At 59.7% G+C, this 54,135-nt stretch carries 62 protein-coding genes, 1 tRNA gene and 1 other RNA gene (1 of these 64 cut by a window edge); 31 read left to right on the top strand and 33 right to left on the bottom strand.

All coding sequences use genetic code 11. The features are described from left to right. The 10 genes from plsX to GKG36_RS03950 form a co-directional block, all read right to left on the bottom strand. Window positions 1-328 carry the beginning of a phosphate acyltransferase PlsX gene (gene plsX, locus GKG36_RS03995; protein WP_154259308.1) on the bottom strand. It extends 689 nt beyond the left edge of the window, so only the first 328 of its 1,017 coding nucleotides appear in the window; it begins with the start codon at window positions 326-328; its stop codon lies off the left edge, out of view. Window positions 329-343: 15 nt separating this feature from the next. Then, window positions 344-1,717, bottom strand: a complete 1,374-nt coding sequence (gene trmFO / locus GKG36_RS03990) for a methylenetetrahydrofolate--tRNA-(uracil(54)-C(5))-methyltransferase (FADH(2)-oxidizing) TrmFO (RefSeq protein WP_154259307.1) — start codon at window positions 1,715-1,717, stop codon at window positions 344-346. Window positions 1,718-1,729: 12 nt separating this feature from the next. Continuing rightward, window positions 1,730-3,814: a type I DNA topoisomerase gene (gene topA, locus GKG36_RS03985; RefSeq protein WP_097781621.1), complete on the bottom strand. Its 2,085-nt coding sequence runs from the start codon at window positions 3,812-3,814 to the stop codon at window positions 1,730-1,732. A 128-nt stretch (window positions 3,815-3,942) separates the two neighbouring features. Further along, window positions 3,943-5,079, bottom strand: a complete 1,137-nt coding sequence (dprA, locus tag GKG36_RS03980; RefSeq protein ID WP_154259305.1) for a DNA-processing protein DprA — start codon at window positions 5,077-5,079, stop codon at window positions 3,943-3,945. Then, window positions 5,076-5,858: an RNA methyltransferase gene (locus GKG36_RS03975; protein WP_097775255.1), complete on the bottom strand. Its 783-nt coding sequence runs from the start codon at window positions 5,856-5,858 to the stop codon at window positions 5,076-5,078. Before GKG36_RS03975 ends, dprA begins: the two co-directional genes overlap by 4 nt. A gap of 203 nt (window positions 5,859-6,061) precedes the next feature. Further along, entirely contained in the window at window positions 6,062-6,412 is a 351-nt protein-coding gene (rplT, locus tag GKG36_RS03970) for a 50S ribosomal protein L20 (RefSeq protein WP_005928218.1), read from the bottom strand. A gap of 54 nt (window positions 6,413-6,466) precedes the next feature. Continuing rightward, a complete protein-coding gene (rpmI, locus tag GKG36_RS03965; protein ID WP_005928215.1) occupies window positions 6,467-6,670 on the bottom strand; it encodes a 50S ribosomal protein L35 in 204 nt (67 codons plus the stop codon). An 18-nt stretch (window positions 6,671-6,688) separates the two neighbouring features. Next, complete coding sequence (gene infC / locus GKG36_RS03960; protein ID WP_005944384.1) at window positions 6,689-7,267, bottom strand: translation initiation factor IF-3; 579 nt, start codon at window positions 7,265-7,267, stop codon at window positions 6,689-6,691. Between the two features lie 399 nt (window positions 7,268-7,666). Next, window positions 7,667-11,410: a UvrD-helicase domain-containing protein gene (locus tag GKG36_RS03955; RefSeq protein ID WP_154259303.1), complete on the bottom strand. Its 3,744-nt coding sequence runs from the start codon at window positions 11,408-11,410 to the stop codon at window positions 7,667-7,669. After that, the gene (locus GKG36_RS03950) at window positions 11,407-14,763 is read right to left on the bottom strand and encodes a PD-(D/E)XK nuclease family protein (protein ID WP_154259301.1); all 3,357 of its coding nucleotides are present in this window, start codon (window positions 14,761-14,763) and stop codon (window positions 11,407-11,409) included. The genes GKG36_RS03955 and GKG36_RS03950 overlap by 4 nt, the downstream gene beginning before the upstream one ends. Window positions 14,764-14,905: 142 nt before the next feature. Between GKG36_RS03950 and ruvX the strand changes: the two genes are divergently transcribed. Beyond that, window positions 14,906-15,337, top strand: coding sequence for a Holliday junction resolvase RuvX (gene ruvX / locus GKG36_RS03945; RefSeq protein ID WP_044954016.1), 432 nt, complete (start codon window positions 14,906-14,908; stop codon window positions 15,335-15,337). Between the two features lie 230 nt (window positions 15,338-15,567). Here ruvX and GKG36_RS03940 read toward each other — a convergent pair whose 3' ends face one another. Continuing rightward, the gene (locus GKG36_RS03940; protein ID WP_242959994.1) at window positions 15,568-16,311 is read right to left on the bottom strand and encodes a peptidylprolyl isomerase; all 744 of its coding nucleotides are present in this window, start codon (window positions 16,309-16,311) and stop codon (window positions 15,568-15,570) included. Between the two features lie 239 nt (window positions 16,312-16,550). On the opposite strand from GKG36_RS03940, the gene GKG36_RS03935 reads away from it, so the two are divergent. From GKG36_RS03935 to GKG36_RS03925, 3 genes are all read left to right on the top strand, one after another. Next, window positions 16,551-16,862 carry a DUF1292 domain-containing protein gene (locus tag GKG36_RS03935; protein WP_044954017.1) on the top strand — a complete coding sequence of 104 codons (312 nt, stop codon included), beginning with the start codon at window positions 16,551-16,553 and terminating at the stop codon, window positions 16,860-16,862. A 22-nt stretch (window positions 16,863-16,884) separates the two neighbouring features. Further along, window positions 16,885-17,089, top strand: a non-coding RNA gene (ssrS, locus tag GKG36_RS03930) — 6S RNA. Between the two features lie 93 nt (window positions 17,090-17,182). Further along, on the top strand, window positions 17,183-17,830 hold the full coding sequence (locus GKG36_RS03925; RefSeq protein WP_154259299.1) for an AhpC/TSA family protein: 648 nt from the start codon (window positions 17,183-17,185) through the stop codon (window positions 17,828-17,830). Between the two features lie 151 nt (window positions 17,831-17,981). Here the strand turns inward: GKG36_RS03925 and GKG36_RS03920 are convergent, their stop codons facing one another. Genes GKG36_RS03920 through GKG36_RS03905 form a run of 4 tightly spaced genes read right to left on the bottom strand, consistent with a single transcriptional unit; the run spans window position 17,982 to window position 20,794 of the window. Then, window positions 17,982-18,185, bottom strand: a complete 204-nt coding sequence (locus GKG36_RS03920; protein WP_243111924.1) for a DUF378 domain-containing protein — start codon at window positions 18,183-18,185, stop codon at window positions 17,982-17,984. A 59-nt stretch (window positions 18,186-18,244) separates the two neighbouring features. Next, a complete protein-coding gene (ispE, locus tag GKG36_RS03915) occupies window positions 18,245-19,120 on the bottom strand; it encodes a 4-(cytidine 5'-diphospho)-2-C-methyl-D-erythritol kinase (protein ID WP_154259295.1) in 876 nt (291 codons plus the stop codon). 10 nt (window positions 19,121-19,130) lie between these two features. Beyond that, a complete protein-coding gene (locus GKG36_RS03910) occupies window positions 19,131-20,315 on the bottom strand; it encodes an aminotransferase class I/II-fold pyridoxal phosphate-dependent enzyme (RefSeq protein WP_154259293.1) in 1,185 nt (394 codons plus the stop codon). Beyond that, complete coding sequence (locus GKG36_RS03905) at window positions 20,315-20,794, bottom strand: Lrp/AsnC family transcriptional regulator (RefSeq protein WP_005935606.1); 480 nt, start codon at window positions 20,792-20,794, stop codon at window positions 20,315-20,317. The genes GKG36_RS03910 and GKG36_RS03905 overlap by 1 nt, the downstream gene beginning before the upstream one ends. 232 nt (window positions 20,795-21,026) lie before the next feature. Between GKG36_RS03905 and GKG36_RS03900 the strand changes: the two genes are divergently transcribed. From GKG36_RS03900 to GKG36_RS03860, 9 genes are all read left to right on the top strand, one after another. Continuing rightward, window positions 21,027-21,296: an ACT domain-containing protein gene (locus GKG36_RS03900; protein ID WP_005944416.1), complete on the top strand. Its 270-nt coding sequence runs from the start codon at window positions 21,027-21,029 to the stop codon at window positions 21,294-21,296. A gap of 18 nt (window positions 21,297-21,314) precedes the next feature. After that, window positions 21,315-22,682 (top strand): PFL family protein, encoded by a 1,368-nt coding sequence (locus GKG36_RS03895; protein WP_154259291.1) that lies wholly within the window; start codon window positions 21,315-21,317, stop codon window positions 22,680-22,682. A gap of 65 nt (window positions 22,683-22,747) precedes the next feature. Then, window positions 22,748-23,377 carry a stage II sporulation protein R gene (locus GKG36_RS03890; RefSeq protein ID WP_243138966.1) on the top strand — a complete coding sequence of 210 codons (630 nt, stop codon included), beginning with the start codon at window positions 22,748-22,750 and terminating at the stop codon, window positions 23,375-23,377. A gap of 51 nt (window positions 23,378-23,428) precedes the next feature. Continuing rightward, on the top strand, window positions 23,429-23,899 hold the full coding sequence (locus GKG36_RS14930; RefSeq protein WP_154259289.1) for a peptidoglycan-binding protein: 471 nt from the start codon (window positions 23,429-23,431) through the stop codon (window positions 23,897-23,899). A 213-nt stretch (window positions 23,900-24,112) separates the two neighbouring features. Next, window positions 24,113-25,255 (top strand): exonuclease SbcCD subunit D, encoded by a 1,143-nt coding sequence (locus GKG36_RS03880; RefSeq protein WP_154259287.1) that lies wholly within the window; start codon window positions 24,113-24,115, stop codon window positions 25,253-25,255. Continuing rightward, window positions 25,252-28,056, top strand: coding sequence for an SMC family ATPase (locus tag GKG36_RS03875; RefSeq protein WP_154259285.1), 2,805 nt, complete (start codon window positions 25,252-25,254; stop codon window positions 28,054-28,056). The genes GKG36_RS03880 and GKG36_RS03875 overlap by 4 nt, the downstream gene beginning before the upstream one ends. A gap of 66 nt (window positions 28,057-28,122) precedes the next feature. Next, window positions 28,123-28,551 (top strand): hypothetical protein, encoded by a 429-nt coding sequence (locus tag GKG36_RS03870; RefSeq protein ID WP_243138967.1) that lies wholly within the window; start codon window positions 28,123-28,125, stop codon window positions 28,549-28,551. A gap of 96 nt (window positions 28,552-28,647) precedes the next feature. After that, window positions 28,648-28,869 (top strand): PC4/YdbC family ssDNA-binding protein, encoded by a 222-nt coding sequence (locus GKG36_RS03865; RefSeq protein WP_120079997.1) that lies wholly within the window; start codon window positions 28,648-28,650, stop codon window positions 28,867-28,869. Window positions 28,870-28,871: 2 nt separating this feature from the next. After that, window positions 28,872-29,453, top strand: coding sequence for a hydrolase (locus tag GKG36_RS03860; protein WP_120120256.1), 582 nt, complete (start codon window positions 28,872-28,874; stop codon window positions 29,451-29,453). A gap of 65 nt (window positions 29,454-29,518) precedes the next feature. On the opposite strand, the gene GKG36_RS03855 is transcribed toward GKG36_RS03860, so the two are convergent. The 5 genes from GKG36_RS03855 to GKG36_RS03835 form a co-directional block, all read right to left on the bottom strand. Next, window positions 29,519-31,867, bottom strand: coding sequence for a diguanylate cyclase (locus GKG36_RS03855; RefSeq protein WP_154259281.1), 2,349 nt, complete (start codon window positions 31,865-31,867; stop codon window positions 29,519-29,521). 149 nt (window positions 31,868-32,016) lie between these two features. Continuing rightward, entirely contained in the window at window positions 32,017-32,556 is a 540-nt protein-coding gene (locus tag GKG36_RS03850) for a hypothetical protein (RefSeq protein ID WP_243138968.1), read from the bottom strand. 35 nt (window positions 32,557-32,591) lie between these two features. Continuing rightward, entirely contained in the window at window positions 32,592-33,764 is a 1,173-nt protein-coding gene (gene ftsZ, locus GKG36_RS03845) for a cell division protein FtsZ (protein WP_044954030.1), read from the bottom strand. A 108-nt stretch (window positions 33,765-33,872) separates the two neighbouring features. Beyond that, window positions 33,873-35,177: a UDP-N-acetylglucosamine 1-carboxyvinyltransferase gene (locus GKG36_RS03840; RefSeq protein WP_154259279.1), complete on the bottom strand. Its 1,305-nt coding sequence runs from the start codon at window positions 35,175-35,177 to the stop codon at window positions 33,873-33,875. A gap of 153 nt (window positions 35,178-35,330) precedes the next feature. Next, on the bottom strand, window positions 35,331-36,470 hold the full coding sequence (locus GKG36_RS03835; protein WP_097781606.1) for a putative peptidoglycan glycosyltransferase FtsW: 1,140 nt from the start codon (window positions 36,468-36,470) through the stop codon (window positions 35,331-35,333). 102 nt (window positions 36,471-36,572) lie between these two features. Here GKG36_RS03835 and GKG36_RS03830 point away from each other — a divergent pair, with 102 nt between their 5' ends. Continuing rightward, window positions 36,573-38,462, top strand: coding sequence for a penicillin-binding transpeptidase domain-containing protein (locus tag GKG36_RS03830; protein ID WP_154259277.1), 1,890 nt, complete (start codon window positions 36,573-36,575; stop codon window positions 38,460-38,462). 58 nt (window positions 38,463-38,520) lie between these two features. Here the strand turns inward: GKG36_RS03830 and GKG36_RS03825 are convergent, their stop codons facing one another. After that, window positions 38,521-39,114: a xanthine phosphoribosyltransferase gene (locus GKG36_RS03825; RefSeq protein ID WP_097775238.1), complete on the bottom strand. Its 594-nt coding sequence runs from the start codon at window positions 39,112-39,114 to the stop codon at window positions 38,521-38,523. A gap of 228 nt (window positions 39,115-39,342) precedes the next feature. Between GKG36_RS03825 and GKG36_RS03820 the strand changes: the two genes are divergently transcribed. Further along, window positions 39,343-40,212, top strand: a complete 870-nt coding sequence (locus GKG36_RS03820; RefSeq protein ID WP_154259275.1) for a patatin family protein — start codon at window positions 39,343-39,345, stop codon at window positions 40,210-40,212. Window positions 40,213-40,682: 470 nt separating this feature from the next. On the opposite strand, the gene GKG36_RS03815 is transcribed toward GKG36_RS03820, so the two are convergent. From GKG36_RS03815 to GKG36_RS03800, 5 genes are all read right to left on the bottom strand, one after another. Next, a tRNA-Tyr gene (locus GKG36_RS03815) sits at window positions 40,683-40,767 on the bottom strand. Window positions 40,768-41,074: 307 nt separating this feature from the next. After that, window positions 41,075-42,154 carry a tyrosine-type recombinase/integrase gene (locus GKG36_RS03810; protein ID WP_173012874.1) on the bottom strand — a complete coding sequence of 360 codons (1,080 nt, stop codon included), beginning with the start codon at window positions 42,152-42,154 and terminating at the stop codon, window positions 41,075-41,077. After that, complete coding sequence (locus GKG36_RS14775) at window positions 42,147-42,536, bottom strand: nucleotidyltransferase substrate binding protein (protein WP_243138969.1); 390 nt, start codon at window positions 42,534-42,536, stop codon at window positions 42,147-42,149. Before GKG36_RS14775 ends, GKG36_RS03810 begins: the two co-directional genes overlap by 8 nt. Then, the gene (locus GKG36_RS14770) at window positions 42,520-42,804 is read right to left on the bottom strand and encodes a nucleotidyltransferase domain-containing protein (protein WP_243138970.1); all 285 of its coding nucleotides are present in this window, start codon (window positions 42,802-42,804) and stop codon (window positions 42,520-42,522) included. Before GKG36_RS14770 ends, GKG36_RS14775 begins: the two co-directional genes overlap by 17 nt. A gap of 271 nt (window positions 42,805-43,075) precedes the next feature. Then, window positions 43,076-43,675, bottom strand: a complete 600-nt coding sequence (locus GKG36_RS03800) for a helix-turn-helix transcriptional regulator (protein ID WP_173012873.1) — start codon at window positions 43,673-43,675, stop codon at window positions 43,076-43,078. A gap of 137 nt (window positions 43,676-43,812) precedes the next feature. Here GKG36_RS03800 and GKG36_RS03795 point away from each other — a divergent pair, with 137 nt between their 5' ends. From GKG36_RS03795 to GKG36_RS03735, 14 genes are all read left to right on the top strand, one after another. Further along, window positions 43,813-44,010 (top strand): helix-turn-helix transcriptional regulator, encoded by a 198-nt coding sequence (locus tag GKG36_RS03795; protein WP_173012872.1) that lies wholly within the window; start codon window positions 43,813-43,815, stop codon window positions 44,008-44,010. A gap of 3 nt (window positions 44,011-44,013) precedes the next feature. Beyond that, complete coding sequence (locus GKG36_RS03790) at window positions 44,014-44,253, top strand: DUF739 family protein (protein WP_154259266.1); 240 nt, start codon at window positions 44,014-44,016, stop codon at window positions 44,251-44,253. Between the two features lie 4 nt (window positions 44,254-44,257). Then, on the top strand, window positions 44,258-44,791 hold the full coding sequence (locus GKG36_RS03785; protein ID WP_347563019.1) for a DUF6291 domain-containing protein: 534 nt from the start codon (window positions 44,258-44,260) through the stop codon (window positions 44,789-44,791). A 3-nt stretch (window positions 44,792-44,794) separates the two neighbouring features. Then, on the top strand, window positions 44,795-45,529 hold the full coding sequence (locus GKG36_RS03780; protein WP_154259262.1) for a hypothetical protein: 735 nt from the start codon (window positions 44,795-44,797) through the stop codon (window positions 45,527-45,529). 64 nt (window positions 45,530-45,593) lie between these two features. Continuing rightward, window positions 45,594-45,875, top strand: a complete 282-nt coding sequence (locus GKG36_RS03775) for a hypothetical protein (RefSeq protein WP_154259260.1) — start codon at window positions 45,594-45,596, stop codon at window positions 45,873-45,875. A gap of 232 nt (window positions 45,876-46,107) precedes the next feature. Beyond that, window positions 46,108-46,230 (top strand): hypothetical protein, encoded by a 123-nt coding sequence (locus GKG36_RS14925; protein ID WP_279236405.1) that lies wholly within the window; start codon window positions 46,108-46,110, stop codon window positions 46,228-46,230. Continuing rightward, window positions 46,227-46,577 (top strand): S24 family peptidase, encoded by a 351-nt coding sequence (locus GKG36_RS03770; protein WP_154259258.1) that lies wholly within the window; start codon window positions 46,227-46,229, stop codon window positions 46,575-46,577. Before GKG36_RS14925 ends, GKG36_RS03770 begins: the two co-directional genes overlap by 4 nt. After that, entirely contained in the window at window positions 46,564-46,824 is a 261-nt protein-coding gene (locus GKG36_RS03765; protein ID WP_154259256.1) for a hypothetical protein, read from the top strand. Before GKG36_RS03770 ends, GKG36_RS03765 begins: the two co-directional genes overlap by 14 nt. Continuing rightward, window positions 46,821-46,994 (top strand): hypothetical protein, encoded by a 174-nt coding sequence (locus tag GKG36_RS03760; protein ID WP_154259254.1) that lies wholly within the window; start codon window positions 46,821-46,823, stop codon window positions 46,992-46,994. Before GKG36_RS03765 ends, GKG36_RS03760 begins: the two co-directional genes overlap by 4 nt. A 257-nt stretch (window positions 46,995-47,251) precedes the next feature. Next, complete coding sequence (locus GKG36_RS03755; RefSeq protein WP_154259252.1) at window positions 47,252-47,734, top strand: DUF4355 domain-containing protein; 483 nt, start codon at window positions 47,252-47,254, stop codon at window positions 47,732-47,734. Window positions 47,735-47,747: 13 nt separating this feature from the next. Further along, window positions 47,748-48,578 carry a hypothetical protein gene (locus GKG36_RS03750; RefSeq protein WP_154259250.1) on the top strand — a complete coding sequence of 277 codons (831 nt, stop codon included), beginning with the start codon at window positions 47,748-47,750 and terminating at the stop codon, window positions 48,576-48,578. 67 nt (window positions 48,579-48,645) lie between these two features. After that, window positions 48,646-48,876, top strand: coding sequence for a hypothetical protein (locus tag GKG36_RS03745; RefSeq protein ID WP_097776501.1), 231 nt, complete (start codon window positions 48,646-48,648; stop codon window positions 48,874-48,876). Beyond that, on the top strand, window positions 48,869-49,096 hold the full coding sequence (locus GKG36_RS03740; protein ID WP_154259248.1) for a hypothetical protein: 228 nt from the start codon (window positions 48,869-48,871) through the stop codon (window positions 49,094-49,096). Before GKG36_RS03745 ends, GKG36_RS03740 begins: the two co-directional genes overlap by 8 nt. 35 nt (window positions 49,097-49,131) lie before the next feature. After that, window positions 49,132-49,605: a hypothetical protein gene (locus GKG36_RS03735; protein WP_097776499.1), complete on the top strand. Its 474-nt coding sequence runs from the start codon at window positions 49,132-49,134 to the stop codon at window positions 49,603-49,605. Between the two features lie 217 nt (window positions 49,606-49,822). Here the strand turns inward: GKG36_RS03735 and GKG36_RS03730 are convergent, their stop codons facing one another. The 7 genes from GKG36_RS03730 to GKG36_RS03700 all read right to left on the bottom strand — a co-directional run bounded on the left by GKG36_RS03730 (window position 49,823) and on the right by GKG36_RS03700 (window position 53,099). Continuing rightward, window positions 49,823-50,152 (bottom strand): hypothetical protein, encoded by a 330-nt coding sequence (locus GKG36_RS03730; protein ID WP_154259246.1) that lies wholly within the window; start codon window positions 50,150-50,152, stop codon window positions 49,823-49,825. A gap of 18 nt (window positions 50,153-50,170) precedes the next feature. Further along, window positions 50,171-50,572, bottom strand: a complete 402-nt coding sequence (locus tag GKG36_RS03725; protein ID WP_154259244.1) for a hypothetical protein — start codon at window positions 50,570-50,572, stop codon at window positions 50,171-50,173. Between the two features lie 16 nt (window positions 50,573-50,588). Further along, complete coding sequence (locus GKG36_RS03720) at window positions 50,589-51,014, bottom strand: hypothetical protein (protein WP_154259242.1); 426 nt, start codon at window positions 51,012-51,014, stop codon at window positions 50,589-50,591. A 139-nt stretch (window positions 51,015-51,153) separates the two neighbouring features. Further along, a complete protein-coding gene (locus GKG36_RS03715) occupies window positions 51,154-51,993 on the bottom strand; it encodes a hypothetical protein (RefSeq protein ID WP_154259240.1) in 840 nt (279 codons plus the stop codon). Between the two features lie 53 nt (window positions 51,994-52,046). Next, on the bottom strand, window positions 52,047-52,271 hold the full coding sequence (locus GKG36_RS03710; RefSeq protein WP_154259238.1) for a hypothetical protein: 225 nt from the start codon (window positions 52,269-52,271) through the stop codon (window positions 52,047-52,049). A 3-nt stretch (window positions 52,272-52,274) separates the two neighbouring features. After that, the gene (locus GKG36_RS03705) at window positions 52,275-52,718 is read right to left on the bottom strand and encodes a hypothetical protein (RefSeq protein WP_154259236.1); all 444 of its coding nucleotides are present in this window, start codon (window positions 52,716-52,718) and stop codon (window positions 52,275-52,277) included. A gap of 3 nt (window positions 52,719-52,721) precedes the next feature. Next, window positions 52,722-53,099: a hypothetical protein gene (locus tag GKG36_RS03700; RefSeq protein WP_154259234.1), complete on the bottom strand. Its 378-nt coding sequence runs from the start codon at window positions 53,097-53,099 to the stop codon at window positions 52,722-52,724. Between the two features lie 231 nt (window positions 53,100-53,330). Here GKG36_RS03700 and GKG36_RS03695 point away from each other — a divergent pair, with 231 nt between their 5' ends. Beyond that, entirely contained in the window at window positions 53,331-53,615 is a 285-nt protein-coding gene (locus GKG36_RS03695; RefSeq protein ID WP_154259232.1) for a hypothetical protein, read from the top strand. Window positions 53,616-53,675: 60 nt separating this feature from the next. Continuing rightward, window positions 53,676-53,996, top strand: coding sequence for a hypothetical protein (locus tag GKG36_RS03690; protein ID WP_154259230.1), 321 nt, complete (start codon window positions 53,676-53,678; stop codon window positions 53,994-53,996). The last annotated feature ends 139 nt before the right edge of the window (window positions 53,997-54,135 follow it).

The raw sequence follows: 54,135 nt of genomic DNA, 5'->3' as shown, positions 1-54,135 counted from the left end.
CGCCCACATGCAGCGCACCGGTGCTGCCGGCGGAAACAAAGGCATCGCCCTTGCCGTCCTTGAGCATGTTCAGGCCCACCACGATGGAGGAATCCTTCTTCTGGCGGATGGCACGGGCAGGCTCATCGCACATGTCGATGACCTCGGTGCAGTTCACCAGCTCAATGCCGTCCAGCGGAATGCTGTTTTCCTGTGCGGTCCTGCGCACCAGCGCTTCGTCGCCCACACCTACGACGGTGACGCCGTACTCCTTCACGGCCTGTGCGGCACCCTCCAGCACAGCCAGAGGGGCGTTGTCGCCGCCCATCATGTCCACGATAATCTTCATAGCTTTTCTCCCTTCTTAAAGAGAAGTTTCATCCAGCCAGTGCTGGAAGCTGGCAACAGCGCGCCGGGCCTGTGCCATGTAACGCAGGCGCTTGTCCCTCGGGCGGCTCTCCTCCGGCAGCGGAGGAAGGATGCCCATATTCGCGCCCATGGGCTGGAAGTGCTTGTTCTCGGTAGTCAGGTACTGCACCAGTGCGCCGCACATGGTGTCGGCAGGCGGGGCGGGCAGCTCTTTGCCTTCCAGCCGGGCATACAGGCTGCGGGCCGCCAGCAGGCCGCAGGCAGCGCTTTCCATATAGCCCTCAAAGCCGGTGATCTGGCCCGCAAAGAACACATTGGGGTGTTCTTTCAGGCACAGCTGGGCGCTGAGCACCCGGGGCGCATCGAGGAAGGTGTTGCGGTGCATGACACCGTACCGCACAAACTCGGCATTTTCCAGCCCGGGGATCATGCTGAACACCCGCTTCTGCTCTCCCCACTTGAGGTTGGTCTGGAAGCCCACGATGTTATACAGGGTGCGTTCCTTATTTTCGGCCCGCAGCTGGACATTGGCCCATGGACGGTGTCCGGTGTTGGGATTCACAAGGCCCACCGGGCGCAGCGGGCCGAAGCGCATGGTGTCGGCACCCCGGGCGGCCATAATTTCGATGGGCATACAGCCCTCATACACGGTGACGGTGTCGGCCTTTTTGCCGTGGGCATCCGGGTCGGGCTGAGCAGACTGCTCGGCCCCGGTGTCAAAGTCGTGCAGAGGGGCACGCTCTGCCGAAGCGAGAGCTGCGTGGAAATTCTCGTACTCTTCCTTGTTGAACGGGCAGTTCAGGTAGTCGGCCTCGCCCCGGTCATAGCGGGAGGCAGCAAACACCTTGTTGTAATCAAGGCTTTCGGCGGTGACGATGGGGGCCACAGCATCGTAGAAGTGCAGACGCTCGTCACCGGTCAAGGCCCCGATCTCATCGGCCAGTGCGCCGTCGGTCAATGGGCCGGTGGCCACCAGAATGGGGGCAGATGCATCGATATGCTCCACCTGCTCCCGGTGGACAGTGATATTTTCACAGCTTTCCACCATGCGGGTCACTTCGGCGCTGAATGCGTCGCGGTCCACCGCCAGCGCACCGCCAGCGGCCACGCGGGCCGTCTCGGCGGCGTTCAGCAGCTGGCTGCCCATCCGCCGCATCTCTTCCTTCAGCAGGCCGGAAGCAGAGTCCAGCCGCTCCGCTTTCAGGCTGTTGGAGCAGATCAGCTCCGCAAAGCCTGCGCTTTTGTGTGCGGGCGAAAAATGCACGGGCTTCTGTTCGTACAGGTCTACCTGCACGCCCTTGCCAGCCAGCCAGAGGGCGGCTTCACAGCCCGCAAGACCAGCGCCCAGCACGGTTACTTTATAGTTCATAGTTTTATCCTTTTAGTCCTTTTTCGGCACCGGCATCTCGTAGCCGCAGCCTTCCTTTGCGCAATACAGCTTGGAGCCTTTGCGGAACATGGTGCTGCCGCACTTGGGGCACTTGGTGGGCACCGGCATGTCCCATGTCATAAAGTCGCAGTCCGGGTAGCGCTCGCAGCCATAATAGATGCGGCCCTTGGAGCTTTTGCGCTCCAGCATACGGCCCTTGCCGCACTTGGGGCAGATGCCGCCGGTATCCTTGACCAGCCGCTTTGTGCCCCGGCACTCCGGGAAGCCGCTGCAGGCCAGGAACTTGCCGTACTTGCCCACCTTGATGACCATGGGTCGGCCGCACAGGTCGCATACCTCACTGGAAGGCTCGTCCGGCACCTTGACCTTCTTGCCTTCCATGTTCTTTTCGGCCTGCTCGAGGCTTGCCGCAAAGCCCTGGTAGAAGTCATCCACCGTCTTGTGCCAGTCGGCCTTGCCGCTCTCGATCTTATCCAGATTCTTCTCCATCTGGGCGGAGAAGTCCACATCCACGATGTGGGGGAACTGTTCCAGCATCAGGCCATCCACCGCCCGGCCCAGCAGGGTGGGCTTGAGCTTTTTCTGGTCGCGCTCCACATAGCCGCGGTCGATGATGGTGGTGATAATGGGTGCGTAGGTGGAAGGCCGACCGATGCCGTTTTCTTCCAGAGCCTTGATGAGGGTCGCTTCGGTGTAGCGGGCGGGCGGCTGGGTGAACTTCTGCTCGCTCTTCAGGTCGCGCAGCTTCAGCACCTGACCCTGCTCCAGCGGAGGCAGGGCGGTCTCCTTCTTTTCCTTTTCGTCGGTGGCTTCCTCGTACAGGACGGTGAAACCGTCAAAGGTAACGGTATAGCCGCTGGCCTTGAAACGGTAGTCCGCCGCGCTGACCGTGACGGACACGGTGTCCTGCTGGCAGTCTGCCATCTGGCTGGCCATGAAGCGGCTCCAGATCATGCGGTAGAGCTTTGCGGTGTCGCCGCTGATGCTCTTGTCCACCTCGTCCGGTGTCAGGGACGGCACCGAGGGACGGATGGCCTCGTGGGCATCCTGTGCGGCAGTGGCGCTCTTGGTCTTCCATGTGCGCTTGTAGGGGCAGATATAGGCTTCACCGTAGGCCCCTGCGATATATTCCTTTGCGGCGGCAACGGCTTCATCCGAGATGCGCAGGCTGTCGGTACGCATGTAGGTGATCAGACCCATGGTGCCGTGGCCTGCAATGTCCACGCCTTCGTACAGGGTCTGGGCAGCGCGCATGGTGCGGGTGGCCGTAAAGCCCAAGCGGCGGGATGCCTCCTGCTGCAGGGTACTGGTGATAAAAGCCGGAGTGGGCTGCTTTGCCCGCTTGCCCTTTTTCAGCTCTGCCACCACGTACTCGGCCCCTTCCAGACCCTTTTCAATGGCGCGGGCCTCGGCTTCGCTTTTGGGCAGCAGCTTTTTGCCGCTGGCATCGGTGGCCAGCCGGGCGGTAAAACTCTTGTGGCCTGCGCCGAGGGTGGCATCCACGTTCCAGTATTCGTCGGGCTTGAAACTCTCGATCTCCTTTTCGCGGTCATCGATCAGGCGCACGGCCACGCTCTGCACGCGGCCTGCGGAAAGGCCCCGGCGCACCTTGCGCCAGAGGAACGGGCTGAGCTTGTAGCCCACCAGACGGTCCAGCACACGGCGGGCCTGCTGTGCGTTGAACAGATCTTCGTCGATGGCGCGGGGATGGGCCATGCCCTCCTTCACGCCCTTTTTGGTGATCTCGTCAAAGGTCACGCGGTTCGGCTCGTGGGGGTCCAGCCCCAGAATGTTTGCCAGATGCCAGCTGATGGCTTCGCCCTCACGGTCCGGGTCGGTTGCCAGCAGCACGCCGTCTGCGTGTTTGGCCTTGCTCTTCAATTCCTTGATGAGCTTTTCCTTGCCTTTGATGCTGATGTACTGTGGGGCATAGCCGTGCTCCACATCGATGCCCAGCTGGGAAGCGGGCAGGTCACGGATATGGCCCATGCTTGCGGTGACCTCGTAATCATCGCCCAGATACTTGCCAATGGTTTTCGCCTTAGCAGGCGACTCCACGATAACCAGTTTCGCCATTCGAGTTTACTCCCATTTCAAATTTTCTTTCTTCTCTATCAGGAACGCACCGTGCAACTGCACAGTACGGGATTCTCTATTTTTATATCATACCACAGCTGTTGTGTGCTGCGCCAGCAGAAATTATACTATTTTATCACATACCGCTTGCCCGGCATGCACAGCACCCGGCCGGAAAGCTCCAGCTTCATCAGGGTGCCCAGCAGCATCGCTGTAGGCAGGCCGCTGCGCACGCAAAGCTCCTCAATGCCAAGGGGCTGCGGCCCGATGCAGGAAAGCACCTTCCGCTCATTCTCGCTCAGAGGCTCCGGCTGCTTTGCCGTCACCGCCGCTGCGCTCTGCCGGCGCAGGCCCAGCGGGCCAAGCAGGTCCGCAGCAGAACACACGGCACGCGCTCTGCCGTCCCGCAAAAGGCCGTTTGTGCCTGCGGAATTGGGCGAGTAGATGCTGCCTGGCACCGCGAACACCGGCTTGCCATAGCGTTCGGCGTGAGACACGGTGGACATGGTGCCGCTTTTTTCCTGCGCTTCCACCACCAGCAATGCAGAGCTGAGCGCCGCAATGAGCCGGTTGCGCTGCAAAAATCCATTTGGGCCAACGCCCTCACTGCGGGGCGGGTACTCACTGATCACGCAGCCCTTCTGCTCGATCTTGTGCCGCAGCACCACATTGGCCGCAGGATAGGTGCGGTCGATGGGCACGCCCATCACAGCAATGGTAGGGCAGTTGTTTTTGACAGCAGCGCGGTGCCCGGCGCTGTCCAGCCCGTCCGCAAGGCCGCTGACGATCAAAGCGCCGCTTTGGGCCAGTTCCCCGCCAATGTCCGCCGCTGCGTTCAGGCCGTATTCGGTAGGCTTGCGGCTGCCCACGATGCCCACCGCGCCCGGCTCGTTGAGCCAGAGCGGATCGCCGGTGCAGTAGAGCACCAGCGGCATATCCGGGATGCGGGAAAACGCCAGCGGATAGTCCGGGTCGTCAAACGGCAGGATGCGCACACCCAGATCATCGCACCGCATCACCAGTGGGTGGTACTGTTCCGGGGCCAGCTGCTGCGCCCGCAGAGCTGCTGCCTCCCCCGCTGCAAGACGAAATTCTGCCGTATCGCGAGCCTCCCATGCTTCCTGTGCACCGCCAAAGGCATCCAGCACACGGCCCGCGTGAACGCTGGCCGGGCCAAGCACATGGGCCAGCCACAGCCAGCACAGCAGCGGATCCGGGGCAGGCTCCGGCGGGAAAAGGCTGGTCTGCCCTGCAAGGCCGCTCATAGGCTTTCCTCCCGGAAATGCCACAGCAGGATGCTGCCCGCAATGCCGGCATTCAGGCTTTCCACCCGGTCGGTCATGGGGATGCGCACCGTGCTGCTGCAGGCAGCAATGGTCTCATCGGTCAGGCCCTGACCCTCGCTGCCGATGACGACGCAGACGCCGCCGGGGTAGCTTGCCTGCGCCGCGCTCAGCGGCTGAGACTTGTACAGCGCGGCAGCAAGGCAGGTGATCCCCTTTGCGCGCAGCTGGGTGATGGCATCGGGCATGGCACCGGCTTCGATCACCGGGATGCGCACGGCGGCTCCCATGGAAGCGCGCAGGGTCTTGGGGGCATACACACTGGCACAGCCGTCGCTCAGGATCACACCGTCAAAGCCAAAGGCCGCAGCAGAGCGCAGCAGGGTGCCCACATTGCCGGGGTCCTGCACCCGTTCCAGCGCCAGATACCGCCCGCCCGCCTTCACTTCGTCCAGTGTGTGCACCGGGGTGCGGAACACGCCGAACACCCCCTGATGGGTGCCCACATCGGCCAGCTTATCGGCCACATGGTCTTCCACAAGGTAGTGTTCACCGGGCAGACCAGCAAGCTCCGGGCACTTTGCCATAGCGCTCTCCGTATAAAATAAGGTCTCCAGCTGCGCACCGCGGGCAAGCTCCGGGCAGAGCTTGCGGCCCTCGGCCAGAAAGCGGCCCTCGCTGCGGCGGAATGCCGCGCTGGAAGAAAGGCGGCAGGCGTATTTGATCTTTGCGTTTTCCCGGCTGGTGATTTTTTCGTCCATCGTGTGTATTCAACCTTTCGCTGTACTGTCGTTCAAAAAGTAGTCTGCCGTCTTGTTCAAAAAATGCAAAAAGGGCAGCGTCTGCCACAAAGCGTTCCTGCGGCAGGGCGCTGCCCTGAAAAACATGTTCCCCTGCCGTAAGAACCCCGGATACAAAACGGACGCCCGCGTATACGCGCGGGCGTCACGATTCAAGTTCCTAATCAGGCGTTCTTGACGGTCTCGACCAGAGCTGCAAAGCTCTTGGGATCGTTAATAGCCATCTCAGACAGCATCTTGCGGTTCAGCTCGATGCCAGCCTTCTTCAGACCAGCCATGAAGGTGGAGTAGTTCATGCCCAGAGGACGAACTGCGTTGTTGATGCGGCAGATCCACAGGTTGCGGAACTGACGCTTCTTCATGCGGCGGCCAGCCAGAGCGTAGTTGCCGCTCTTCATGACCTGCTGCTTGGCCATCTTAAAGTGCTTGCTCTTGCAGCCGTAGAAGCCCTTGGCCAGCTTCAGCATCTTCTTACGACGTTTGTGAGTCATGGTTGCGCCCTTGATACGTGCCATTTTTTATATCTCCTTTAGTTGTCTCAATAGAATGTGTTTGCCTGCGGCTCGCTCTTAGGCGTAGGGCAGCATGCTCTTGATGGTAGCTGCGTTGGTCTTATCAACGTAGCTGGGCTGACGGTAGCCACGGGTCAGCTTGGTGGTCTTCTTGGTCAGGATGTGGCTGCGGAATGCGTGGCCGCGCTTGATCTTGCCGTTCTTGGTCAGCTTAAAGCGCTTCTTAGCGCCGGAGTGCGTCTTCAGTTTCATCTTAGCCATTTTAGTTTCCTCCTAAAATTAGTCCTTATTGGGTTTCGGGATCAGCAGAATGGACATCGTGCGGCCCTCGAGCACCGGCGGCTTATCGGTGGATGCCTGAGGCAGAGCCTCGGCAAAACGTTTCAGCACGTCTGCGCCCAGAGCACTGTGCGCCATTTCACGGCCGCGGAAGCGGATCGAAACCTTAACCTTGTGGCCAGCTGCCAGGAACTTGGCAGTCTGGTTCAGCTTGGTATTGAAGTCGTTGGTGTCAATGTTGAGCGAAAGGCGGGTCTCTTTAACTTCGACCACCTTCTGGTTCTTCTTGGCTTCCTTCTCCTTCTTCTGCTGTTCAAAACGGTACTTGCCGTAATCCAGCACCTTGCACACAGGCGGAACAGCCTGCGGTGCGATCTTGACCAGATCCAGACCAGCATCTTCAGCAGCGCGCATGGCCACCTGAATGGACACAACGCCCTTCTGCTCGCCGTCTGCACCGATCAGACGGACCTCACGGTCACGGATCTGACCGTTGATCTCCAGTTCCTTCGACTTTCCAGCGGTAGCGATAATGAATGCACCTCCAAACAAAATCCATTTTGTTGCAATATTTGGCATAGAAAACGCGGCCGCCCATTTTCAGGACAGCCGCGCAAAAATTCACTCAAAGCCGCAGTCCACTCATAATGAACTGCCTTCAGGTATAGCCCGGGGGATCTTTCCCTCGCAAGGCGAGCGCGGCACAGGCCGTAGCTGCTTTCTTTACCCGGCTATTTTACCACAGGCAGAAAACGCTGTCAAGCACTTTTTATGCGTTTTGCGGGAAAAATATGACTTTTGAAAAAGAAGTAAGTTTCCGATAGCGTCCTCGCCCTCTCCGTCATTGCTTACGCAATGCCACCTCTCCCAAAGTGAGAGGCTTTGGCAGTCCATACAAAGTTTGCGGTTTTGCCAAGGGCTCCTCCTTTGGGGGAGCTGTCGAGCAAATGCGAGACTGAGAGGGCGAGCCCGTTTTCCTTATGCTTCGATCAGCCTCCCCAGCTCCAGCGAGTAGATGCCCTTATACGTTACCTTCTTCGGTGCAAAGCGCTTATCGATGGCAAGGGCATAGAGGTTCAGCTGCGGGCGGTAGGCGCTCAGGAAGTCCGCTTCGGTCTTGCGGCGGTCGGTCTTGTAATCCAGCAGTTCCAGATGATCCGGGAACACCAGCACAAGGTCTGCAATGCCCTGCACCAGCACCTGCTCATCCTGCACCAGCACCTGCTCATCCTGCACGGCAGCGGCTTCCTGCGCGGAAGCTCCCTGTGCCGTCAGCACGGCCGACGCGGGCAGCGCCGTGATGAAGGCCAGCTCCCGCAGCACCTTTTCGGCTGCGCAGATCTTTGCAAAGGCTTCGCCTTCCACAAAGCGGCGAATCCGGCTCACATCCAGCTTTTCCGCGATCTCCGGGGCCACAAGCTGCCTGTCCACCTGCCGCTGACGCTCGGTCAGAATGGCTTCCTCCAGCGTGCCCGCCGCTTTGGCAGCAGCAAGGGAGGCAAAGTCCGCATGTTCCAGAAAAGCGTGCAGAGCCGTGCCCATCTCGGCGGCGGTCAGTCCGTCCTTGGAGAGAAAGGCAGGGCGTTCCAGCGTGGTCTGCTCGGCCTTGTGCACGATGCTGGTCACGCTGACCTTGGCGGGCACCGCAGCCAGTTTTGCCGCCGGATACCGCCATGCAAAGCCCTCCTGCAGCTGAGCCACCAATGCCGGGTCTGCCGGGACAGGCTCTGCCGCTTCCGGTTCCTGTTCCGGTGTTTCCGGCTCCGGCTGAGCTTCCTGCACCGTGACCATGATCTCGCTTTCCGTAAACACAAAGGGCAGTTCCAGATCTCCTGCCAGCCGCCGCAGCGGCCCGCCGAAGGGATGCACCAGCAGCGCTGCACGCAGCCAGTCGGCAAAGCTGCCCGCCTGCTGGTTCAGCGTTTCTCCCGCGCCCGCAGCAAGGAATGCTGCCGCCTTGGCAAAGGGATTGCCGGTCTTGGTCATGCCCAGCGGCACCGTGAGGATCAGCTTATCCTGTGCACGGGTGAGCGCCACATATAAAAGGCGCATCTGCTCGCTGCGCGTTTCCTGTGCATGGACGCTGGCAAGAGCAGCGTAGGCTGCAGTCTTGTACATGCTCTCGCCCTGTTCCGGGCGCAGGCGCAGGCCCGCGCCGTATTCCCGGTGCAGCAGCACCGGCTGGTAAGTGTCGCTCAGGTTGAAGTGCCGGGCCGTGTCGCCCACGAACACCACCGGGAACTGCAGACCCTTGGAGCGGTGGATGGTCATGATGGTCACACAGCCAGGCCGCGCACCGCCGGGCACAGTGTCCTGCCCGGTAGAACCGGCCTGCGCCGCCGCGTCGATGGCACGCACCAGCGCCGAGATGCCGTTTGCACCGGTCTGTGCACAGAAAGCCGCAAAACGCCGGGCATCTTCCCGGCGGTGCGCACCGTTTTCCAGTACGCCCAGCGCAGCAAGATAGCCGGTGGAGACAAAGATTTCTTCCAGCAGCTGTTCTGCCGGGGCACTGCGGGCCATGCGCCGCAGTGCGGTGAGTCGGTCATAAAAGTCTTTCACCTTTCGGGTGAACGAAGTTTCATCACCATTCTGCACCACCTGCAGCACTGCGCCGTACAGACTCATGCGGGAAGCCCTTTTGCCCGTTTCCTTCGCGCCCTGTTCCTCCTGCGCCTTTTTCTGCATTGCGGCGCTCTGGGCACGCAGGCGTACAAGGTCGTCGTCCGTAAAGCCGAACATCGGCCCCAGCATGGCGGCGGCAAGGTAGATATCCTGCGCCGGGTTGTCGATGACCTTCAAAAGCGAGATCAGCGGCCGGATGTGCGCTGCTTCCATCAAGTTTTCGCGCGCATCCGCATACACCGGGATGCCCCGGGCCGTGAGCGCTTCCTCATAAGCGAGGAAGTCGCCGCGCGCCGCCAGCAGGATGCAGCAATCCTCGTACTGCACCGGGCGGGTGGAGCTGCCGTCCCGCACTGGTTCGCCGTTTTTCACCAGTTCTTCAACGCGCTGGGCGATCCACGCCGCGTCGGTCTCAGCGGTGTCGTCGGGCAGGAAGTGCGCTTCCACGCTGCCGGCGTATTCGCCGGGTGCACCGCACACAAGACGCTGGCCGTCACCGTAAGCCGTATCGCCCAGCTGGGGGGTCATGAGCTGTTCAAAGATAAAGTTGATGCCTGCCACCACCTGCGGGGCGGAGCGGAAGTTCGCATCCAGCGCCAGCAGAGCGTTTCCGCCTGCCGTACCCTCCTCCGGGCGGGGGCGGGCAGTGCCGCTGGGCAACGGTGCCCATGCGTTCAGCTTAGCCCGGAAGATGCTGGGGTCGGCCTGACGGAAGCGGTAGATGCTCTGCTTCAGGTCGCCCACAAGAAACAGGTCATCCCCCGCCGGGGAAGCAAGGCAGCGGTAAATGGCATCCTGCAAAGCGTTCGTGTCCTGATATTCGTCCACCATCACGGCGGCATAGCTCTGCCGGATGCTCTGGCACAGCGGGGTGCACACGCCATCCGGTGTGCGCAGCAGCCGCAGGGCCTGATGCTCAAAATCGCTGAATTCCAGCAGCTTGCGCTCCTTTTTCTTTGCCGAGAAGCGGGCATCAAAATCCCGCACGGCGGCAAACAGCGCCCGCAGCCGGGGCAGGGCCGCTCTGCGGTCGGCTTCGGCTTCCTCCTCGCTGCAGGAGACAAGCTCCGTAATGTGCTCAAACAGCTTGGCAGCTTCGTCTGCGCGGGTCCTGACCGCTACCTTATGATCGCCGGTCAGCCGTTTTTTCATGCCCTTGAAGCCGGGTATCTCCTCCATGCCCAGCACATAGGGTGTCAGCTTATCGTACAGCGGTGTCCACTGCCCTGCCGCAGCCAACCGTTCCACCTCGCCCAGCAGGGCGGCGGCGCTTTCCAGCCGGGAGAGCGGCTCTGCAAATTTATCGTTGACACCAGCCACGGCCTTTGCCTTGGAAGCAGCGGTCTTGCCTTTTTCCTCGGCCTGTGCCTGTGCAAGGACAAAATCTTCCTTACAGTCTGCCAGTGCTGCCGTCAGCAGTTCCCGCGCGGCCTTTGCGCAGCGGGCCGCTTCCGCCAGCAGCAGGTCATGCCAGCAGGTAAAAGCAAAGCCGTTTTCCCGCTGCCATGGTGTCAGATATTCGTCCAGCCTGCGGTCGTAGTCCGGCAGAGCGCGCAGAAAATCGTACACATGCAGGATGGTATTGCCTGCGGCCTGATCGGTGCGGCCCTTTCCGTAAAGGTCTGCAAAGGCACAGAAGTCCGGGTCGCGGTAGGCATTTTCCAGCGTTTCGGCCAGCGCCGAAGCCCGCAGCACCTCCACGCTGCCGGGATCTGCCGGGGCAAAGTCCGGCGGGATGTCCAGTGCCTGAAAGTGCTTGTGCAGCAGGTCCAGACAGAACGCATCAATGGTACAGATGGGCGCACGCTGCAAAAGCATCCGTTGGCGGCGCAGGCTCGTGTTGTGGGGCTGCTGCTGGCTGAGCCGCAGCAGTGTCTGCCCGATGCGTGCCCGCAGCTCTGCCGCCGCCGCATTGGTAAAGGTGACGATGAGCAGTTTGTCCGCATCCACCGGGTGGTCCGGATCAGTGATGAGCCGCACGGCGCGTTCGGTCAGCACCGCTGTTTTGCCGCTGCCCGCCGCCGCGCTCACCAGCAGCGCACCGCCCCGGTCCTCAATAGCAGCGCGCTGGGCCGGGGTCCATTTGGGCTCACTCATGCCTGCTCACCTTCCTTCTCGTTCTCAGTCTCTTCCGGCTCAAAGGGTTTGGCCGGGGCTTCCAGTGCCCGCTCGCCGATGCCGGTCTCGTGGCAGCAGATAAAGCTGTAGTCGCACCAGACGCAGGGGTTCCTGCCTGCGCCTGCCACCAGCGGTTCCGCAGCGATCTGCCCATCGTAAAGCTGCTGGCCCATCTGGGTGACAAGATCATCCAGATGCAGCTGGATGCGGTTGAGCTTTGCAATATCGGCACGCTTATCCTTCTGGCTGGGGCTGGGTACACCGTTGCGGTAGCCAAAGGGCAGGTAGCGGCCCGTCTCATCCGCATCCATGGCATCGAACACCTTTTGCTCGTCCCTCACAAGGCCGTCCAGCTCGTACTGCACGTCCTGCTGTGCCTGCTGGCGGTTGGTGGTCTTGGGGGCCGGGTCTGCCAGCAGATACAGCACGCCTGCCGGTTCCGCACCGGTAAAGCGGCCGCTCTTATCCCGGGTCAGGCTGAACAGATACAAAAGCATCTGGCAGTCCAGCCCGCAGTATACCTCTTTCAGGTTCAGTTTTTTGGTGCCGGTCTTATAGTCCACCACCCGCACCCAGCGGGTGCCGTTTTCCTCCACCCACTCGTCGGCGCGGTCCACCGTGCCCACCAGCTGCACGGTGCGCCCATCCGAGAGATGATACACCTGCCCGGGCACGGCATCCTCCCCGGAGCCGATGCGCAGTTCACAGGCTGCCGGGTGGAAGCAGGACTGCTTCTGTTCGTCCCGCAGGTAGCACAAAAGGCTTGTCATGCTTTTTTTGAGCCGTGAGAGCAGATAGGCGAACCGGGCTGTATCCTCCGGCAGATAGCGCTTTGCATATTCGTCCACCAGCAGGCTGGCAAGGCCTGCCATGGCTTCATCGTCCAGCTCCAGAAATGGGGCCAGCCCGGCGCAGGGATTATCCACATCCGGGTGCGGGTCCAGCGCCATCTGCAGCACCCAGTGCATCAGGGTGCCGCTCTGGTCGGCAGAAAGCTCGGCCCGCCTGCGGGGCTTCAGGCCCAGCACATACTGCAAAAAATAGCCGTAACGGCAGGTATAGTATTTTTCCAGCTGGCTGGGCGAAATGCGCAGCCGCTGCCCCAGCAGGCCGCTCAGCGCGGACAGGTCGTTCACCTGCCGGGGCGGGTCCTCCTCCATGCGGCGCAGCAGAGCAAGGCCCCGGGGTGCATCCGTCTGCGGCAGACGCAGCGCCTCAGTCAGGCTGGCGCGTTCCGTGTCGGTCAGCGGCCAGCCGCCCAGCGTATCCAGTGCATCGGCGGGAGTGGCTGCAAGGTCGGGAAGCTCCAGCTCCGGTGCCGCCGGGTGCAGGGCCTCCACGATGGGTTCCAGCGCTGCGCACAGGGTCTTGCCCTGCCCCTTGGGCCAGCTGAGCCACAACCCCTTTGCCGGTGCGGTGAGGGCTTTGTAAACGCACACCTGCTCGCGCACCACGCGGTTCTCAAAGCAGTCCGGCAGGTCGATCTGCTTTGCCATCAGAACATCGCGGTCGGCATGGGTCAGAAGGCCCGTCTCGGACGGTGCACAGGGAAATTCGCCCTCCGCAAGGCCCAGCACGAACACATAGTCCGGCGCGTCCAGACGCATTTTGCCCGCGCTTGCCAGCACCACGGCATCCAGCGTCTGCGGGATGTGCCCAAGGTCCGAAGAGCGCAGCAGCAGGCTGAACAGGTCCTCATATTCTGCAAGGGTCACACCCTGCCCGCCCAGCAGGTGGGCCATCTCGTTGAGCAGCTGCATCACCACGTTCCACTCGCGGGCCGCTTCCTCTGCCGCCGGGATGCCCCGGGCAGTGCGGACGGCTTCCACCAGCGCTGCCTGCTGCTCTTCTGCACCCAGCTTTTTCAGGCAGAAATACAGTTCCCGGCTGATCTGTTCGGCGCTGCCGCCCCGCACCTTGCTGCGCAGTTCGTCCACGGCTGTTACCAGCAGCTGGCGGGCAGTCTCGGCATCCTCCAGCGTTTTTGCATCCTCATCGGACAGTTCATTTTCGCCGAAGCCCTTGGGGCTTTTCTCAAATTTTGTGCGCCATGCCGCCGCATTGGGTGACCAGGTATAGGCATAGTTTTCCAGCGCGCAGACCTGCGGCTCGGTCAGAGCGCACAGGCCGGTCTTGGCAAGAATGGTCAGGTTTTCGGTCATATCCGCACCGCGCAGCAGTGCCAGCAGTGCACGCACCGCCGTAGCCGGGGCGCTGAACTCCGGGGTGGTGGGTTCATCGCAGTAAAGCGGGATATCTGCCATGCGGAACTCGTACCGGATGGCCGCACGGTAATCCGGGATATTGCGGCAGACCACGGCCATTTTGCCGCAGCGCACGCCCTGCCGCATCAGGCGGCGGATGGCCGCAGCGGTGCAGCGGGCTTCCTCTTCCCGGCTGGCAGCGGCAAACAACCGCACCTCCGGCGCAGCGGGCGGCACCTCACAGGTGCCAGTCTCCAAAAGCTCTGTCACAGCCGCAAGTCCGGGCGCATCCTTATGGCGCAGGTCGCGGCGCAGCAGCTCCGGCACTGCCGCATCAGCACCGTTTTTGCGGGCCAGCTGCCGCAGCTGTGCGGCCACCTGCTTTGCGCCGGAAAAAAGCCCCATATCCCCCGGCACCATGGGCGCACCATCGTCGCACAGGGCCACCGTGACGGTGGGCAGCGCCGCCAGCATCGCGCCCATCAGCCGCTTTTTGGGTGCGTTGAAGGTATCGAACTCGTCAATGAACACTTCCCGCTCCCGCAGAAAGTCCGGCAGTTCACCCCGGGCAAGAGCGGCTTCCAGCCGGTCAGCCGCCAGCTCCAGCCGGTCGGCGGGGTCCATGCCGGTGCCCGCCAGCAGCGTTTCGTACCCCTGAAAGATCAGTGCCAGCTCGCTCAGCTTGCCGCTTTCCGGCCCGCAGTCCGGCGCAAGCTCTGCCAGCTGTGCGCCGGAAAGGCCGGCACTTTTCAGCTCGTCGATGGTCTGGGCCGCCATCTGGCAGAAGGCCGCACTGCGGCGGTGGCGGTAGTAGTAGTGCACATGATCCTGCAGCTCTTCCAGCGCGCGGCGCACCAGCACGGCGCGGCCCGCGTCCGAAAGGGTCTGCACCGCCGCGCCGCCCTCGGCAGAGAGGATGCGCTCGGCCAGACTGGTAAAGGAAAAGCTTTCCACCATGCCGGAAAGAGCATCGCCCAGCTCCCGGTAGATGCGGCCCTCCGTGCTGGAAGTGAACTGTTCCGGCACCAGAAGGATGCTGCGCCGGCCCTGTTCGGCCCGGGCCTTGATGCGGGAATAGAGCAGGGTGGTCTTGCCGCTGCCGGAGCCGCCTAAAACCAGTTTGAGCATGGGGCACTTCCTCCTAAAAAAACGATCTGTGTTTATTGTAACACGAAAATCCTCTCAAAAAAAGTGTGATTCTCTACCTTTTAGCCTGCAGCTGTGGTACACTTGGACCGACAAACTTTTCCACACAAGAGAGGAAGCCTGTATGAAAATTTTAGCTGTTGACTACGGCGACAGCCGCACCGGCCTTGCCACCTGTGACCGCACCGAGTTCCTTACAACGGCCATCACCCCGCAGATCACCCTGAAAGCCCGCAACAAGGTGGCGGCACGGGTGTGCGAAGTGGCCAAGGAGATCGGAGCCGAGCTGATCGTGATCGGCCTGCCGCTGAACATGGATGGTACCGAGGGCGAACGCGCCATCAAGAGCCGCAAGCTGGCAAAGACGGTCGAAATCTGGAGCGGCCTGCCGGTACGCATGTGGGACGAGCGCCAGACCACCTGCGCCGCCGCCGACATTCTGGATGAGAGCGGCACCTTTGGCACAAAGCGCAAGGAGATCCTGGATTCGGTCAGCGCCACCGTCATTCTGGACGATTATCTTGCATGGCGGAAGGAACATCCGGGGGAGATTTGATTCAACTCCTTCCGTCATCGCTGGCGCGATGCCACTGCTCCCCTTTTTGTCACTTGCGTGACATCTTCCCCCGGCCGGGGGAAGTCTTTCTCATTGAGGGAGGCTCTGGCGAAAAGGAAAACTTTGCCGCACTGCCAAGGGCTCCCTCTTTGAGGGAGCTGTCGCCGCAGGCGACTGAAGGAGTTATAAAAAAGCACCCGCAGTTTTGAACGCTGCGGGTGCCTTTTGGTTCACTGATAGGTCTCGATGCTCACGCTGTTGATGGTGATATCCTCACGGGGCTTCTGGTTTTCGTCCACGGCGGTCTGGCCGATGGCATCCACCACGTCCATGCCCTCGTACACCTGCCCCAGCACGGTATCGGTGTAGTCAAGATAAGGCGCGCCGCCGGCGGTCTGATAGGCCGAAACCACCTCTGCGCGGTAGCCCGCGCTGTTCATCTGGTCCACAAGCTCCTGCGTCACCGACTGGTCTCCCGGCAGCGTCTGCATCACGTAAAAAACGCTGGCGCACTCGCCGGAAGCATCCGTGCCCATGCACAGGGCACCGGAATAATGGTGCAGGCTGTCGGTGGTCTCAGCCGGGTAGCGGCTGCCGTTCCAGATGGTGTTGCCCCTGCCGTCGGCCCCCTGCCCGGCTTCCACCACAAAGCCGCTCTCCACGCGGGAGAAGGTCAGGCCGTTGTAGTAGCCTGCCTGCACAAGGCCCGCAAAGTTATCATAGGCCTGCGGGGCCTTGTCCGGGAAAAGCACCGCCTTGAACACGCCTGCCGAGGTATCAAACACCGCAATGGTGTCCCCCGCCGCAGGGTGGGCAAACTGCAGCTCTGCCGATTCCACTGCCGGGCGGTCGATCTTCTGGACTGTACTGCCGCCGCTGCCTTTGCCAAAGTGCAGAAAGCTCCCGGCACTGCAGCCCGTCAGCACCAGCGCCGCTGCCAGCACAAACGCCGCCCATCTTTTTTTATGCATCATTTCCGCCCACGCTCCATACTCTATAGTAACCTGCACGACACACCGTGCACAGAAGATTCAGAGGATAGTATATCATATTCTGCCGCAGAGTGCGAGAGCAAATGCGTGAAAATTTGCTGCACAATTTCTGTGCGAAAAAGCATCTTGACGAGCAGGCAAAAAAACGCTACACTATATGCAGGCCAAGCGGGCGGCACACAAACAGCCCGTTTTATGACACGATACAGGAGACAATATCTATGTCTGACGAAATCAAGAACCCTAATACCGAAGAAGATCAGCCCGACCTGATGACGCTGGAGGATGAGGACGGCAACGAGATCACATTTGAGGTGATCGATGCGCTGGACCACAAGGGCGTGCATTATCTGGCTGCTGTGGAATACGCCGAGACCGAAGAGGAAGCTGAGAATGCTCAGCTGGTCATTCTGAGCGTTGGCGAGGATGATGAAGGCGAATATCTGGATGTCGTGGATGACGACGAGCTGCTGCTGGAGCTGGGCAAGCTGTTTGAAGAGCGCCTGAGCGACGAGTACGACATCGAAGAATAATTCCAGACAAATTACCCGGCAAAACTTCCTGCCCGGCTCGATTTGTTGCGGTTTATATGATCCTACTAATCATTCAACGGGAGCCTGGAGTTCCCCGGTGGATTGCAGACCTCCCCGTCATGGGGCGACCATGAAGGCTCGATGAGGAAGCGCGAACCCGGAGACAGGGCACCCACCTGTCCGTAAGGGTAGGTTTGATTGACCGCAGACGACCGGGCGGGATCTTTTTATAGCAATCCATCCACCGCTGTCCTCTGCACTTTCTGCAGAGATGCAGTGTGTGGATTTTTTTATTATCTTGAAAGGATGTGCATTGCGGCATGAAGTCAGAACATCTGGTGGGCACCTCCATCCCCCGCTTTACCTTTGATACCCCCACCACACCGGGCAATGATTTTTACAAGCTGTGCGAAGGGGAGCACCCTCTTGTCATGATCTTCCTGCCTGCCTTTGACCACCCTGTCACCCGGGAATATCTGACCCGCTACCTGCAGACCCTGCCCAGACTGCGCGGCGTGCGGCTGGCCTGCGTGGTGCGTTCCTCGCCCCGCATGGTGGCAAAGGCCACACAGGGGGCCGAGTTTCCCTTCACCCTCATCTGCGACGCGCCGGGGGTGCTGTACGGCTACCTCGGCGTAGAACAGGCCCGCGGCATCCTGAGCTGGAGCTTTGCGGCCCAGCGCATCTACAAAGCGGCCAAAGAGCAGGGCTACCGCTACAACAGCAATGCTCCGCAGCAGCTGCCGCTGACGCTGGTGGTGGGCCACATGGGTAAGATCCTGTTTACCCACTCCGGCCGCAGCCAGACCGACCTGCCGGAGGACTGCGCCGCCATCCGTGAGATCACCCACGAGGTGGTGCGCACCATGGCCGAGGATCAGCGGCGTGCACACCCCCACTGCTCCGACGAAACGCTCACCCTGCCGGATCTGGTGGGCTGGGACGATCTGGACGGAAGCAGTAATTGAGTCAACAAGCAAAAGCACCTGTCATTGACCCTCTCAGGCGCTGACGCGCCAGCTCTCCCGAAGGGAGAGCTTTTTTACTTCTGGAGGACAGGCACAATAAAGCTCCCCCTTTCGGGGGAGCTAGCAATGCCGTAGGCATTGACTGAGAGGGTCATTCATCCGTTTCATCCGAAAACAGCCCCGGGATGCCGCACAGGGCTGCGATGCCCACCAGTGTGAACACGATGCGCGACCAGATGGATGCGCTGCCGCCCAGCAGCCAGCCCACAAAATCGAACTGGAACAGCCCCACAAGGCCCCAGTTGATGCCGCCCACGATCATTAAGATCAGACAGATTTTATAAAAGGTCTGCACAAAAAAGACCTCCTTCCCTTGCGGGCAGTATGCCCCGTGGGAAGGAGGTCTATGCATTTTTATCGGCTCACCCGTGCGCCGCCGCGGTCAGGCTGCGCCACGTACACCTGCTTCCAGCGCCGCTTTGCGGCCTGTGCAGCAGCCCGTGCGGCCCCTTCGTCCCGGAATACGCCGAACACCGCCGCACCGCTGCCGGTCATCAGGGCGGTGACAGCGCCATGCTCCCGCAGCAGGGCCTTGATGGCCCCGGTATCCTTTGCTCCGCTGCACTCTTCCAGCGCATTGCCGGCGGCGGCACAAAGGGCATCCAGATCTCCGGCACGGATAGCGGCTTCCTGCGCTCCGCAGTCCGGGTGGATGCTGCTGCCCACCCGGTCATAGGCCGCAAAGGCCTCCGGGGTGGAAACGCCGTAGTCCGGCATCACCACCGTGAACCAGCACTCCGGCACCGGCGGCAGCGCCTTGAGAAAATCGCCCACACCCTGCACCCGGCAGGTGCCGCCCATCAGGGCAAAGGGCACATCCGCACCGATCTTTGCGCCCAGCGCGCACAGCTCACTCATGGAAAGGTGCGCACCGTACAGCTCGTTCATGCCCACCAGCACAGCGGCAGCATCGGCACTGCCGCCCGCCATGCCCGCCCGCACCGGGGTATTTTTATAGATGGTGATGTCCACGCCCGCCAGAAGGCCGGTGTAGTCAAAAAAAGCCAGCGCTGCCTTGATGGCAGTGTTTTTGTTATTGGGGGCCACCAGACTGCCCGGCAGACGCAGGTTCAGGTAGGGGCTGCGGCGCAGCACCACCCGCTCGTACAGGGTAATGGCCTGCATGGTCATGTCCAGATCATGGTAGCCGCCCGGCAGAAGGCCCACAACGTCCAGCGCTAGATTGAGCTTTGCGGGGGCCAGAATGGTCACGCAGTTCAGCCTTGCCATTTGTTCCTCCTCAGATGCCGTGATAGATGCTGTTTTCCTGCAGGAATTCCCGGATGCGCCGGAGCGCTTCCTTCAGATGCTCCACGCTGTAGGCGTAGGAAATGCGGGCGTAGCCTTCGCCGGAAGCGCCAAAGGCGTCGCCGGGGATGATGGCCACATGCTTCTGTTCCAGCAGCTTCGTGCAGAAATCCTGACTGCTCATGCCCGTGCTCTTGATGCAGGGGAAGGCGTAGAACGCACCGCGCGGCTCAAAGCAGGTCAGGCCCATATCGTTAAAGGACTTCACCACAAGGCGGCGGCGCATATTGTACTCGTCGCGCATGCGGTCGATCTCGCCGTCGCACTCCTTCAGAGCAGTGATGGCGGCGTACTGGCTGGTGGTGGGGGCACTCATGATAGCACTCTGGTGGATCTTGGTCATGATCCGGATGATGGGTGCCGGGCCGCAGGCATAGCCCAGACGCCAACCGGTCATGGCGTAAGTCTTGGAGAAGCCGTTCACCACGATGGTGCGCTCGGCCATGCCGGGCAGGGTGGCAATGGAAACATGAGGCCGCAGGCCATAGTTCAGCTCTGCATAAATTTCGTCGGAGAGCACCATGATGTTGGTACCGCGCAGCACCTCAGCTACAGCTTCCAGATCCTCGCGCTCCATCACCGCACCGGTGGGGTTGTTGGGGAACGGCATGATGAGCAGCTTTGTCTTGGGGGTGATGGCTGCTTTCAGCGCATCGGCACGCAGGCGGAACTCGTCCTCCTGACGGCAAGCCACATGCACCGGCACACCGCCGGACAGGGTGGTGATGGGCTCGTAGCACACAAAGCAGGGCTCCGGGATGATGACCTCGTCCCCGGGCTGCACCAGCGTGCGGATGCACATATCAATGGCTTCGCTGCCGCCCACCGTGATGAGCACCTCGTGCAGCGGGTCGTAGTGCAGGCCCATGCGGCGTTCCAGATACTTTGCCACCTCGGCGCGCAGCTCCTTCAGGCCTGCGTTGGAGGTGTAGCGGGTGCGGCCATGTTCCAGACTCTCAATGCCGGCTTCGCGCACAGCCCATGGCGTTTTGAAGTCCGGCTCGCCCACGCCCAGACTGATGCACTCGGGCATTTCGGCAGCCAGATCGAAAAATTTGCGGATGCCGGAGGGGCGCATGGCCTCAGCGGCAGGCGCGATCAGTTTATCGTAGTCCATCACAGCACCGTGCACTCTCTTTCATCGATTTCTTCGTCCTGATACAGGCGGCCCTCCTTTTTATAGGTGCGCAGCACAAAATGGGTGGCGGTGGACAGCACATCGTCCAGCGGAGAAAGGCGCTTTGCCACGAACAGGGCGATCTCCTGGAAGGTCTGGCCCTTGATCACCAGCTGCAGGTCGTAGCCGCCGCTCATCAGCAGCACGCTCTCCACCTCGTCAAAGGCGGCAATTGTGGCTGCGATCTCGTCAAAGCCGCGGCTCTTCTTGGGGCTGACGTTCAGCTCGATGACGGCCTCCACACGGTTCACACCGGCCTTTTCCCAGTCCACAAGGGTCTTGTAGCCCTTGATGATTCCCTGCGCCCGGGCCAGATCGATCATGGCCGCCACCTCGGCGGGGGATTTATTCAGCATCGTGGCGATATCCTCAATGGGCAGCCGCGCATTGTCTTCCAGGATCTTCAAAAGCTGTTCCATAGTATTTTGCTCCTTCTCAGCCCGTAATCGGGAAATAAATTATCTATAAGTATAGCACAAGCTGTAAAAGATTGCACCCAATTTTTGGGATAGAATGTCTTTTTCTCCTCGTGTCTGTTCTTTTTTACAAAAAGTGTGTTCAAATTTTGCCAAATCTGCTATACTGGAAGGGTAAGAGTGTGCCGGAACGCTTGCGGCACCGTTCATCAAAAGGAAAACGAGGGTGGAAACGATGAAAGCATTCATTACCGTCATTGGTCACGATACCGTGGGCGTTGTTGCCAAGGTCGCTGGTCTGTGCACCGAACTGAATATCAATATCGAGGACGTGACCCAGAGCATCCTGCAGGGCATGTTCGCCATGATCATGCTGGTGGATATCAGTAATTGCAATGTGAGCCACGAAGAGCTGCACAAGCGCACCGACGCGCTGGCTGCCGAGATGGGCATGCAGATCAATGTTACCCGTCAGGAAGTTTTTGATGCCATGCACACCATCTGATGGAGGGAGTACACAGCTATGAGTATGTTTAATACCGGTGACATCCTCGAGACCATCGAGATGTTCACTCAGGACAATCTGGACGTGCGCACCGTCACCATGGGCATCAGCCTGCTGGACTGCATCGACCCGGACCCGAAGAAGGCGTGCGAGAACATCTATAACAAGATCACCACCAAGGCCGCAAACCTTGTGCCCACGGTGGAGCATATCAGTGCCGAGTACGGTATTCCCATCATCAACAAGCGCATCAGTGTCACACCCATCGCCATGCTGCTGGGTGCCTGCCCGGATGCCGACCCTGTGGAGTTTGCAAAAACTCTGGATGCCGCCGGTAAAAAGGTGGGTGTAAACTTTGTGGGCGGTTACAGTGCTCTGGTGCACAAGGGCTTTTCTGCCGGTGACCGCCGCCTGATCGAGTCCATTCCCCGCGCACTGGCCGAGACCGACATCGTGTGCAGCTCGGTGAACATCGGTGCCACCAAGGCAGGACTGAATATGGACGCCGTCAAGCTCATGGGCGAGGCCGTCAAGAAGGCCAGTGAGCTGACGGCTGATCGTCAGTGCATCGGTGCCGCAAAGCTGGTGGTGTTCTGCAACGCACCGGAGGACAACCCCTTCATGGCCGGTGCATTCCACGGCCCCGGCGAGCCGGACTGTGAGATCCATGTGGGCGTTTCCGGTCCCGGCGCTGTGCGCGCCGCACTGGCCCGCCTGCCCAAGGATGCCCCCATCGACGAGGTGGCAGAGCTGGTCAAGCGCACCGCCTTCAAGATCACCCGCGTGGGCCAGCTAGTGGCCAATCTGGCTTCTCAGGCACTGGGTGTGCCCGCCGGCATCATTGATCTTTCGCTGGCACCTACCCCCGCCATCGGTGACAGTGTGGCCAACATTCTGGAAGAGATGGGCCTTGAGACCTGCGGCTGCTGCGGCACCACCGCCTGCCTCGCCCTGCTGAACGATGCCGTGAAAAAGGGCGGCGTGATGGCCTCCAACCACGTGGGCGGTCTGTCCGGTGCCTTCATCCCGGTCAGCGAGGACGCCGGCATGATCCACGCCGCCGAGATCGGCTGCCTGACCATTGAAAAGCTGGAAGCCATGACCGCCGTCTGCTCGGTGGGCATCGATATGGTCATCATCCCGGGCGACACCACCCCGGCCGTCATCAGCGCCCTGATCGCTGACGAAGCCGCCATCGGCATGGTGAACAGCAAGACCACCGCCGTGCGCGTCATTCCCGCCATTGGCCGCAAGGTCGGCGAGGTGCTGGACTTTGGCGGTCTGCTGGGCTATGGCCCCATCATGGCCGTGAACCAGCACGACCCGTCCGTGTTCATCAACCGCGGCGGCCGACTGCCTGCCCCCATGCAGTCGCTGAAGAACTAAGAGAATAAATCTACTCCAACAGGCCCATCCTCTGGATAACATTTCCAGAAGAAGGGTCTGTTTTTATGTTATCCAGAATGCTTACACGTTCTCAGATGGCTCTGCTCTGCCTTGGCCTGTTTCTCGCCCTTGCTCTGTGTGGCGCATGGCAGGCATTTTCATGGGGCCGCACCCAGCTGGACACCGGGGCGCTGGTGTGCGCCGACACCCTGCGCCTGCACATCCGGGCTGAGAGCGATTCCATTGCCAGCCAGAGCGCAAAGCTCCATGTGCGGGATGCCGTGCTTGCCTATCTGGACACCGCCTGCCCGGCACAGAGCAAACCGGAAGCGATCGCCTGGGCGGCGCAGCATCTATTTGAGCTGCAGCTCACGGCTCGGCACGCGCTGGCACAGCTGAACATCCGCACTCCGGTGCGGGTGCAGCTGGTGAACATGTACTTCGACACCCGGCGCTACGCTTCGGGCACTCTTCCCGCCGGGCGGTACGACGCTTTGCGCATCGATCTCGGTGCCGGAAAAGGCCGCAACTGGTGGTGCGTGCTCTACCCGGGCCTGTGCCGCTCTGCCTGCGGCAGCTATGCCCGGCCCGCCGAAAACGACCTTGTGTGCGGGGAGTACATCCTCCGGCTCCGGCTGGTGGAATGGGTGCAGCAGCGCACCGCCCGCCGGGAGGATGTGGTGCTTGTGGGGTAACGCCCGGCGCTTTCGCCGCATAGCATGTGGCGAAAGGAGCGTGTGATCATTATGGCGATTCCTGCTTATTATTCCCTGCTCCAGCGCGGCTCCTCCGGGCCGGACGTAGCTCTTGTGCAGACCTGGCTCAACGGTGTACGCGATGCCTGCACATGGTACGGCGAGCTGAAGGCCGATGGAAAATTCGGCATTTCCACCGAGAACGCCGTGAAGGAGTTCCAACTCAAAAACAAGATGAATGTGGACGGCAAGGTGGGCGCGAACACATGGAACGTGCTCTACACCCGCTACACGGCCAAGCACGGCCTGCATGTGCCCTACCCCGGCATTGCCCTGCGCAGCGGCTCTTCCGGCGGCACGGTGCGTCTGGTGCAGCAGAAGCTCAATTCGCTGGGTGAACGGCTGAACGCCGACGGTAGGTTCGGCGCGGCAACGGCAGCGGCTGTGCAGCGGTTCCAGCGCCGCAACGGCCTTACCGCCGACGGCGCGGTCGGCGAAGAAACGTGGGAGAAGATGTTCTGATTTAAGGGAAGCGAACTCCTTCAGTCACGGCTTGCGCCGTGCCAGCTCCCTCAAAGAGGGAGCCTCTGGCAAAACCGGAAGCTTTTCCGCACTGCCAAAGGCCCCATCCCCGAGGGGGCTGGCATCGCGCAGCGATGACTGGGGGAGTTTTCCTTGCCCCCACCCCCGCCCTGCTGTATAATAAAGAAAACTCTGAAAAGGCGGTGTTTCCGTTTGCGTTTTCTGCATCTTTCCGACCTGCATCTGGGCAAGCGGGTGTGCGAGTTCTCCATGCTGGACGACCAGCGGTACATTCTGGAACAGATCCTCTCCCTGCTGGACAGCAAGCCTGTGGACGGTGTGCTGCTGGCGGGCGACCTCTACGATAAGCCCGTTCCCCCTGCCGAAGCCGTGCGCCTGCTGGACTGGTTTTTGACCCAGCTGGCCGAACGCAGGCTGCCCGTGTTCGCCATCAGCGGCAACCACGACTCCGCCGACCGCATCGCCTTCGGCTCTGCCCTGCTGCAAAACAGCCGGGTGTACGTCAGCCCGGTGTTCTCCGGTGCGCCGGTGCCCATCCCCCTCACCGACGAGTACGGCACGCTGGACGTGTACCTTCTGCCCTTCCTCAAGCCCGCCATGGTGCGGCATGTCTGGCCGGACGAGCCTGTGGAGAGCTACAACGATGCCCTTGCCTGCGTGCTGCGCCACTGCCCGCCGGACCCGGCCCACCGCAGCGTGCTGGTGGCCCACCAGTTCGCAGCCGGTGCCGCCTGCTGTGAGAGCGAGGAAGTCTCGGTGGGCGGTGTGGACAGCGTGGATGCCAGCCTGTTCGATGCCTTTGACTACGTGGCGCTGGGCCACCTGCACAGCCCCCAGAAGGTGGGCCGCGATGCCGTGCGCTATTGCGGCACCCCGCTGAAATACTCCTTTTCGGAAGCAGACCAGCACAAGAGCGCCACCTTTGTGGAGTTCGGTCTCAAGGGCGAAGTTTCCATCACCACCGCGCCGCTTACCCCGAAGCACGACCTGCGGGAAGTGCGCGGCAGCTACATGGAGCTGACCGACCGCCGCAATTACGACGGCACTGCGGTGGACGACTACCTGCACATTACCCTGACCGATGAGCAGGACGTGCCGGACGCGCTGGCCCGCCTGCGGGTGATCTACCCCAACCTGATGCGGTTGGACTACGATAATCTCCGCACCCGGGAAGATCAGGAGATCACCGCACCGGAGCACGCCGAGAGCATCACCCCGCTGGAGCACTTCTCGGCGTTCTACCAGCTGCAGAATAATCAGCCGCTGACGGCGGAGCAGGCGGCATTCTGCCAGCAGCTCATTGAGGAGATCTGGAAGGAGGGCGAGGACGCATGAGACCGCTGAAGCTCACTCTTTCGGCCTTTGGTCCCTATGCCGCCGAGACGGTTCTGGAACTGGCAAAGCTGGGCAGGGGCGGCTTATACCTTGTCACCGGCGATACCGGCGCAGGCAAGACCACCCTGTTCGATGCCATTACATACGCCCTGTACGACCATTCCAGCGGCGGTGTGCGCGAGGGTGCCATGCTGCGCTGCAAATATGCTGATCTTAAAACGCCCACCTTTGTGGAGCTGGAATTTGAGGTGAACGGCCAGCGCTATACCGTACGCCGCAACCCGGAGTACCAGCGCCCCAAAAACCGCGGCGAGGGCATGACCACCGAGAAAGCGGATGCCACCCTCACCTATTCCGATGGCCGTCCGCCGGTGACCAAAGCCAAGGATGTGACTGCCGCCGTGCAGGAGATCATCGGGCTGGACTACAGCCAGTTCTGCCAGATCGCCATGATCGCGCAGGGTCAGTTCACAAAGCTGCTCAACGCTTCCACCGAGGAGCGCAGCCGCATTTTCCGCAAGCTGTTCCGCACCCAGCGCTATGCTCGCCTGCAGGAGCGCCTGCAGGCCGAAAGCGCCGCCCTCAGCCAGCAGCGCACCACCCAGAATGCAAAGCTGGACAGTCTGCTCTCCGGCATCCGGTTTTCTCCCGACGACCCGGATGCCGATGCCCTTGCCGCACTGAACGCCCAGACCGAGCCGGAGACGGCCCTTGCCCTGCTGGAAGGTCTGCTGGCCCGCCAGCAGGCCGCGCAGGAGACCGTTGCTGCTGCCCTCAAGGACACCGAAGCCAAGCTGGACGAAGTACAACGTCAGCTGGGTGCTGCCCAGCAGGCCCGACAGCTGGCCGCACAGCTGGCCGCAAAGCAGGCAGAGCTTACCGCTGCCCTGCCTGTGCTGGAAGCTGCCCGTGCCGAGAGCGCCCGCCACGCAGGCGATGCCGCCCAGCTGGATGTTCTTGCCGGACAGGTGACGCAGGCACAGACGGCCCTTGCCGCCTACGATGAACTGGATGCCCTGTGCCATCAGCAGCAGGCCGCGCGGGATGCTGCCCAGCTGGCCGCTGCCAAGGCCAAAGCGAAACGCACCCAGCTGGCCGCACTGGACACAGCGCTGGCCGCTGCTGAAAAGGAGCTGACCGCGCTGGAAGATGCTCCCACCCGGCTGCTGGCCTTGCAGAACCGGGAAAAGGAGCTGGCCCAGCGCAGCACCGCCCTTACCACCCTGAACCAGCGGCTTGCCGCCTGCCAGCAGCAGGCACAAAAGGCCCACCGTGCGCAGGATGCCTACCGCACTGCCGCCGAAGCCAAGGAGCAGGCCCATGCCCGGCGGGATGCGCTGGACAAAGCCTTTCTGGACGCACAGGCCGGACTGCTGGCGCAGGCGCTGGCCGAGGGTGCGCCCTGCCCCGTGTGCGGCAGCGTCCACCACCCGGCAAAGGCCCAACTGCCCCACACAGCCCCCACGCAGGCGCAGGTGGCTGCCGCCAAGCAGGAAGCCGAAAAGGCCGATGCACTGGCTCAGACTGCCAGCACTGCCGCACAGAGCGTCCTTGCCGCAGCCGACGAAGCCCGCCGCTCCCTGCGCCGGGATGCTGAGAGCCTATTGCCCGAGCGCTTCACTTCCCCGGATGGGACGGTACAGCTGACCTTCAAGGGGATGAACGCTGTCCTGACGGAAGAAGCCTGTGCCCTGCACGCAGCACAGGCCGAGTGTGTCGCCGCGCTTCGGCAGGCCGAAGCAGACTGCGCCCGCCGCACCGCATTGGAGGCCGACCGTCAGGCAAAAAGCCGCCAGCGCCCGGCACTGGAACAGGCCGCCGCCGAAGCTGACAGCACCGCCGCCGCGCAGAATGCCAGCGCCGATGCGCTGGAACAGCAGGCCGCTGCCGCTCGTGCAGCCCTGCCCTACCCGCAGCGGGCCGAGGCACAGGCCGCGCTGGATACATTGGAAGCCAGCCGCACCGCCCTGCGCACCGGCATGGAGCGGGCTCAGCATTCCCTCAAACAGGCAGAGCAGGCCTATGCCGCTGCCAAAGCCGCTGTGGATGCCCTGCAGACCCAGCAAGCCACTGCCGAAACCACCGGGCCTGCCCAGCCGCTGGAATTTTTACAGGCAGAACAGACCCGCCTTGCCGCCGCCCGCACTGCCCTGCGGGAGCAGGCCCAGCAGCTGGCCGCACAGCGGCTGCCCAACCGTGCAGCCGCTGAAAAATACCGCACCGCTGCCGAAGCGCGCACTCAGCTTGAACAGCGCTGGCAGTGGGTGAGTGCCCTTGCCGCCACGGCGGGCGGCACCTTGACCAGCAAACAGAAGATCAAATTGGAAGCCTACATCCAGATGAACTATCTGGACCGCATCCTGCGCCACGCCAACACCCGCCTGATGCAGATGACCGCCGGGCAGTACGAGCTGGAGCGCATTGGTGCCGAGAACCAGCGCAGCCAGTCCGGCTTGGACCTTGGCATCATCGACCACTACAACGGCACCCGCCGCAGCGTCAAAACCCTTTCCGGCGGCGAAAGCTTCAAGGCATCGCTGGCGCTGGCACTGGGCCTTTCGGACGAAGTACAGAGCGCGGCAGGCGGCATCCGTCTGGACACGCTCTTCCTCGACGAGGGCTTCGGCAGTCTGGATGACGAATCGCTGGAACAGGCCATGCGCGTACTTGCAGGGCTGACCGAGGGCGACCGGCTGGTGGGCATCATCTCCCACGTAGGTGCTCTGAAAGACCGCATCGACCGACAGGTTGTGGTGCGCAAAGCCCGCACCGGCGGCTCTACCGTAGAATTGATCGTGTGAAACACCGCAGGCCTCTTTATAAGTTACATCTTTCCGGGGCATCCTATGGGCGGAGGTGATTTTCTAATGAGCTTGACGCCCTTTATCCGCCATGAGCTGGAACACCAGCCCGGCATTGCCGCCGCACCGGAAAACAGCTGCACCCGCTGCAGCCCGCCGCTAGGCAGGGAGCCGGACATCCTGCTGCCAGGCGACCCCGCTGCCCCCGGCACACAGGTGCCGCCGCAGATCGAAACACCGGGCCAGACCCCGCACCCGGACACGGACAGTGTCCCGCAGGGTGTGCCCATGACCAACGGCACCCCGGCCGCCTGTTACCAGAAGAACGCCCGGGAATTTTTGGCCGGGGATGTGCAGACCAGCGTGATGGCCCACTATGCACCCGGACTGTTCAGCACCGACCAGCACACCCATTCCTGCCATCCGGCCCCGGACGAGGATGCTTCTCAGGTGCTGAGCCTTGTGGACTGGCGTGAGGATGCACCTTACGGCTAACAAAAATTTTTCAAATTATTTTTGCTCTACCTGTTGAAATCTGCGTCCGCTTCCCTTATTATGGTAGCAAACAAAGATAAAGGCAGGTTTTGCATCATGGCAGAGATCAAATATGAAGTTGTTCAGCGCATTGCAGTTCTCTCGGAGCGTCCCCGCGGCTGGGAGCGTCAGCTGAACCTCATCAGCTGGAACGACGGCGAACCCAAGTACGACATCCGCGACTGGTCCCCGGACGGCACCCGCATGGGCAAGGGCATTTCCCTGAGCCACGACGAAATGGCCATCCTCAAGGGCCTTCTGGACGAGCTGGAGCTGTAAGCATGGGCGGCCGCGAAGAGTTTTTGCAGATCTGGCAGCAGCACGTCACCCGCCCCGGCAGCGAAAAGCTGCTGGACTGGCTGGACCATAAGACCGATTTCTTTACGGCACCGGCCTCCACTCGGTTCCACGGTGCGTGTGAGGGCGGGCTTTGTATGCACAGCCTGAACGTCTACCATGCGCTGCACGATACCTTTTTTACCGAGGGCGACAGCGAGGAGACCTTTGCCATCTGTGCACTGCTGCACGATCTGTGCAAGGCCAACTACTACAAGCCCGGCACCCGCAACGTGAAAAACGAAGCCACCGGCCAGTGGGAAAAGGTGCCCAGCTACAGCGTGGAGGATCTGTTCCCCTACGGCCACGGCGAAAAGAGCGTATTCCTCATCGAGCGGTTCATGAAGCTGCACATCGAGGAAGCCGTTGCCATCCGCTGGCACATGGGCGGCTTTGACGATGCGGCCCGGGGCGGCTGCTTTGCCATCTCGGAAGCCTACGACAAGTATCCCCTTGCCGTCAAGCTGCACATCGCTGATCTGGAAGCCACCTATCTGATGGAGCACCGCACCAGCGCTGTGCGCTGAAAAAACAAAAATACCCGGACAGGCACAGCAGTGCGATACTGCAGCCTGTCCGGGCTTTGTTTTGTTTAATTTTTGCGCTCGGCCTTGTTCTGGTACATTTTTACGTCCGCCTGACGGATGGCCTCGGTGAGCGGATGTACACCGCACACACCGCCAACACTGGCCGAAAGCTCCAGCTCCGGGTAGCCTTCCACTCTGGCACTCGCCGCAGCCTCCCGCACGCGCTGTATCACATGTTCCCCGGGCCGGATGTGCGGCACCAGCAGCAGGAATTCATCGCCGCCATAGCGCACCAGCACATCGGTCTGGCGCAGGTTGCTCAGGATGGACTGTGCCACGCTCTGCAGGGCCTTATCGCCCACCAGATGGCCGAACCGGTCGTTGACCTCCTTGAAGTGATCCACGTCGATCATCACTACGCCTTCCACCTGTTCGCTCTCCGCAAGGAAGCACTCGAAGTACTGGCGGGAGTATGCCCCGGTCAGCGAATCCACAAAGGCGCTGCGGTCAAAGTTGGAGCCGCGGTCCAGCAGCATCCGGCGGCCGCCCATATCCAGCCAGCGTCCGTCCGAAAGCTTGGACACCATTTCCAGCACGCAGCCGCGTCCGCCCACTTCCACATACTTTGCCATGACAAAATAAGCCTGATCGTCCTTGAACTCGATCTTGTTCAGGGATTCCTTGCGGGCAAGGGCCTTACTGGAAATGCAGTTTTCGCACCGGCCCGATTTGTTCCACACCATGTGGCAGGTGCCGGGCATCTCGGTCAGCCGGCCATCCTTGCCCAGGCCCAGCACCTTGGTGCTTTCCGGGTCCACCAGACGCACAATGTCAAAAATGCCCTTCAGGCGTTCCAGCAGTGCTTCCGGCTGGTCGCTGTTCACATCGCCCAGCATCAGCTCCTGCAGGCGGGCATGGTCATCTGTGATCTGGCCCACCACGCTTACGCAGTGGCGCACACCGGCGCGGCTCCACATGGTGTGCATCACCAGCCGGTGCAGCCGGTATTCCTGATCCACCGCGATCAGCACCGGGAATGCGGCATCCGGCTCTTCCGGCGTTGCGGCTGCAATGGCATCCAGCAGCTTGCGGCGGTCCTTGCCGGAGAGAAATGTCAGGCCCATGCCCTTATCAAAGTCCAGCTTCTGGGTTCGGTTGACCGGATCCTCGTAGCGGTTCACCACGGTCACGCTGCCGCTGAGTATATCGTAATCGAACTGAATACCGCCGCGCTGCTCGGCATAAAAAGCGGTGCGCTCCCGTTCCAGATCCAGCAGGCGCTGGGCACGATCCTCACGGGGCAGAGCTTCGCGGTGCAGGATCTCCTCCGAAAGGCGGCGGGTCTCGTGGCGGAAACCGCGGTCATACTCCGAGCGCTGCAGCTCTGTGCGCAGCAACTCCGAGGATTCTTTCAGGCATTCCATCAGCAGCGGATTGAAGCTGCCGCACTCGCCGTGCAGGATCATGTCAACGGCCTTTTCGTGGCTGTAGGACTGCTTATAACAGCGCTCGCTGGTCAGTGCGTCGTACACATCGGCCAGTGCCACCACCTGTGCTGCAATGGGGATCTCGTCGCCCTTGAGCCTGTCCGGGTAGCCGCCGCCGTCCCACCGCTCGTGGTGCCAGCGGCAGATAGCGTGTGCCACCTTTACCAGCGGTTCGTCCTGCCCGATGGCAAGCTCCTTCAGGATCCTGGCACCCTCGGTGGTGTGGGTCTTGATGGCGGCGTACTCTTCCTCGGTCAGGCGGCCGGGCTTGTTCAGGATCTCTTCCGGGATCATGATTTTGCCGATATCGTGCAGCGCCGATGCTGTGCTGATCAGCGAGATATCACTCTCATCCAGCTGGTAGCGGTCAGTCTTCTGCGCCAGCTGATGCAGGAGCAGGCCGGTCAGGGTGCGGATGTGCAGCACATGCTGGCCGCTCTCGCTGTTGCGGAACTCCACCACATGGCTCAGAATGCTGATCATCAGCACACCGTTGTGCTCTTTTTCGTACACCTGATCGGTCACAAGGCGGGTAAGGCGCTTCTGCTTTGCGTAAAGCATGAGCGCATTCTTCACCCGGCGCAGCACCATGACCCGCTCGAACGGGCGGCGGATGTAATCGGCCACGCCCATATCATAGGCGCGCTCGACGCTTCGGTTGTCCTCTGCCGCGCTGATCACAATGACCGGGATTTCCTCCTGCCATGCATAGCACTGCATCACCCGCAGCACATCAAAGCCGTCCATTTCCGGCATGATCAGGTCCAGCAGCACCAGCGCGATATCGGTGCGTCTGCGCAGAATTTCGATCGCGCGCAGGCCGTTCTCGGCTTCCAGATATTCGTAGCCCTCACCCAGAATCTCCTTGAGCATAGCGCGGTTGATCTCCGAGTCATCCACGATCAGTATTTTCTGTTTTGGTTCCATCTCAACCGCTCCTCGCTCCTGTACTTCCGGCCGCAGGGTCTTCCGTTTCCTACCGGACCACAAAAAAAGCTGCTGCAACAGCTTTGCGCTTTGCAGCAGCTTTTCATTTCACTCATATCTGCTTTTTTTGCAGGTCATCCAGCTTTCCGTCATGCGCCCATCATATCGTCGAACCAGTTCATCAGCTCCACCGAGAGGTGCTCCAATCTGGTCTGGGGCTTCCAGTCCGGCTGAGCAGGCTGCGGAACCTCCGGCCCGGGCTGTGGGGGCTGTTCGGCCTCCGGCTCCGGCCGCGGACTCTGCGCTGCCGATGGTTCCGGCTGCGGGGGCGTATGTGCCGCAACCGGCACAGGCCGCACAGCTTCGGCATGGCGGGCCAGCTCCTGACGTAGCTGCTCTGCATGAGCGCCCGCGCACTCAGCCTCCTGCCGCGCCTGCTCACAGGCCGCTTCCAGCTGGGCATTTTCCTGCCGCAGCGCGGCCATCTGCCGTTCACAGGCAAACAGACGGGTCTGATAGCGCAAAATTTCCGCACTGGCCGCTGCCAGCTTTCGGTTCATCTGCTCCAGCTGGGCACACACCGCCTTGGGCGGCTCTGCCGGAGCCTTTGCCGCGGCAGACTGGGCACAGCGCTGCCGCGAACCATTGTTCTGCTGCCTGCCCTGCGCCATGGTGTCCCTCCGATCCATCCGATACGCCTGATCCGCTTATGACGGCCAGCTTTTTATCTGCGCTTGTTCAGCATGGCCATCAGCTGGTCGTAATAGCCATTATCGCTGTTGTCCTCTTCCACGGGCTTTTCAGCAGTGGGTGCCGGTGCAGCGCCGCCTGCGGCAGAAGCTGCCGGGCTTGCAGTCTCGCTGCTGAACACAGCAGACGGAGTGGACTGTGCGCCGCCCATTGCATTGCTGATGCTGCTGCGCAGGTCGCTTGCGCTCTTGTTGTCAAAACCGGTAGCAACCACGGTCACACGCATCTCGTCCGAGAGGTTCTCGTCGAACGCAGTACCCCAGATGATGTTTGCATCGGGATGTGCGCTCTGGGTAATGAGACCTGCTGCGGTCTCCACATCCTCCAGACCGATGTCCGGGCTGGAAGTGATGTTGATGATCACGCCGTGTGCACCGGCAATGCTGGTCTCCAGCAGCGGAGAAGAAATAGCAGCCTTTGCGGCGTTCTCGGCCTTGCCTGCGCCCTTGGCGCTGCCCACGCCCATGTGTGCGTAGCCGGCATCCTTCATGATGGAGCGCACGTCGGCGAAGTCCAGGTTGATGAAGGCAGGCACATTGATCAGAGCGGAAATGGACTCAACGCCCTGACGCAGCACGTTATCGGCTGCCTGGAAGGCATTCATCAGGGTGATCTTTTCCTGGCTGATCATCTTCAGGCGCTCATTGGGAATGACGATCAGACTGTCCACATGCATGAGCAGGTTTGCAATGCCCTGCTCTGCCAGACCCATCTTGCGCTTGCCCTCAAAGGAGAAGGGCTTGGTGACGATGCCAACGGTCAGGATGCCCAGATCATGTGCCACCTCGGCCACAACGGGTGCTGCACCGGTGCCGGTTCCGCCGCCCATACCGGCAGTGATAAACACCATCTGGGAACCCTTGAGCGCATTTGCGATCTCGTCCTTGCTCTCTTCAGCGGCGCGCTGGCCGATCTCGGGGTCTGCACCGGCACCGCGGCCCTTGGTCAGCTTGGAACCCAGCTGCACCTTGGTGGCAGCGTGGTTCTTGGCCAGAGCCTGCTGGTCGGTGTTCATTGCGATAAATTCGACGCCCTGCAGGCCGTCGCTGACCATGCGGTTGACAGCGTTGCCGCCGCCGCCGCCCACGCCGATCACCTTGATCGTCGTAACGTTTTCGTCCATTTCTTCATCGAGCATGAGTGCCATAACTTTGTCCTCCATCGGATTTTATCGTAAAACTGCGCATAGCGCACAGAAATTATCTGCTTACACTTATATAACTGTATCGTATCATCTTTTTGCCCTGAATGCAAGTCAATTTTGCTTTTTTGAAGGTGTTTTTTTCTCGCTGGCGCTTTCCCGCGGCATTTCCCGCTCAATTTGGGCACCAAGTTCCGCCAGCATCCGTGCAAAACCGGCATATCCGCGGTCGATGTAGCCGGTGTCGGTAATGCGGCTCCGTCCCCTTGCCGCCAGCGCGGCCACCACCAGTGCCGCGCCTCCGCGCAGGTCCGCAGCCCGTGCACACGCGCCCTGCAGCTGCCGCACCGGCCGGATGTCCAGTGTGCGTCCCTGCACCTGCACAGCGGCTCCAAAAGCCGCAAAACCCTCTGCACAGCCGAATCTCCGCTCAAACACCACATCCTCGATGCTGCTGGCGCTGTCGGCGGCAAGCATGGCAGCAGCAAGCAGCGGCGCTGCGTCTGTTGCCAGTGCCGGGTATACCCCGGTAAACACTCTGCCCGCGCCGTGCAGCGCGCCCAGCCGGGTAATGACCGCACTTTCCGGCCCTGTTTCTACCCTGCAGCCCATTTGTGCCAGAATTTCCAGCAGCGGTGCATAGGTCTCCGGCCTGCAGCCGGTCAGTTCCACCCGGCCTCCTGCCGCCGCGCAGGCACAGGCAAGGGTGGATGCCACGATGCGGTCGGCCATGGGCGCAAAGCTGCAGCTATACAGCATTCGTCTGCCCTGCACCCGGATGGTGCTGGTGCCCGCGCCCTGTACACAGCCGCCGCAGCGGTTCAGGAATGCTGCCAGATCGCTGATCTCAGGTTCTCGTGCGGCCCCGCGCAGGACCGTCTCGCCCTGCGCCGCAGCTGCTGCCAGAAGCAGGGTCTCGGTAGCACCCACGCTGGGGAACCCAAGTGTGATGTCCGCACCGTGCAGTCCGGCAGGCGCTGTCAGGATCAGCCTTGCCCCCTCCTCCCGGCAGTGCACGCCCATCTGCGCAAGGCCGGAAAGGTGCAGGTCCACCGGCCTTGCACCAATGCGGCACCCGCCGGGCAGCACCGTTTCCACCCGGCCAAGCCGTGCCAGAAGCGGTGCGCAGAACAAAATGGATGCCCGCATCCGCGCGGCGGCTTCCGGCGCAAGGCGGCAGGTGGAAGGCACGCCCTGCACCGTGATGTCGCTGCCCTGCCAGCGGGCCGTGCAGCCCGCACCCTGCAAAAGCTCCACGCTGGTGTCCACATCCGCAAGATGCGGCACCTGCAGAAAACGCACCGTGCCATTGCACAAAAGGGCCGCTGCCAGCAGCGGCAGCACGCTGTTTTTGGCTGCCGGGATGTGCACTGTGCCGTTCAGCGGCATGCCGCCTGTGATGATAAGATCTCCGCCCATGCAAAAAGCCCCCGTTCCGCAAAAGATACCTCATGCTATGCGGCGCGAAGGCTTTTTGTTTATTTTGTCTGCAGTTGTGTCATTTGTTTGTCCGGTCATTTGTGGCTGTGCCGGCAGAGGATGCTGTCGTTTTATGGCAGGGAACGCCCGGTTTTATGTCTCCCCGCGGGACACCGACAGCACGATGCCCATTTCGCCCAGCAGCATCATCAGACTGGTGCCGCCGGAGGAAAAAAACGGCAGGCTGATGCCGGTATTGGGGATGGTGTTGGTGACTACCGCCATATTCAGCACTGCCTGCAGGGCCACCTGCACCACAAAGCCCACTACCAGCAGCGCACCGAACCGATCCGGTGCATGCGCCGCCAGCGTGATGCCCCGCCACAGCAGCAGCGCAAACAGCAGGATCACCGCGCAGGCTCCCACAAAGCCAAGCTCCTCGCACAGGATGGAAAAGATGAAGTCGTTCTGCGGTTCGGGCACGAACAGGTGCTTCTGGCGGCTGCTGCCAAGGCCAAGGCCCGCCGCGCCCCCGGAGCCGATGGCATACAGGCTCTGGATGGTCTGGTGGCCGTCGCCCAGCGGGTCGGCAAAGGGATCCAGCCATGAGCTGAGACGGCTGGCCGCGTAGGGCACAAGGTCCGGCATAATGATGATGGCAGCTCCAATGGCCGCTGCACCGCCCGCCCCGGCCAGCACGAACCACTTGAGGCCGGTGCCGCCCACGAACATGAGCACCGCGCCGATGCCCAAAATGAGCACGGTGCCGGAGAGGTGCGGTTCCAGCAGCATGAGCACGGCCACCGCTCCCAGCACCAGTGCAAAGGGCAGCACCCCCACCGCAAAGCTGCCCATGCGGTCGTGGTTGAGCGCAATGATATGCGCAAACACCAGCACCACCGCAAATTTGGCGATCTCGCTGGGCTGCAGTGTACCCAGGCCCGGAAGCACCAGCCAGCGCTTGCAGCCGTTGTACTCCGGCATGAACAGCACCGCCGTCAGCAATACCATTGAAAGCGCCAGCAGCGGCCATGCCAGCTTGTGGTAAATATGGTAGTCCACCCGGCTTGCCACCCACATGGCCCCGATGCCCAGCGCAGCATACAGCAGCTGCGGCCGCAGGTAGGCAAAAGCATCGCCCCGCCGGTACAGCGCCACTGCACTGCTGGCACTGCCCAGCATTACAAGGCCAAAGCCCACCAGCGTGAGCACCAGCACCAGAAACGGCAGGTCCATGGCCGGCAGATGCCGCAGCGGCAGGCCGCGCTTTGCATGGGCAGCAGCTTTGTGCATCCGTATCACCTCCGTTCCTTTATTGTACGCGGCGGCGGTGTCGGTTAGTCATATCCCCGGCACACCGGCGCATACACTTGCCCAGAGAAGGAGGTGCCTGCCATGCCAAAACCGGAGCCGCGCCCCTTGCGCACCCTGCCGGAACGGGCATTCCATGCCCGGGCACGGCTGGTGGCCGCGTTGATGTGCTGCGTCTGCTTTGCGGGGCTTGCCGCGCGGCTGGCGTATCTGCAGCTGTTTTCAGGCGACTGGTATACGAACCGTGCCCTCGGCCAGCAATTGCGCGATACTGTGGTGCCTGCCGACCGGGGCCGTATCTACAGCGCCGACGGTGTACTGCTTGCCGCCAACAGCAGCTGCTGGACATTGCGGGCCTCCCCGCGCGAGATGCCGGAGGAAAAGCTCAGCCTTGCCGCGCAGGGCCTTGCGGAAATATTGGAGCTGGACGAAGCGAAGCTGCTGGAAAAATTCAGTGACCGCACCTCCAACGACTGCCTTTTGCGCTACCGCGTGGAGCGCGACACCGCCGACCGCGTGCGGGATTTTTGTGAAGAGAACGGCATCACCGGCATCCGCATCAATCAGGACTCCAAGCGCTGGTACCCGGAGGGGGAATTTCTGGCCAGCGTGCTGGGCTTTACCAATGTAGACAACGCCGGTGTGAGCGGGCTGGAGCTGAAATATAACGATGTGCTCACCGGGCAGAATGGTGTGGTGCTCACCGCCGTCAACGCTTGGGGCTACACACTGGAGCAGAGCTACGAGACCGAAAAAGTGCCCTTGGAAGGCAGCGGCCTGCGGCTGACTGTCGATGCCAACATCCAGCATTACCTTGAAAACGCGCTGGATTATGCGGTCAAGGAGCATCATGTGGCGGCGCGCGCCGTGGGCATCGTGATGGACGTGAACACCGGGGCCGTGCTGGCCATGTCCACCACGCCTGCCTACGACCCGAACCAGCCGCGCGTGATCTACGATGCAGCCGCCCGCAAGGCCGTGGATGCCCTTACCGGCAGCGAGCGCGCTGCCGCCCTGCAGCTGGCCCAGCAGACCCAGTGGCGCAACAAGGCCGTCAGCGACCTGTACGAGCCGGGCAGCGTGTTCAAGCTCATCACCTGCGCCGCCGCGCTGGATGCCGGGGCTGTGAGCAAAAACTCCACCTTTTACTGCGGCGAGTCCATCTCGGTGGCGGGCACACGGTTCCACTGCGCCAACCACAAGCGCCACGGCAGCCAGACCGTGACCCAGGCGCTGGAAAATTCCTGCAACCAGAGCTTTATCCAGATCGGCGCGCGGCTGGGCAAGGAAGCCTTCTGCGATTACTTTGCCGCTTTCGGCCTGCGGGAGCCAACCGGGGTCGATCTGCCCGCCGAACCCAAAAAGAGTCTGTACTACACCGCCGACCGCATGGGACCGGTGGAGCTGGCCTCCTGCGCCTTCGGCCAAAGCAGCAAGATCTCCTATATGGAAATGGCCGCAGCCGTGTGCGCTGTGGTGAACGGCGGCAGGCTGATGCAGCCTTATCTTGTCAGCGATATCCTGAACCCGGACGGCAGCATTCTGCAGCACACAGAGCCGGTGTGCAGGCGGCAGGTGATCAAACCGGAAACTTCTGAAACCATGCGTGAGATGATGGAAGCCGTGGTGCTCTACGGCGGCGGGCGCAATGCCCGCATCCAAGGCTACCGGGTGGGCGGCAAGAGCGGCACCAGCCAGAAGCTGGACAGCGCCGACGAAAAAGCCCGTATTGCCAGCTTTGTGGCCGTGGCTCCCATCGACGACCCGCAGTTTTTGTGTCTGGTGTGCTTGGACGAACCCCACAGCTGGACGACTGCCGGCGGCAGCCTTTCAGCCCCGGTGTGCGCCGAGGTTCTGGAACAGACGCTGGTGTACAAGGGCGTGCCCCGCGCCGTGGAACCGGAAACCGATACCGATCCCGCCCAGACCGCTGCCGACCTGCCCGCCGACGGTGACAGCTTTGACGGGGCGTAAGCAAAAAACGGCCCCGGAAAGGTCTTCCGACTTTCCCGGGGCTGCAATGTTTTTTTGTTTAATTCTGCTGCGGCTGCTCGCGGAAGACGATCTCGCCGGTCTCGCTGTTCATGGACTCCACAATGGCAAGGCTCTCCAGCTGGATGCCCTTGCTGCGGATCAGCTCGCCGCCCTGCTGGAAGCCCTTTTCCACAGCAATGCCGATGCCTTCCACGGTGGCGCCGGCTTCCTTGGCCAGATCCAGCAGGCCCATCAGGGCACAGCCGTTGGCAAGGAAGTCGTCAATGATCAGCACATGGTCTTCCGGGGTGAGGAACTTTTTGGAGACGATCACATTGTAGATCTTTTTGTGGGTGAAGGACTGGATTTTGGTTTCGTAGTTGTTGTAGTCCAGATTGATGCTCATGGACTTTTTGGCAAATACCACCGGCACGTTGAACTCGCTGGCCACGATGGCTGCAATGCCAATGCCGCTGGCCTCGATGGTGAGCACCTTGTTGATGGGCTTGCCTGCAAACAGGCGCTTCCACTCCTTTGCCATCTCCCGGAACAGCGGAATGTCCATCTGGTGGTTGATAAAGCTATCCACCTTGAGCACATTGCCCTCGCGTACGATACCATCTTTGCGAATACGATCTTCCAGCATCTTCATAGTGCAGCAATTCCTCCAACCTGATCTTTTCCATGCCCATGCGTTTGCAGCGCATATTTCTCTTTTTATTTCACTTAGTATACCGGATGCTCTTTCCTTTGGCAAGAGGTTTTCTTGATAAATTTATAGGTTTTCCGCTCTTGTACTTTTTACAGATTCGAGTATACTGTAGTTAATATAAGGTGTGTCCGGCATCTGTGCACCGGCACACAGGAGGGGAGAGCATATATGAAAACGGGTCTTGTGCTGGAAGGCGGTGCCATGCGCGGCATGTTTACCGCCGGTGTTCTGGATGTATTGATGGAGCATGGCATCGTGCTGGATGGTGCCATTGGCGTTTCGGCCGGTGCGGTGTTCGGCTGCAACTACAAGTCCCATCAGATCGGCCGTGTGATCCGCTACAACACCCAGTATTGCAACGATAAGCGCTACGCAAGCTTCGGCAATCTGCTGCGCACCGGCAACCTGTACAGTGAGCAGTTCTGCTACCACACCGTGCCGGAAAAGCTGGACGTGTTCGACGCAAAGGCATTTGCAGAGAACCCCATGGACTTTTTTGTAGTGTGCACCGATGTGCGTACCGGCGACCCCATCTATCACAAGTGCCGCACCGGCGATGCCGAGGATATCCAGTGGATGCAGGCATCCGCTTCCATGCCGCTGGCGGCCAAGATCGTAAAGATCGGCCATTATCAGCTGCTGGACGGCGGCATTGCCGATTCCATCCCCGTGCGGTTCTTCGAGTCCATCGGCTACAAACGAAACCTCATTGTGCTGACCCAGCCCAAGGGCTTTGTGAAAAAGAAGAACAAGATGCTGCCCGCCATCCGGGCACGCTACCTGCGCTACCCCGCTTTCGTGGAAGCCGTTGCCGACCGTCACGAACGCTACAACGAAACGCTGGATCACATTGCCATGCTGGAGCAGACCGGCAAGGCGTTCGTCATCCGCCCGCCCATCCCGCTGGAGATCGGCTCCATGGAGCGCGATCCGGTCCAGCTGCGCCGCGTCTACGAGACCGGCCGTGCCGTTGCCGAAATTCAGGTGGATAAGATTGCCGCCTTTGTGAACGAATCCAAAGCTGCAGCGGAAGAGTAACGGCGGCACAAACAGATATCCTGCATGTGCATAGCCCCCACGGGGAAGCAGCTCTTTTGATCGAAGCGCAGGTGCGCAGCCAGAAGGTCTACATGTGATGTTTTCGCGGCATCACGAAAATGTTAACGTCAACAAAATCATGGTATAGCAGCAGCCCCGGTGAACCTGACGGTCCATCGGGGCTGTTTTTGCGCCGTCTTCAACGACATCGCCGCAGCTGTTCGAATCCACCTGCATTTGTGAGCCTCACGCACAAGCAAAACAAAAAGCTCTAACGTACTAAATACGCTAGAGCTTTTTTGGTGGGCGCGGGTGGATGTCGCGAGCCGCGCATCTAAAAAAGCCCCGCAGGGGCTTTTTTGCCCTCCGGACTATTCGGAGGGCCGATGCTGTTCGAATCCACCCTCGAGAGGGAGACTTAAGATGCCGGGCAAAACAAAAAACCAGCGTAATTTCTACGCTGGTCCTTTTGGTGGGCGCGGGTGGATTCGAACCACCGAAGCTGAAAGCAGCAGATTTACAGTCTGTCCCCATTGGCCACTCGGGAACACGCCCATATTCAGTTTTGCAGTCCATGGATTGCCTGTATATATTACCACCCGGATGGTAGTTTGTCAACATCTTTTGCGGAATTTTTGGATTTTTGTGCCGAAAGCAAAAACACAAAAGCAAAAGCCGCCCAGAAATCAACGTTCCTGAGCGGCTTTTTGGAGCTGGTGACAGGAGTTGAACGAGCCACCGGCATTGCATCACTGAAAAATAGAGATTTTTACACTAAAATCTGCACGTTTAGCAGTCTTTTTCTTGTACCATCCTGCACAGCCCACACACCCACAAAATCAAACGTGTGTTAAAATGTGTGTTATTTTCCGGCGTGTAGCAGCTTCAAAAACATGCCGTTGACGGCCTGCGCGGTCTCTGTGTCCTCACCGGTCAGAGCGTGGCCGTACACGCCGAATGTGTCCATGTCCTCGCTGTGGCCTACAAGGTCTTTGACCTCACCGGCGGGCAGCTTCTTTGCTACGCTGACAAAGGTGTGTCGCATCTCGTAGGCCGACACGGTCGGGATCTCGTTCACCCGGCAATAGACCTGCCAGCGCTTATAGTAATAGGCTTCGCTTTTCAGGCAGAACACGCTCTCACCGGCCCCAGTGACGGCCCGCTGCTGTTCCAGCACGGCACGCGCCAGATCAGACAGCACAAAGGCCCGCACGGCGTTGTCGTTCTTGCCGCGGGTCTGTTCGCCCAGCACGTTCACGGCGCGGGAGATGAACACTGTGCCGCCCTTGACATCGGCCCAGCGCAGGCCCACCAGTTCACCCGGGCGCAGGCCCGTGAGCACCTGAAAGCGGTAGGCATGGATAAAATCATCATGCACCCGCTTGCCCCTGTACAGGGTCGTGTCCACGCGGAACAGCGTTATCAGGGCATCCGGCTGCAACACCTTCTTGCCCTTTGGACGGGCACCGGCGGGCACGTGCAGCCCTTCGGGGTGGAAGGTGGTCAGCTTCTTTGCACGGCACCATTTGCAGAATGCCCGCATATCCGCGCAGAGGGATTGCAGGGACTTCTTTGCAAGGCCATCGCTGTAGGCATCGTTTACCACGTCCTGCAGGTCTTGTTCTGTCAAGCTGGTAATACGCTTCCTGCCGATCGCAGGCAGTATCCGGGTGCGCCAGCGGCTTTCAACGTTCCGCTGGTTGCCGGTGCCCGTGGTCTTTACCACTGTGGCATACCACTCTTGATATAGATCCTCCACCCGGCGGGCCTTGACCCCAATGCCATCATCTAACCAGCGGTCAGCCTTTGCATTGGCTTCCCGCTGCCCAGTGCGGCCCGGGGTGCTGCTGTAGAACTGTTTGCGCACGCCGTCTTTCTGCACGGCAATGCGCCAGCGCTGGTATTTTTCTTCCCACTGGGCCGTGTTGGTGCGCTTACTCATCGCGGTAGAACCGGCCCAGCGCCTGCAGCACCGGCAGGAAGTCGTTGCAGATCTGCGCGGCCACGCCGTCAGCGGTCTTTTCATCGTAGACGTGGGAGGTGATGTTCCGGGCCGTCAGGATCCGGTTCCAGCGCTCCGCGTCCTGAATCACCCCGGCGGCATAAGCATCTTTCAGCACTGCACGCGGGGACGATGCAGCCAGTACAAAGCCCTGATCTTCGAGATACTCTTTCAGGGACTTCCACGACAGCTCCACCGTGAACTCGAACCGCTGAATTAGTCCATCACGGTAAAGTGCATCCTGCTGGCTCTTCTGGTAAATGGCTACCGCCTGTTCCAGCTGAGCCAGAGCGCTGTTATAGTTTTCAATCTTTTGCAGCATAGAGGGTTACACCGTCCTTTTCGATATTTGCCAGAAATGCGGGGTTCATGCCGTCCGTGATGTGCACGATATCGAATTTTAACAGGGTGGGCAAGTCTTCGCAGTCCATCCAGAAATTCGACCGGCTGCCCTCTGGCATCCCGTACACGGCCAGATCTATGTCGCTGTTGTATCGGTTATCCCCTCTGGCACGGGAACCGAACAGCACGAGCCGCTTTGCGCCGTATCGGCGGGCCAGCGCGGCCAGCTGGCTATAAAGTTCTTCCATGGGTTCACCTGCTATCTTTTTGTGCATTTTGTCTCCGGAGGGAGACGACCAAGTTCTTTCAGAATATTGTAGCAGTCACGAACATACATCTGACGGTGAACTGCTCTGTCCCACCCATCGTAAAATGAGTTACAGATATCATCATATGCTGGGTCTATCGGAGTTTCCAGAAGAACCTGCTGCATTTCTATTATATCCTGCTCTGTATAGGCTGTATGTCCCATATCATCCACCATGCGCCCACACCGGCTATAAGGCCCCTGTGGGCTTTTTATTTTTTGGCGGGGTCTTTATCGGGCGTGGAGACGGGAGCGGACTGGGCAGTGTCTGCCGGGCGCTGATTGACTTCCGCAAAAAGCAATTCACGCCCTGCAACATTGCATTCAAGAAAATCTTTATCTTTTAGGATATCAATTTCACTGTGGGAATCTTCAAATGTGCCCAAGCAATACATTGCACAGTCGTTGATTTCATCAAATATTTTGCGAAGTTCTGTATAGTCAAATTGGTAATATTTGTATTTCTCATCAGAACTATTTACGCGGCTTTCCAGCCACATTTTATATTTTCCGTCAATATTTGCGCCAAGAACCGCATAGCCAAGATTTGTTATAAGGCTGTTCAACTCATACGCTTCGGCTTCTATGCTGTCTTTATATCCATGGGTGTAGACATCACCAATAGTATAAAACTCGTCTACAGACACCCCCAAAGCGCTCGCAACCTTGACAGCGATTTCATATTCTATTTTACTATCACGCTTTACTGCATGGTAAAGCGTTGTATATGGGATATTGATTTTTCTACTCAACTCTTTAAGCGAGATTCCCTTTTCTTTTGCCACTTCGCCTATCTTAGCACCAATGCCCATGTAGCTCACTCCTTCACAGTCATAATAGCATATCAAAATAAAATTCGCAATCAGGCATTGACAAAGTGCCCAAATTGGCATATAATCGTATTGCGTAAATGCCAATTTGCGAATTTCTCAAAGAAAGGAGTTTGAAAATGCGATTCAATAAAGTGAAAGCTAAAACGGCGCTTTTGGTCACGGGCAAGACCCAATGCGAGATTGCCGAAAGCCTTGAGTTGTCCCGCCGTTGGGTGAACGCTGCACTCAACGGCGAAAAGAACATCAGTGAGAAAGTGGCACGCCGCATCGCCGCCGCTCTGGGCGTGTCCGTGGACGATTTGAAGGAGGACTAAACCATGTATCAATATTTTCACAAGCTCCGCGTCCGGTTCGCAGAACTGGAAATGAAGCAGGGCGAAGTAGCCAAGCGCGCCAACATGGCCGAAAGCACCTTGACTGCCCGCATGACTGGCCGTTTGCCGTGGAACGGGGACGAGATTGCCCGTGTTGCCAAGGCGCTGGACATCCCCACCGACCAAATCGGCACGTTCTTCTTTGAGGACGCGCCCAAGGAATACCGGAAAAAGGTAGGGTGATAGGGTGGCCCGGAAATATTTTCCGTTCTACTTCACGTTTTACGAGACTGCCCAGACCATGCCGCCGAAACTCCGCGCTGTATTCTATGAAGCTCTTATAGAGTACGGAACCACCGGCACAGAGCCAACTCTTCCAAAGAGTATTGCAGGGTACTGGCCGTTAGTCAAGCCTATGTTGGACGCCGCCAAGTCACATTATGAAGCCGGTACAAACGGCGGCAGACCGTCAAAAAGTGATTCTTTTGGTTTTCCTGATTCTATAACCAATGGTTCATATAAGGAGAAGGAGAAAGAAAAGGATAATGAGAAGGATACCGGAAAAGAAAATCATCAGCGCCCGACCACGCCGCCTGCCGCCTGTGCGCCCCAGAATGGCGCTGGCGGCGGCATGGCAGCGCTAAATAGTAGTTTAGACAATGGCGACCGGGACGCGGCAACGGATGAAGCAAGACGGATATTTTTTGAAAAGATGCAACAGCGCACGGCGTGGCCCGCCGCAGAAGCGGCCCCGCCTGACGCTGAAAAGGAGGAGGGATAAGCAATGGATAACCCGGAAAAAGCATGGCAGGAGCTGAACGAGCAGCGCAGACGAGAGTATAACCACCCTGAGGGAAGCGCCTGCCCTGTCTGCAATGGCAGCGGCCACGTTATGAAAATCTGGTCTGACAGCGAGTATTATCATGGTCTGCTGACCATCTGCCCGGAATGCGGCACTGTCCGCCTGAAAGAGGACGATACCCGCAGAGCAGGCAATGCGCCCCGGTACGGCGATTACATCGACATGACCGACTGGCAGCGGGAGCTGCACCGGAAAGCCTGCGCATTTGCCCAGCACCCGGAAGGGGTGTTTTACATCGGCGGTCAGACCGCCACCGGAAAAAGCCACCTGTGCAGCAAAATTTACTATCACCTGATGGCAAACAATTGCAGCGGCCTGAACTACCAGCCGTGGAAATCGTTTGCCCGGCGCAGCTCCAAAGACTGGCAACTGATCGAGACGGCCAAGGGTTGCAACGTGCTGTGGCTGGATAGCTTTCTGGACGTTGTAAGCAGCCGCGGCACGCCCACGGCTACGGACCTTGACAAGGCGCTTGAAGTGATCGATGCACGGTGCAGCGCCGGGAAGATCACCATTATTTCCAGCTGCTGGACACCGGAACGGCTGGAAGATATCGCGCCCCAGATCGCAAGCCGCATTGAACAGGCCAGCGGCGGCGGGCGGTATTTCCTTGCGGTGCCAGATGGCCGGGAAAACCGGTGGAAGCGTACCGCCTGACCGCTCAAAATTGAGCGCGTTGCATATTTTTAGCGTGCCCTTAGGGCACAGAAAGGAATTTACCATGAATGCATTTATCAGCACTGACCGCGACACCATCCTTGAACGCCTGCAGGGCGAGAAGCTGTTGAACATCGTGCCCGATGAACTGGGCAATGTGCTGCTGGTGTTTGAAAGCGCATACCCAGATGCATCCGACCTGCTGGCCGTGAAGCCCGGCGGCAAGCTCATTGCAACGCTGGCTTGTGACAGCGACGACGACGCAAAGCCTGTGGAGGACTGCCCCCTTGATGCTACCCCCTGCACTGGAAACTGCCCTGACACCACTTACCCGCGCCACCTGTAAGCCCCTACATGACCGCATAAAGAAAGCCGCTCACACTGTACCAGCAGCGTGGGCGGCAGATGGGCGGTAAAGTTTCCAGACAATACCGCCCCCATTATATCAAAAATGGAGGATTTTACAATGCTTGGTTACACTGCGTATCAATTTTCTATCGTGGGCCCGTTCGCTCTGGTCTGTTTCTTTGGTGCCGCTGTGATGTGGTTCAGCGGCATCCGGTGAGGGGGTGGGCCGCATGACAAGGCAAGATTACATCAACGCCATTCTGAAACTGCTGGAAAAAGCCGATTTCCGCCAGCTTCGGCTTGTGTGGGTGCACGCAAGCCACCTGATTGAGAAAGAAGGTGCATCGGCATGAGCGAACGTCGAACCGCCAGCGCGCTGGCATACCTGCACCCGGATTTCTGCTTTATCATGAATGATGATAGCATGGAATGCGCCGGCATCCGCGCCGGGGACATCGTGGCCTTTACTGCCTGCGACCACGCAGAAGACAGCCAGATCGTGGCCGTGCAGACGGACAGTGCCGTGCTGCTGCTTCGCCAGATCTGCAACGGTGAACTGCTGGCAGATGCGCCGCGCAACCGGCGGGAGCATGTTATTCGCTTCGACGAGCTGTCCGGCGCGAAGATCATCGGCAAAGCCGTGGAAGTCCGGCATATTTTTGAATGGGCAAAGAAAGGAACCGACAATGAAGAGGAATGACTTGCGAGCAATGGGGCTGACCCCCGACCAGATCGACACCATCATGACCATGAACGGCGCGGATATCAACCGCGAGAAGGCAAAGGTCGGTCAGCAGACCGACAAAGAGGTGCAGCGCCTGCGGGAATCCTGCATCACCCTGCTGGATCTGCTGGACGACCCGGAAGCCGTGCGCGGCATCCTGCTGCACGCTTCCCGCCTGTACTGTGAGCAGGAGCGCAGGAAGCCGCAGGAGGGCCAGCAGTGAAGGTGAAGATAACTTACACCCCAGAGCAGGAAAACGCCGCACAGGCCACGCTGAACGCCCTGCGCGCAATGTTTCCGGCGGCAAGAGTACATGAAAGCGCGAAGAAAGCCGGGGTTTCTGCCGTGTTTCTGACCGTTACAAAACCGGAAAAGCCGCATAACACCAAGTAAAACAGTTGACTATCCCCCGGGCAAGCGGTATAATAAACCTATAAGGCATAGAGTACCGCCGGGCTGACCGGTTAGCTGTAGAGCGCAGGGAAAAGCAAGCACGCTTTTCTTTGCGCTCTTTTTTGTTTATATTCTCCGCATTTGCGGAGGTGCTCCAAGGGAAAACGCTTCGAGCGGTTCCCTGTGTCTATTTTCCCTGCATTGGCAGGGGCATCACTGTAACGGCCGCAGGCATCAGGCCGGGAAAGGAAATCACCATGACCGACAACAACACCCCGAACACCACCCAGCAGGCAAACACTCCGCCGGAGGGAAACGGCACCGCCGGGAAGATGTTCACCCAGGAAGAAGTAAACTCCATCGTTAAGGATCGTCTGGCACGTGAGAGGGCGAAGGGCCAGACTTCGGGCGCTACCGACAATTCCGCCGCCGAGCTGGACACCGAAAAGGCCCAGCTGGAAGCCGACCGCCAGAAGCTGCAGGACGAGCGCAACGCCTTTGAATGTGAACGCTACTGCAAGGAAAATGGCATTGACCCCAAGCTTGTGGAGCTGATCGGCAACAGCGACCCGGAAGAGTTCAAAGAAAAAACGGAATCTCTGTGGAGCATCTTTGCAAAGTCGCAGAAGAACCAGCCCGGCGCTGTGGCCGTAGTTTCTACCGGTGCACCGCATGGCAGCATGTCGCAGCGCAAAGAACCCGATGGAGCACAGTTTTTCAAGCCCTCAGGAACTTATTGAGAGGTTTTAGAATATGGCAATCAATCTTGTTGAAAAGTATCTCCAGCAGGTGGACGAGCTTTTCAAAAACGAATCGAAGCGCAGCCTTGTGACGAATCAGGACTACAGCTTTGACGGAGCGAACAGTGTCTGCATCTATAAAGTGGGCACCGCCGCAATGAACGACTACGACCGCGCAGGCGTCACCACTGGCAACCGCTACGGCAATCCGGAGACCCTGACCGCTGTGACCGAAACTTACACCCTGCCCAAAGACCGCAGCTTTTCTTTTGTGATCGACCGGCTGGACATGGACGAGACCGGTGCCGTGCTGGAAGCCGCTAAGTGTCTGGCTCGCCAGCAGCGTGAGGTGGTCATTCCGGAGATCGATGCATACACCTACGGCATTATGTGCACGGATGCAGGCACCAAGCCCGACGCTGTGGCCCTGACCGCTACCAACATCTATGACGAGATCTGCAAGGCCAGCGCCGCACTGGATGATGCAGAGGTGCCGGAGACCAACCGCGTTCTTGTGGTATCCCCTGACACCTACCGCATCATGAAGAAGTGCAAGGAGATCGTTCTGGAATCCGATATCGGCCAGAATCTGCGCCTGCAGGGCGTTGTCTCCAATCTGGACGGTGCCGCAGTGCAGAAGGTTCCCGCAAACCGTCTGCCCGCAAAATTTGGCTTTATGCTGTGCCACCCGCTGGCCTGCACGGCCCCTGTGAAGCTGTCCAGTGCCGTTCTGCATGATAACCCGCCGGGCGTGTCCGGCTGGCTGGTGGAGGGCCGCTACAACTACGGCGCGTTCGTCACCGACAACAAGAAAAAGGGCATCTATTATCAGGCCACCACCTGATAAGACATCATCCGGGCGTATGGGGCAACCTGTGCGCCCTTTTTTTGACAGGAGGCGAACCGAACCCATGACCGCAAAAAAGCACCTTAAAATGACCAATCCGGGCGAGGTGCGCAGAGCCATGACCCGCGTTTCCAACATGGTATTGAATGGCGAGATCACCCCGCAGCAGGCAAACGCCCTGATCTACGCAGGCAATGCCGTGTTAAGCTCCATCCGGGCCGACGAACAGGAGCGGCGTTTGACCGAGCTTGAAAGAAAATTGGATGAACTGGAAGGAGTGGCAGACGATGAGTAACCGCATTGACCGGCTGGAAGCCAGGGTTCAGGCATTGAGTGCCCAGACCGCGCCCGCGGTGCTGCTGATTGAGACCGAAAACGGTTCCCAGCGCATGACGGTGAGCCAGTACAACGCCGCCGGTGGTATGCTGGCTATGCCGATCTGGAAGAACCCGGAAGCACTGAATCTGAGGGCCGCGCGGCAGCTGCTTGCAGCCGTGCCCAGCGTAATCAGATAATTTCTTGACACGATAACACACAGGAGGAATAGACGATGGAAAAGCAGCAGAACCCCGATATTGAGCGCAAACGTACATGGTTGAACCGCTACCGGGAAAGCCTTGCCGAACAGCGCCGTATTGCTGAACAGCTGGAAGAAGCCCGCGACCGCTCTACGTCCATCTGCGTAAGCCTGAACCCCGGCAGATCAGCGCCCACCGGCACACACTCCGACCGTACAGCCGACAGCGTGCAGCGTATCACCGCGCTGGAAAGGAAACTGCAGGACGAACAGCAGCGCGGGCAGAACATCGCCACCGAGATCATCAACGCTCTGTACGACCAACGGCAGTTGACCCTGAATCAGATTCGGGTGCTGTGTTGTCAGTATATCGACGGCCTGAACTGTGCACAGACTGCCGACAAAGTGGGGTTAAGTCCAACATCTATTTCGGGCTATAGGAGAACCGCTCTAGCCGCTCTGACTATCCCAGAGGACGTACCAGAAAGCGCAATGTGTGTTAAATAGTGTGTTATAACAAAAGAAAAGAGCCTAGATTTTAACGAATCCAGGCTCTTTTTGATGGAGCTGGTGACAGGAGTTGAACCTGCAACCCACTGATTACAAATCAAGTTTATTTGACGTTTTAACGTGAATAATTATCAATTTGTTAGCTTTCTGTTAGATTATGCATCCCGTGTCAAAACGCTGAAGCTTATGTAAAAATAGCACATTCTATGTCTTTTTACAAGTCGATTATCTTCCGCATTACGAGCTCATACTCTTTCGGGTACACCAGCTTTATTGCCTTCATGTGCTCGTCAAGCACCTGCATCAGACCGCCGAAAGGAACAGAGCTGGCAGCCGCCACAAAGTCGCTTTGTGGTTCCGCTGCTGTGGAGTACGCCGCCCGGTAATCCGTGGGCGGCAATGCCTGGGTCTGCGTTTCAGGTGCCTGCTTTTCTTCCAGCTCGTCCCGCACAGTGCAGAGGGCGGCAAGCTTGTTGACGCTCTGCCAGCTGGTTTCCTCGCACTTGAGCTTGCGGATATGCTCGTTGATCTCGTCAATATCCATGCCTGCCGTCCTCCTTCCTTATGCGTTCCGCAGGATGTCTGCCGCCCGCTTGTAGGCATCACGCTCTGCACCGGTGGCTTCCTGCATCATGTCCTCGATGTCGGAGATCATACGCTCACGGCCATCCGTACGGGAGTAGTGCCCGCGGACATAGTGACGGCCCCGGTTGGCGTAGCTGTTGCCCCGGTTGTAACCGTTTCCGGCATCGCGGCCGAAAGTCCCGCGCATGTCAGCTTCCCACTCGCCTGTTCGGCTGTACTCGCCGCCCTCGCAGTAATCCTCGATGCGGTGGATGTCCAGAATGATGTCCACGATCTCGCCGATCATCTCAACATCGCCCGGAGAGCGGTTCTTTTTGTCGGTCAGCTCCATGAGCTCGTCGCACATCTCATCTTTCAGATGATTCAGTTTATCCAGCATGACTTTATCTCCTTTCTTATGCTACCCGCTCAACGATCAGGTTGCTGTTTGCAATGCTGACTGCCTGCGTACTGGTGTTTTTAACCGCCACAGTCACGCAGCAGCCACGCGGCACCTCGATGAACGCAGCCACGAAAACGTTGAAGTAATTTTCGACCGCCGCCGGGGTGACAATGGCTGTCGCACTGGTCAGCGGCTCACCGCCGACAGCCAGCGCCACAGAAATAGGTCCCACAGTGCCGCCGGTGGGAATGGCGATATTGCCGCCAAAGCTTACCTTGAAGCGGGCCCTGCACTGCCCGCTGGTCAGACCGCGCAAGGTCACAAGGCCGCTTCCCTCACGGTGCACGATGCAAGCAGGGGCTTTCACCGCGGTCTCGGTCAGGGGAAGGTTTTCACCCGCCGCCACGATGACGGTGTTGGAGTTGCTAAATTCAGCCATTTTATCGGCTCCTTTCATAGAAAAGCGCCGGGACTGCTGCCCCGGCGCTCTGGTTTGCAAAATCAGCTCAGGGGCTGAACATTTTGATGTGGGCATTTCCATTTTGGAAACAACCACTCAAAAAGCTGTCGTGATTCAGTTATGCGCAGCTGCCGCAGCCGGTCCCACAGCCATAGTAAATGGCGTTGGGGTTGGGCACCTGATAGGCAGGCACGGGAGCTTTCTGCTGCAGAGTCCCGATGATCTGGTTGGTCTGCGCATTCATCGCGGTGGTCAGGAACGCGCTCTGGCGATCCTGAGAAGCAGCCCGACGCAGCTCGTTGTTCTCGCTCTGCAGGGTGGCGATCTTATCGTTGGTCAGGAAGTCGAGCACCGCGCGGGTGTTGCTGTTCTGATTCTCGATAATGTCCCGGGTGTTGTTGTTCATGGCATTCTGCGTTGCGCAGAAGCCCTGCTGCATCTGGTTCCGGGTGTCGCACTCCTGAGTGGCCAGATTGTAGTTGACTCCCTGGATCGCGGTCTGGGTCTTGCAGCAGCAGTCTGCCAGCTGTGTAGCCAGAGCATTCTGACCCTGCATCAGCGCGATGTTGGTGCCGTTGAAGCCCTGCTGCATGGCGTTGGTGACGCCGTTCAGGCCCTGCTGCACGCCGTTGAAGCCCTGAAGCATCCCGGTGTTCATGGCGTAGAAGCCATCGCACAGGCCGCTTTCCAGCCCATTCAGCTTGTTCATGACGCTCTGATTGTCGAAGCCGCGCTGCAGGTCTGCCTGTGTGACAGCGCTGGTCATATAAGGCGAAGCGCCGCCCATGCCGCCGCCCCAGCCAAAGCCGCCCATGCCGCCCCAGCCGAACATGCCGAAAATCAGAAAGAGGACGATCCAGCCCATCCAGTCGCCTCCCCAGCCGTTGAAGCCGTTGCTGTAGCCGTTGGCGGGCTGCACCGGCATGGTCAGAACCGTGCTATCAGAAGAAAGAGACATAGTTTTACTCCTTTACGTTAGATTTTTAAATTTATTCTAAATGCGGCCGCATTTCAGAATCCGAACATATTTTTCATGCCGTTGAGCATCGGCGCGATCTGCTGCGCCCGCTGCTGAATGGCGTTGAGCTGCTGCTGTGAGAGCTGGCCGGAGGTGAGCATCTGGTTTATCATCTCCTGCGGGTTCTTTCCCTGCATCTGGCCCATAAACTGCTGGAACTGCCCGCCAATGGGATTCTGGGTCTGTCGGCCCATCGAGTTATACAAGCTGCTGCCCATCGTTTAGCCCTCCTTTTCCGGCTCTGGTGCTTCTTGCTTCTCCAACGCCGCCAGCTTTGCCGCCAACTCGTCGAACTCCTTGCGGGTGACATACTCCCCGCCTGCGGCTTGCGTGGCTGCAATCGACGCTTTGGGGCCGCTGGTGCGCTCTTTGTAATCGTAAATGCGAAGAGGGAACGGCCTGCCGTCCTGCCCCACTTCTTTGATGTAGAAGGTATCGGAATCGGCATCCAGTAAAAGCACTCGGCTCCCGTTGGCTACCAGATAGCCCCGGGCAGCCGCTTCGCCCTGTACCCAAATAAAGCCGCTGTCAGTCGGTGCGGTCTGCCCCTGCATTGTCGGCATCATGACGGGCTGGGGCTGGTACTGTGCTGCCCTGAGCTGTTCCAACTGCCCTTGCGGCTGTTGCGGGTAAAACACTTGTGGGTATCCGTTATAGATCGGCATGGATCAGTCCTCCTTGTACCAGTAGTAGATCGGGCATTCTGCGCCGCTGTCCCAGCTGTCCCACCACGCGCCGTCGATCACGGCCAGAACGTGGCCGGAGCAGCCCAGTACATACACGCCGCGCGGATACTCCCGGGCAAAATCTGCCACGGTGTAACAGGTGGTGCAGTCCGCCTCCACCAAACGGCGCTTGAGCCCACGCTTTTGAAGGTATGCGCCCCATGTGCGGTTAGCGCTGGGCATATCGCCGAGGGCGTAGCCGGTGAGCGCCAGCGCAATATATGCTTGCTCCCAGCTCTGACCGGTGGCCGCAGCTACTGCCCGCACTGCGCAGTCCCCGACGCTGCTCCCGCGTGGGTTTGGGTTAAACCTGTGCCACATGGCACCCCCTCCCTTTGCGCCCAGTGTACTTTTTTAAACCGCCGTGAGAGACAACGAACGCACAACGAAGGACAAAAAAGAAAAGCGCCCACACAGCACAGGGCCGTATGAGCGCTCAAGTATTTGCACGCAACGCGTATAAAATTTTCAAAAAAACCTTGACAATTGCACGCAATGCGTGTATGATAAAGACAGTGAAAGACCCCGAACAAACACATGGAGGTAACAATTATGAAAAAGCTTACTGCTGACGAGTTCGCAACTAAGGTTATGGCCACCGGTACCGAAATTGAGTGCGACAACGGCGTTTGGATGATCTACGCGCACCTCACCGATGATGGCGACGTCAAGACCTCTCATCTGGACGCTCGCGACCTGATGGTCACTACCAGCATCGAACTCTCCGATGAAGAGGGTGAGGCACTCATGAACGGCAATCTGGACGACGTTGAGAGACAGGCCATCGTGGAAGATCTTTACCCGAAGTATCTTGAAGCTCTGGAAGATATGGAGTAAAGAAAAGTCCCCAGCCGATGCACAAACATTGACCGGGGAGATTTAAGAAGGAGAAAGGCAATGTACACAGCTGAACTTTTCAATATGGCAACCGACCCGGAAACATCCCGGGCAGCGTTCCTTAACAATGTCACCCTCAGCATCCCGGATGATGCCGACTGGTGCGTAGATCTGGACGCCGAGAAGGCAAGGCTGTCCACCATCTGGGATTTAGCTCATCTTCCAATGCGTGAGCTGGTGGCCCGCACCGGGCTGTCTCAGACCTCTTTCGCAAAGCAGGCGGGCGTCCCGCGGCGCACTGTGCAGGACTGGTGCGGTGAAAAGCGCACGTGCCCTACATACGTCAGATTCCTGTTGGCCGAGCACTTTGGACTGCTGTAAAACAAAAAATCCCCCACTTTGCCTACAGTGTACCCCGCGTGGAACGCAGGGTTTTGGCAAAGCAGGGGATTTTTTATGCCGCCGAAACGGCAAAGTCTAAAATCAAGAGCGGAACCGCCCACAGGCAATGCCGCTCTCT

The organism is Faecalibacterium sp. BIOML-A1, from assembly GCF_009679715.1.
GTDB lineage: Bacteria > Bacillota > Clostridia > Oscillospirales > Ruminococcaceae > Faecalibacterium > Faecalibacterium taiwanense.
This window is presented reverse-complemented; position numbering and strand designations above follow the sequence as displayed.

Excerpts from the sequence above, each read along its gene's own strand:
- trmFO (WP_154259307.1), bottom strand. The coding sequence starts at position 1,717 with ATGAACTATAAAGTAACCGTGCTGGGCGCTGGTCTTGCGGGCTGTGAA.
- topA (WP_097781621.1), bottom strand. The coding sequence starts at position 3,814 with ATGGCGAAACTGGTTATCGTGGAGTCGCCTGCTAAGGCGAAAACCATT.
- dprA (WP_154259305.1), bottom strand. The coding sequence starts at position 5,079 with ATGAGCGGCCTTGCAGGGCAGACCAGCCTTTTCCCGCCGGAGCCTGCC.
- GKG36_RS03975 (WP_097775255.1), bottom strand. The coding sequence starts at position 5,858 with ATGGACGAAAAAATCACCAGCCGGGAAAACGCAAAGATCAAATACGCC.
- rplT (WP_005928218.1), bottom strand. The coding sequence starts at position 6,412 with ATGGCACGTATCAAGGGCGCAACCATGACTCACAAACGTCGTAAGAAG.
- rpmI (WP_005928215.1), bottom strand. The coding sequence starts at position 6,670 with ATGGCTAAGATGAAACTGAAGACGCACTCCGGCGCTAAGAAGCGCTTT.
- infC (WP_005944384.1), bottom strand. The coding sequence starts at position 7,267 with ATGCCAAATATTGCAACAAAATGGATTTTGTTTGGAGGTGCATTCATT.
- GKG36_RS03955 (WP_154259303.1), bottom strand. The coding sequence starts at position 11,410 with ATGAGTGAGCCCAAATGGACCCCGGCCCAGCGCGCTGCTATTGAGGAC.
- GKG36_RS03950 (WP_154259301.1), bottom strand. The coding sequence starts at position 14,763 with ATGCTCAAACTGGTTTTAGGCGGCTCCGGCAGCGGCAAGACCACCCTG.
- ruvX (WP_044954016.1), top strand. The coding sequence starts at position 14,906 with ATGAAAATTTTAGCTGTTGACTACGGCGACAGCCGCACCGGCCTTGCC.
- GKG36_RS03940 (WP_242959994.1), bottom strand. The coding sequence starts at position 16,311 with ATGATGCATAAAAAAAGATGGGCGGCGTTTGTGCTGGCAGCGGCGCTG.
- GKG36_RS03935 (WP_044954017.1), top strand. The coding sequence starts at position 16,551 with ATGTCTGACGAAATCAAGAACCCTAATACCGAAGAAGATCAGCCCGAC.
- GKG36_RS03925 (WP_154259299.1), top strand. The coding sequence starts at position 17,183 with ATGAAGTCAGAACATCTGGTGGGCACCTCCATCCCCCGCTTTACCTTT.
- ispE (WP_154259295.1), bottom strand. The coding sequence starts at position 19,120 with ATGGCAAGGCTGAACTGCGTGACCATTCTGGCCCCCGCAAAGCTCAAT.
- GKG36_RS03910 (WP_154259293.1), bottom strand. The coding sequence starts at position 20,315 with ATGGACTACGATAAACTGATCGCGCCTGCCGCTGAGGCCATGCGCCCC.
- GKG36_RS03905 (WP_005935606.1), bottom strand. The coding sequence starts at position 20,794 with ATGGAACAGCTTTTGAAGATCCTGGAAGACAATGCGCGGCTGCCCATT.
- GKG36_RS03900 (WP_005944416.1), top strand. The coding sequence starts at position 21,027 with ATGAAAGCATTCATTACCGTCATTGGTCACGATACCGTGGGCGTTGTT.
- GKG36_RS03895 (WP_154259291.1), top strand. The coding sequence starts at position 21,315 with ATGAGTATGTTTAATACCGGTGACATCCTCGAGACCATCGAGATGTTC.
- GKG36_RS03890 (WP_243138966.1), top strand. The coding sequence starts at position 22,748 with ATGTTATCCAGAATGCTTACACGTTCTCAGATGGCTCTGCTCTGCCTT.
- GKG36_RS14930 (WP_154259289.1), top strand. The coding sequence starts at position 23,429 with ATGGCGATTCCTGCTTATTATTCCCTGCTCCAGCGCGGCTCCTCCGGG.
- GKG36_RS03875 (WP_154259285.1), top strand. The coding sequence starts at position 25,252 with ATGAGACCGCTGAAGCTCACTCTTTCGGCCTTTGGTCCCTATGCCGCC.
- GKG36_RS03870 (WP_243138967.1), top strand. The coding sequence starts at position 28,123 with ATGAGCTTGACGCCCTTTATCCGCCATGAGCTGGAACACCAGCCCGGC.
- GKG36_RS03865 (WP_120079997.1), top strand. The coding sequence starts at position 28,648 with ATGGCAGAGATCAAATATGAAGTTGTTCAGCGCATTGCAGTTCTCTCG.
- GKG36_RS03860 (WP_120120256.1), top strand. The coding sequence starts at position 28,872 with ATGGGCGGCCGCGAAGAGTTTTTGCAGATCTGGCAGCAGCACGTCACC.
- GKG36_RS03855 (WP_154259281.1), bottom strand. The coding sequence starts at position 31,867 with ATGGAACCAAAACAGAAAATACTGATCGTGGATGACTCGGAGATCAAC.
- GKG36_RS03850 (WP_243138968.1), bottom strand. The coding sequence starts at position 32,556 with ATGGATCGGAGGGACACCATGGCGCAGGGCAGGCAGCAGAACAATGGT.
- ftsZ (WP_044954030.1), bottom strand. The coding sequence starts at position 33,764 with ATGGCACTCATGCTCGATGAAGAAATGGACGAAAACGTTACGACGATC.
- GKG36_RS03840 (WP_154259279.1), bottom strand. The coding sequence starts at position 35,177 with ATGGGCGGAGATCTTATCATCACAGGCGGCATGCCGCTGAACGGCACA.
- GKG36_RS03835 (WP_097781606.1), bottom strand. The coding sequence starts at position 36,470 with ATGCACAAAGCTGCTGCCCATGCAAAGCGCGGCCTGCCGCTGCGGCAT.
- GKG36_RS03830 (WP_154259277.1), top strand. The coding sequence starts at position 36,573 with ATGCCAAAACCGGAGCCGCGCCCCTTGCGCACCCTGCCGGAACGGGCA.
- GKG36_RS03825 (WP_097775238.1), bottom strand. The coding sequence starts at position 39,114 with ATGAAGATGCTGGAAGATCGTATTCGCAAAGATGGTATCGTACGCGAG.
- GKG36_RS03820 (WP_154259275.1), top strand. The coding sequence starts at position 39,343 with ATGAAAACGGGTCTTGTGCTGGAAGGCGGTGCCATGCGCGGCATGTTT.
- GKG36_RS03810 (WP_173012874.1), bottom strand. The coding sequence starts at position 42,154 with ATGAGTAAGCGCACCAACACGGCCCAGTGGGAAGAAAAATACCAGCGC.
- GKG36_RS14775 (WP_243138969.1), bottom strand. The coding sequence starts at position 42,536 with ATGCTGCAAAAGATTGAAAACTATAACAGCGCTCTGGCTCAGCTGGAA.
- GKG36_RS14770 (WP_243138970.1), bottom strand. The coding sequence starts at position 42,804 with ATGGAAGAACTTTATAGCCAGCTGGCCGCGCTGGCCCGCCGATACGGC.
- GKG36_RS03800 (WP_173012873.1), bottom strand. The coding sequence starts at position 43,675 with ATGGGCATTGGTGCTAAGATAGGCGAAGTGGCAAAAGAAAAGGGAATC.
- GKG36_RS03795 (WP_173012872.1), top strand. The coding sequence starts at position 43,813 with ATGCGATTCAATAAAGTGAAAGCTAAAACGGCGCTTTTGGTCACGGGC.
- GKG36_RS03790 (WP_154259266.1), top strand. The coding sequence starts at position 44,014 with ATGTATCAATATTTTCACAAGCTCCGCGTCCGGTTCGCAGAACTGGAA.
- GKG36_RS03780 (WP_154259262.1), top strand. The coding sequence starts at position 44,795 with ATGGATAACCCGGAAAAAGCATGGCAGGAGCTGAACGAGCAGCGCAGA.
- GKG36_RS03775 (WP_154259260.1), top strand. The coding sequence starts at position 45,594 with ATGAATGCATTTATCAGCACTGACCGCGACACCATCCTTGAACGCCTG.
- GKG36_RS14925 (WP_279236405.1), top strand. The coding sequence starts at position 46,108 with ATGACAAGGCAAGATTACATCAACGCCATTCTGAAACTGCTGGAAAAA.
- GKG36_RS03770 (WP_154259258.1), top strand. The coding sequence starts at position 46,227 with ATGAGCGAACGTCGAACCGCCAGCGCGCTGGCATACCTGCACCCGGAT.
- GKG36_RS03765 (WP_154259256.1), top strand. The coding sequence starts at position 46,564 with ATGAAGAGGAATGACTTGCGAGCAATGGGGCTGACCCCCGACCAGATC.
- GKG36_RS03755 (WP_154259252.1), top strand. The coding sequence starts at position 47,252 with ATGACCGACAACAACACCCCGAACACCACCCAGCAGGCAAACACTCCG.
- GKG36_RS03750 (WP_154259250.1), top strand. The coding sequence starts at position 47,748 with ATGGCAATCAATCTTGTTGAAAAGTATCTCCAGCAGGTGGACGAGCTT.
- GKG36_RS03745 (WP_097776501.1), top strand. The coding sequence starts at position 48,646 with ATGACCGCAAAAAAGCACCTTAAAATGACCAATCCGGGCGAGGTGCGC.
- GKG36_RS03740 (WP_154259248.1), top strand. The coding sequence starts at position 48,869 with ATGAGTAACCGCATTGACCGGCTGGAAGCCAGGGTTCAGGCATTGAGT.
- GKG36_RS03735 (WP_097776499.1), top strand. The coding sequence starts at position 49,132 with ATGGAAAAGCAGCAGAACCCCGATATTGAGCGCAAACGTACATGGTTG.
- GKG36_RS03730 (WP_154259246.1), bottom strand. The coding sequence starts at position 50,152 with ATGGATATTGACGAGATCAACGAGCATATCCGCAAGCTCAAGTGCGAG.
- GKG36_RS03725 (WP_154259244.1), bottom strand. The coding sequence starts at position 50,572 with ATGCTGGATAAACTGAATCATCTGAAAGATGAGATGTGCGACGAGCTC.
- GKG36_RS03720 (WP_154259242.1), bottom strand. The coding sequence starts at position 51,014 with ATGGCTGAATTTAGCAACTCCAACACCGTCATCGTGGCGGCGGGTGAA.
- GKG36_RS03715 (WP_154259240.1), bottom strand. The coding sequence starts at position 51,993 with ATGTCTCTTTCTTCTGATAGCACGGTTCTGACCATGCCGGTGCAGCCC.
- GKG36_RS03710 (WP_154259238.1), bottom strand. The coding sequence starts at position 52,271 with ATGGGCAGCAGCTTGTATAACTCGATGGGCCGACAGACCCAGAATCCC.
- GKG36_RS03705 (WP_154259236.1), bottom strand. The coding sequence starts at position 52,718 with ATGCCGATCTATAACGGATACCCACAAGTGTTTTACCCGCAACAGCCG.
- GKG36_RS03700 (WP_154259234.1), bottom strand. The coding sequence starts at position 53,099 with ATGTGGCACAGGTTTAACCCAAACCCACGCGGGAGCAGCGTCGGGGAC.
- GKG36_RS03695 (WP_154259232.1), top strand. The coding sequence starts at position 53,331 with ATGAAAAAGCTTACTGCTGACGAGTTCGCAACTAAGGTTATGGCCACC.
- GKG36_RS03690 (WP_154259230.1), top strand. The coding sequence starts at position 53,676 with ATGTACACAGCTGAACTTTTCAATATGGCAACCGACCCGGAAACATCC.